53 protein-coding genes and 1 riboswitch (2 of these 54 running past the window's edge) are annotated in these 57671 nt (G+C 46.9%); of the genes, 11 read left to right on the top strand and 42 right to left on the bottom strand.

What is annotated here, in order from left to right; all coding sequences use genetic code 11:
• The 13 genes from ACH59B_RS04085 to ACH59B_RS04025 form a co-directional block, all read right to left on the bottom strand.
• Positions 1-447, bottom strand: partial view of a glycoside hydrolase family 88 protein gene (locus ACH59B_RS04085; protein WP_025364028.1) — the start only. 588 nt of this gene lie to the left of the window's left edge; only the first 447 of its 1035 coding nucleotides appear in the window; its start codon is at positions 445-447; its stop codon lies beyond the left edge, outside the window.
• A 73-nt stretch (positions 448-520) separates the two neighbouring features.
• Positions 521-1633 carry a rhamnogalacturonan acetylesterase gene (locus ACH59B_RS04080; protein WP_045245114.1) on the bottom strand — a complete coding sequence of 371 codons (1113 nt, stop codon included), beginning with the start codon at positions 1631-1633 and terminating at the stop codon, positions 521-523.
• A 116-nt stretch (positions 1634-1749) separates the two neighbouring features.
• Complete coding sequence (locus ACH59B_RS04075) at positions 1750-2589, bottom strand: carbohydrate ABC transporter permease (protein ID WP_013369435.1); 840 nt, start codon at positions 2587-2589, stop codon at positions 1750-1752.
• Positions 2590-2594: 5 nt separating this feature from the next.
• Positions 2595-3503, bottom strand: a complete 909-nt coding sequence (locus ACH59B_RS04070) for a carbohydrate ABC transporter permease (protein WP_016819319.1) — start codon at positions 3501-3503, stop codon at positions 2595-2597.
• Positions 3504-3693: 190 nt separating this feature from the next.
• Positions 3694-4986 carry an ABC transporter substrate-binding protein gene (locus ACH59B_RS04065; RefSeq protein WP_016819320.1) on the bottom strand — a complete coding sequence of 431 codons (1293 nt, stop codon included), beginning with the start codon at positions 4984-4986 and terminating at the stop codon, positions 3694-3696.
• A 174-nt stretch (positions 4987-5160) separates the two neighbouring features.
• Positions 5161-6720: a response regulator gene (locus ACH59B_RS04060; RefSeq protein WP_404303363.1), complete on the bottom strand. Its 1560-nt coding sequence runs from the start codon at positions 6718-6720 to the stop codon at positions 5161-5163.
• The gene (locus ACH59B_RS04055) at positions 6698-8428 is read right to left on the bottom strand and encodes a sensor histidine kinase (protein WP_404303920.1); all 1731 of its coding nucleotides are present in this window, start codon (positions 8426-8428) and stop codon (positions 6698-6700) included. Before ACH59B_RS04055 ends, ACH59B_RS04060 begins: the two co-directional genes overlap by 23 nt.
• A 165-nt stretch (positions 8429-8593) precedes the next feature.
• Entirely contained in the window at positions 8594-8836 is a 243-nt protein-coding gene (locus tag ACH59B_RS04050) for a hypothetical protein (RefSeq protein WP_404303361.1), read from the bottom strand.
• Between the two features lie 37 nt (positions 8837-8873).
• The gene (locus tag ACH59B_RS04045; protein WP_029514326.1) at positions 8874-9740 is read right to left on the bottom strand and encodes an inositol monophosphatase family protein; all 867 of its coding nucleotides are present in this window, start codon (positions 9738-9740) and stop codon (positions 8874-8876) included.
• 173 nt (positions 9741-9913) lie between these two features.
• Positions 9914-10915 carry a UV DNA damage repair endonuclease UvsE gene (gene uvsE, locus ACH59B_RS04040; protein WP_016819325.1) on the bottom strand — a complete coding sequence of 334 codons (1002 nt, stop codon included), beginning with the start codon at positions 10913-10915 and terminating at the stop codon, positions 9914-9916.
• A gap of 139 nt (positions 10916-11054) precedes the next feature.
• Positions 11055-11378 (bottom strand): hypothetical protein, encoded by a 324-nt coding sequence (locus ACH59B_RS04035; protein WP_016819326.1) that lies wholly within the window; start codon positions 11376-11378, stop codon positions 11055-11057.
• Positions 11379-11478: 100 nt separating this feature from the next.
• Complete coding sequence (locus ACH59B_RS04030) at positions 11479-12567, bottom strand: D-alanine--D-alanine ligase (protein ID WP_257126671.1); 1089 nt, start codon at positions 12565-12567, stop codon at positions 11479-11481.
• A gap of 73 nt (positions 12568-12640) precedes the next feature.
• Positions 12641-13636: an amidase domain-containing protein gene (locus ACH59B_RS04025; RefSeq protein ID WP_019686143.1), complete on the bottom strand. Its 996-nt coding sequence runs from the start codon at positions 13634-13636 to the stop codon at positions 12641-12643.
• A gap of 421 nt (positions 13637-14057) precedes the next feature.
• On the opposite strand from ACH59B_RS04025, the gene acnA reads away from it, so the two are divergent.
• Positions 14058-16769, top strand: a complete 2712-nt coding sequence (gene acnA / locus ACH59B_RS04020; RefSeq protein WP_090891526.1) for an aconitate hydratase AcnA — start codon at positions 14058-14060, stop codon at positions 16767-16769.
• Positions 16770-16834: 65 nt separating this feature from the next.
• On the opposite strand, the gene ACH59B_RS04015 is transcribed toward acnA, so the two are convergent.
• Both ACH59B_RS04015 and ACH59B_RS04010 read right to left on the bottom strand, forming a co-directional pair.
• Positions 16835-17191, bottom strand: coding sequence for a DUF1648 domain-containing protein (locus tag ACH59B_RS04015; RefSeq protein ID WP_404303358.1), 357 nt, complete (start codon positions 17189-17191; stop codon positions 16835-16837).
• Between the two features lie 197 nt (positions 17192-17388).
• Positions 17389-18225, bottom strand: a complete 837-nt coding sequence (locus ACH59B_RS04010) for a YitT family protein (RefSeq protein WP_013369422.1) — start codon at positions 18223-18225, stop codon at positions 17389-17391.
• 506 nt (positions 18226-18731) lie between these two features.
• Here ACH59B_RS04010 and ACH59B_RS04005 point away from each other — a divergent pair.
• A complete protein-coding gene (locus tag ACH59B_RS04005; RefSeq protein ID WP_010348453.1) occupies positions 18732-18884 on the top strand; it encodes a hypothetical protein in 153 nt (50 codons plus the stop codon).
• A 207-nt stretch (positions 18885-19091) separates the two neighbouring features.
• Here ACH59B_RS04005 and thiC read toward each other — a convergent pair whose 3' ends face one another.
• Both thiC and ACH59B_RS03995 read right to left on the bottom strand, forming a co-directional pair.
• The gene (gene thiC / locus ACH59B_RS04000) at positions 19092-20936 is read right to left on the bottom strand and encodes a phosphomethylpyrimidine synthase ThiC (RefSeq protein WP_257126670.1); all 1845 of its coding nucleotides are present in this window, start codon (positions 20934-20936) and stop codon (positions 19092-19094) included.
• 187 nt (positions 20937-21123) lie between these two features.
• Positions 21124-21235, bottom strand: a riboswitch (TPP riboswitch).
• A gap of 117 nt (positions 21236-21352) precedes the next feature.
• Positions 21353-22096, bottom strand: coding sequence for an IclR family transcriptional regulator (locus ACH59B_RS03995; RefSeq protein WP_016819332.1), 744 nt, complete (start codon positions 22094-22096; stop codon positions 21353-21355).
• 298 nt (positions 22097-22394) lie between these two features.
• On the opposite strand from ACH59B_RS03995, the gene ACH59B_RS03990 reads away from it, so the two are divergent.
• Together ACH59B_RS03990 and ACH59B_RS03985 are read left to right on the top strand one after the other, a co-directional pair.
• Positions 22395-23432, top strand: coding sequence for an alpha/beta hydrolase (locus ACH59B_RS03990; RefSeq protein ID WP_017428436.1), 1038 nt, complete (start codon positions 22395-22397; stop codon positions 23430-23432).
• A gap of 252 nt (positions 23433-23684) precedes the next feature.
• Positions 23685-25064 (top strand): Fe-Mn family superoxide dismutase, encoded by a 1380-nt coding sequence (locus ACH59B_RS03985; RefSeq protein ID WP_017428439.1) that lies wholly within the window; start codon positions 23685-23687, stop codon positions 25062-25064.
• 11 nt (positions 25065-25075) lie between these two features.
• Here the strand turns inward: ACH59B_RS03985 and ACH59B_RS03980 are convergent, their stop codons facing one another.
• The 7 genes from ACH59B_RS03980 to ACH59B_RS03950 all read right to left on the bottom strand — a co-directional run bounded on the left by ACH59B_RS03980 (position 25076) and on the right by ACH59B_RS03950 (position 30617).
• Complete coding sequence (locus ACH59B_RS03980) at positions 25076-25921, bottom strand: lipoyl protein ligase domain-containing protein (RefSeq protein WP_031462868.1); 846 nt, start codon at positions 25919-25921, stop codon at positions 25076-25078.
• A 197-nt stretch (positions 25922-26118) separates the two neighbouring features.
• Complete coding sequence (gene folE / locus ACH59B_RS03975; RefSeq protein ID WP_013369415.1) at positions 26119-26712, bottom strand: GTP cyclohydrolase I FolE; 594 nt, start codon at positions 26710-26712, stop codon at positions 26119-26121.
• Between the two features lie 54 nt (positions 26713-26766).
• Complete coding sequence (locus ACH59B_RS03970) at positions 26767-27021, bottom strand: YneF family protein (protein ID WP_013369414.1); 255 nt, start codon at positions 27019-27021, stop codon at positions 26767-26769.
• A gap of 105 nt (positions 27022-27126) precedes the next feature.
• Complete coding sequence (gene queG / locus ACH59B_RS03965) at positions 27127-28860, bottom strand: tRNA epoxyqueuosine(34) reductase QueG (RefSeq protein WP_025364019.1); 1734 nt, start codon at positions 28858-28860, stop codon at positions 27127-27129.
• A gap of 96 nt (positions 28861-28956) precedes the next feature.
• Positions 28957-29394: a ribonuclease HI gene (gene rnhA, locus ACH59B_RS03960; RefSeq protein WP_016819337.1), complete on the bottom strand. Its 438-nt coding sequence runs from the start codon at positions 29392-29394 to the stop codon at positions 28957-28959.
• Between the two features lie 93 nt (positions 29395-29487).
• Positions 29488-30072 (bottom strand): signal peptidase I, encoded by a 585-nt coding sequence (lepB, locus tag ACH59B_RS03955; RefSeq protein WP_016819338.1) that lies wholly within the window; start codon positions 30070-30072, stop codon positions 29488-29490.
• Positions 30073-30191: 119 nt separating this feature from the next.
• Positions 30192-30617: a GNAT family N-acetyltransferase gene (locus ACH59B_RS03950; protein WP_013369410.1), complete on the bottom strand. Its 426-nt coding sequence runs from the start codon at positions 30615-30617 to the stop codon at positions 30192-30194.
• Positions 30618-31138: 521 nt separating this feature from the next.
• Between ACH59B_RS03950 and ACH59B_RS03945 the strand changes: the two genes are divergently transcribed.
• Both ACH59B_RS03945 and ACH59B_RS03940 read left to right on the top strand, forming a co-directional pair.
• On the top strand, positions 31139-31753 hold the full coding sequence (locus ACH59B_RS03945) for a superoxide dismutase (RefSeq protein WP_016819339.1): 615 nt from the start codon (positions 31139-31141) through the stop codon (positions 31751-31753).
• A 136-nt stretch (positions 31754-31889) separates the two neighbouring features.
• Positions 31890-32378 carry a DinB family protein gene (locus tag ACH59B_RS03940; RefSeq protein WP_016819340.1) on the top strand — a complete coding sequence of 163 codons (489 nt, stop codon included), beginning with the start codon at positions 31890-31892 and terminating at the stop codon, positions 32376-32378.
• Positions 32379-32463: 85 nt separating this feature from the next.
• Here the strand turns inward: ACH59B_RS03940 and ACH59B_RS03935 are convergent, their stop codons facing one another.
• Positions 32464-33903 (bottom strand): PTS transporter subunit EIIC, encoded by a 1440-nt coding sequence (locus tag ACH59B_RS03935; protein ID WP_016819341.1) that lies wholly within the window; start codon positions 33901-33903, stop codon positions 32464-32466.
• A 24-nt stretch (positions 33904-33927) separates the two neighbouring features.
• Positions 33928-36120, bottom strand: a complete 2193-nt coding sequence (locus ACH59B_RS03930) for an alpha-galactosidase (RefSeq protein WP_016819342.1) — start codon at positions 36118-36120, stop codon at positions 33928-33930.
• A 174-nt stretch (positions 36121-36294) separates the two neighbouring features.
• Here ACH59B_RS03930 and ACH59B_RS03925 point away from each other — a divergent pair, with 174 nt between their 5' ends.
• On the top strand, positions 36295-37116 hold the full coding sequence (locus ACH59B_RS03925) for an AraC family transcriptional regulator (protein ID WP_016819343.1): 822 nt from the start codon (positions 36295-36297) through the stop codon (positions 37114-37116).
• Positions 37117-37219: 103 nt separating this feature from the next.
• Here the strand turns inward: ACH59B_RS03925 and mutY are convergent, their stop codons facing one another.
• Both mutY and acpS read right to left on the bottom strand, forming a co-directional pair.
• Positions 37220-38452, bottom strand: coding sequence for an A/G-specific adenine glycosylase (gene mutY / locus ACH59B_RS03920; RefSeq protein WP_263559889.1), 1233 nt, complete (start codon positions 38450-38452; stop codon positions 37220-37222).
• A gap of 4 nt (positions 38453-38456) precedes the next feature.
• Positions 38457-38861, bottom strand: a complete 405-nt coding sequence (gene acpS / locus ACH59B_RS03915; protein WP_016819345.1) for a holo-ACP synthase — start codon at positions 38859-38861, stop codon at positions 38457-38459.
• 182 nt (positions 38862-39043) lie between these two features.
• Between acpS and ACH59B_RS03910 the strand changes: the two genes are divergently transcribed.
• Positions 39044-39871 carry a S9 family peptidase gene (locus ACH59B_RS03910; RefSeq protein WP_263559888.1) on the top strand — a complete coding sequence of 276 codons (828 nt, stop codon included), beginning with the start codon at positions 39044-39046 and terminating at the stop codon, positions 39869-39871.
• 91 nt (positions 39872-39962) lie between these two features.
• Here ACH59B_RS03910 and nadE read toward each other — a convergent pair whose 3' ends face one another.
• The 3 genes from nadE to ACH59B_RS03895 form a co-directional block, all read right to left on the bottom strand.
• The gene (gene nadE / locus ACH59B_RS03905) at positions 39963-40772 is read right to left on the bottom strand and encodes an ammonia-dependent NAD(+) synthetase (RefSeq protein ID WP_263559887.1); all 810 of its coding nucleotides are present in this window, start codon (positions 40770-40772) and stop codon (positions 39963-39965) included.
• A gap of 102 nt (positions 40773-40874) precedes the next feature.
• Positions 40875-41309, bottom strand: a complete 435-nt coding sequence (locus ACH59B_RS03900) for a BrxA/BrxB family bacilliredoxin (protein WP_016819348.1) — start codon at positions 41307-41309, stop codon at positions 40875-40877.
• A 142-nt stretch (positions 41310-41451) separates the two neighbouring features.
• Positions 41452-43191 (bottom strand): nitrogen regulation protein NR(II), encoded by a 1740-nt coding sequence (locus ACH59B_RS03895; RefSeq protein WP_263559886.1) that lies wholly within the window; start codon positions 43189-43191, stop codon positions 41452-41454.
• 294 nt (positions 43192-43485) lie between these two features.
• Between ACH59B_RS03895 and ACH59B_RS03890 the strand changes: the two genes are divergently transcribed.
• Positions 43486-44745 carry an NAD(P)/FAD-dependent oxidoreductase gene (locus ACH59B_RS03890; protein WP_031462858.1) on the top strand — a complete coding sequence of 420 codons (1260 nt, stop codon included), beginning with the start codon at positions 43486-43488 and terminating at the stop codon, positions 44743-44745.
• Between the two features lie 150 nt (positions 44746-44895).
• Here the strand turns inward: ACH59B_RS03890 and ACH59B_RS03885 are convergent, their stop codons facing one another.
• The 6 genes from ACH59B_RS03885 to ACH59B_RS03860 all read right to left on the bottom strand — a co-directional run bounded on the left by ACH59B_RS03885 (position 44896) and on the right by ACH59B_RS03860 (position 52507).
• Positions 44896-46566: a ribonuclease J gene (locus ACH59B_RS03885; protein ID WP_090891316.1), complete on the bottom strand. Its 1671-nt coding sequence runs from the start codon at positions 46564-46566 to the stop codon at positions 44896-44898.
• Between the two features lie 171 nt (positions 46567-46737).
• Positions 46738-48168, bottom strand: a complete 1431-nt coding sequence (locus ACH59B_RS03880; RefSeq protein ID WP_102999211.1) for a YfcC family protein — start codon at positions 48166-48168, stop codon at positions 46738-46740.
• A 2-nt stretch (positions 48169-48170) separates the two neighbouring features.
• Positions 48171-49754, bottom strand: coding sequence for an amidohydrolase (locus ACH59B_RS03875; RefSeq protein WP_031462856.1), 1584 nt, complete (start codon positions 49752-49754; stop codon positions 48171-48173).
• A 134-nt stretch (positions 49755-49888) separates the two neighbouring features.
• Positions 49889-50605, bottom strand: coding sequence for a GntR family transcriptional regulator (locus tag ACH59B_RS03870; protein WP_231124987.1), 717 nt, complete (start codon positions 50603-50605; stop codon positions 49889-49891).
• A gap of 92 nt (positions 50606-50697) precedes the next feature.
• Entirely contained in the window at positions 50698-51510 is an 813-nt protein-coding gene (locus ACH59B_RS03865; protein ID WP_017428448.1) for a fructoselysine 6-kinase, read from the bottom strand.
• A 28-nt stretch (positions 51511-51538) separates the two neighbouring features.
• Complete coding sequence (locus tag ACH59B_RS03860; protein WP_103042178.1) at positions 51539-52507, bottom strand: SIS domain-containing protein; 969 nt, start codon at positions 52505-52507, stop codon at positions 51539-51541.
• A gap of 276 nt (positions 52508-52783) precedes the next feature.
• Between ACH59B_RS03860 and ACH59B_RS03855 the strand changes: the two genes are divergently transcribed.
• Positions 52784-53416, top strand: coding sequence for a LysE family transporter (locus ACH59B_RS03855; RefSeq protein ID WP_146032355.1), 633 nt, complete (start codon positions 52784-52786; stop codon positions 53414-53416).
• 20 nt (positions 53417-53436) lie between these two features.
• On the opposite strand, the gene ACH59B_RS03850 is transcribed toward ACH59B_RS03855, so the two are convergent.
• The 4 genes from ACH59B_RS03850 to ACH59B_RS03835 all read right to left on the bottom strand — a co-directional run bounded on the left by ACH59B_RS03850 (position 53437) and on the right by ACH59B_RS03835 (position 56055).
• Positions 53437-54777 carry an amino acid permease gene (locus ACH59B_RS03850; RefSeq protein WP_107734926.1) on the bottom strand — a complete coding sequence of 447 codons (1341 nt, stop codon included), beginning with the start codon at positions 54775-54777 and terminating at the stop codon, positions 53437-53439.
• Positions 54778-54932: 155 nt separating this feature from the next.
• Positions 54933-55232, bottom strand: a complete 300-nt coding sequence (locus ACH59B_RS03845; protein WP_019686128.1) for a spore coat protein — start codon at positions 55230-55232, stop codon at positions 54933-54935.
• A 16-nt stretch (positions 55233-55248) separates the two neighbouring features.
• Positions 55249-55434: a spore coat protein gene (locus ACH59B_RS03840; RefSeq protein ID WP_016819360.1), complete on the bottom strand. Its 186-nt coding sequence runs from the start codon at positions 55432-55434 to the stop codon at positions 55249-55251.
• 195 nt (positions 55435-55629) lie between these two features.
• Positions 55630-56055 carry a hypothetical protein gene (locus ACH59B_RS03835; protein ID WP_016819361.1) on the bottom strand — a complete coding sequence of 142 codons (426 nt, stop codon included), beginning with the start codon at positions 56053-56055 and terminating at the stop codon, positions 55630-55632.
• 286 nt (positions 56056-56341) lie between these two features.
• On the opposite strand from ACH59B_RS03835, the gene ACH59B_RS03830 reads away from it, so the two are divergent.
• Positions 56342-56806 (top strand): MarR family winged helix-turn-helix transcriptional regulator, encoded by a 465-nt coding sequence (locus ACH59B_RS03830; protein WP_013369372.1) that lies wholly within the window; start codon positions 56342-56344, stop codon positions 56804-56806.
• 168 nt (positions 56807-56974) lie between these two features.
• On the opposite strand, the gene ACH59B_RS03825 is transcribed toward ACH59B_RS03830, so the two are convergent.
• Positions 56975-57671 carry the end of a glycoside hydrolase family 32 protein gene (locus tag ACH59B_RS03825; RefSeq protein WP_102999215.1) on the bottom strand. It continues 896 nt past the right edge of the window, so only the last 697 of its 1593 coding nucleotides appear in the window; its start codon lies beyond the right edge, outside the window; the stop codon is at positions 56975-56977.

The following is a 57671-nucleotide window of genomic DNA, read 5'->3' as shown; positions in this document are numbered from 1 at the left end:
ATGACCGATCCGCAGCAAATAATAACCGGCCATAAACATCGTATCCACCCATGCTTGCTGCGGAAATACATCATGTAGTGAATTCACGGTATGCTGGAAAATGCCGTCGGCAAACCGTTCAGCTTTTTTCGTCAAAAATTCTGCCATCTCGATAGCGATATCCAGGTATTTTTGCTCACCTGTAGCCTGATGTAGCGTCAACAAACAATGCCCGACAGAAACGCCGTTCACCGACAGTGGCGGAAGTCCATCCTCAATATTTTCGTCAACCCATTCTTTCAGCTTGGTCAAATACTGTTCATTGCCTGTCGCTTCATAGGCTTCGCATACTCCATAAAAGGCTACTCCACCTGGCCAATCCCAGCTATAGTGCATTTGAAACGTGCGTTCCACTACCCGGTCAATCACCTGTTTAATCTGTTCCTCATCAAAACTCAATGCGGGCATTTCCACGTCTCCTCTCTTGGTAAGCTTCACGCTAGTTGCCCTCCTTGCCACCTGTTCCAAAAAAGGTCATCCGTCAACGTAAGTACATGCGCAGCGGTTGCAAATCCAGTTCCTTCACAGCCGCCGTCACCATATTTGCAATCCGAACCGCGCCATTCTCATGAAAATGTGTATTATCCTCTAAACCGCCGGAAAAGTTCATATATTCCCCAGGCAGCAGCCACATAAAAAGCTCCTTGCTCTCTTCGGGGCCAAGCTCTTCATATAACTCCTGCGTGCGGGCAGACAGATCAATAAGCGGCACGTTCGCTTCTTCGGCCAGCTCGCGAACCCCCGTTATATAGTCGCCATGTGTGTCGGACAACGTACCGTCCACGTTAAAATAGCGACGATGTACAGGCGTAATCAGCACCGGGGTTCCGCCCTTGCTTCTCGCTCCGTCTACATACAGGCGCAGATGCTCCTTGTAGGTCGTAAAAGGCTCCGTGGCCCGCTCCAGATCGGGCTTCTGATCATTATGGCCGAACTGGATGAACAGGAAGTCTCCTGTCTTCATTTCCTCCAAAATAACGTTCAACCGTCCCTCGTCCACGAAGCTCTTGGAGCTTCGCCCCGATACAGCGTGATTATCCACGCACACATCATGCTTGAACAAGGCCGGCAAAGCCTGTCCCCAGCCAGTGTACGGATAGCCGGACATCCCTTGATCCGTAACCGTGGAATCTCCGGCTAGGAATAGCCGGAGATTCTGTGGTGCTGGCACAATCTCCAGCGCATTGAGTCTCGGTGCGGTGCCAGATACGATGAGGCGCAGTTTACCATCCCGGATAGGCACCGTAAACATTGCCTCGGTGAACTGGCCTGGCAACGTGTGGACGGGAGGCAGCATATGCTTGCCCTCACCAGCCCGGAACCGCGTGAGCGTTTCCGCCAGTGGATCGCCAAGCAATACGGTGACCAAAACTATTCCGTCCGGTACATCTGCAACAAACGAAGCGTTCAGTGGAATACAAAAGCTGCTTCGCAGCCGTGTATGTGCATCCTTGGCTGGATTCTGCCTTTGTCGGCCATACACATGCTCCGTAGTCTCGAAGCCATAGCCTTGCTCAGCCGTATATATGCAATCCGGGGACACGGCCTTGTAGCCCTCCGCAGGTTCCCCCGGACCAAAGTCAAACTTCCACATTTTACTCACCCCTCGGCCTTCACCCTTAAATCCTCACCATCAATTGTATGCATATTCAGGTGCATCCCCTTTTTATGTGCACGCTTTATATCCTCACGCTATGCATTTTTTAGGTCTTAGCCCTTCAGGCCACTCGTACTCATTCCTTCTACGATTTGCTTTTGGAAAGCGAAGAATACAGCGATGACAGGCAGCAGGCTTAGGATGGACATCGCGAACATTCCTCCCCAGTTGGAGGCTGACTCGCTGTCGAGGAACATTTTGAGTGCAATCGATACGGTATATTTTTCTGGCGAGTTCAGATACAGTACCGGGCCTAACAAATCCTCCCACTTCCAGTAGAAAGAGAAGATTGCCGCCGTAGCCAGCGAGGATTTGAGCAAGGGTAAAATAATTCGAAAATACAACCGGAACTTGCCGCATCCGTCAATCGTCGCCGCTTCATCCAGCTCTGCTGGAATCGTCCGTATAAACTGCACCATCAGAAAGATGAAGAACGGCATCCCGAAAAAGGATGGCACTACCAACGGTAAGATCGTATTGATCCATCCAAGCTTGGTGAAAATAATATATTGCGGTACCAGCACTACATCCCCCGGCAGCATCAGCGTCACCATCATCAGAGCAAACCACAAGTTACGCCCTTTGAATTTCAAACGTGCGAAGCCAAATGCGATCAATGAGGAGGAAAGCACAGCACCAATCGTGGAAATCACTACGATCGTGAGCGAATTCAGAATATATGTGCCAAAGTTATAACCAGTCGTGCCTTTCCAGCCTGTTACATAGTTTTGCCAAATCCATTCTGTAGGGAAAAGCGAGGAGGCCGTGACGAATATCGTCCGACTTTCTTTAAAAGAGCTGAACAGCATCCAGAACACGGGATACAGCATTAGGAGCGCCAGTGCAGCAACCAGAATGTGATAAATTGGCCATTTGAACGTTTTCCATGCCATTGGTATCAGCGCCCCTTTTCCGTTTCATAGAACACCCAGAATTTGGATGTCATAAATAAAATCGCTGTCAGTATCGCAATCATAATGAGCATGACCCAGGCCATAGCTGCCGCATATCCCATATTGCTGAACATAAACGCCTGCCGGAACAGATACAGTGAATGTAGCATCGTTCCATCCATTGGACCACCCTCACCCTTGGAGATAACATAGGCTGGGACGAAGGTCATAAACGCACTGATCGTCTGCATAATCAAGTTAAATAAAATAATCGGACTCAGCAGTGGCAGCGTAATACTGAAAAATTTTCGTACTGGCGTAGCGCCATCTACACTGGATGCCTCGTACATTTCAAGCGGAATGTTTTTCAGCCCTGCCAGAAAAATAAGCATGGATGAACCAAATTGCCATACAGACAAGGTGATCAGCATCATGAGCGAAGCATTCGGATCACCAAACCATTTCACTGGAGTTGCCCCCAAGGCCGAAAGCAAGCTGTTAACAATGCCCTCATTACTGAAAATATTGCGCCACATGATGGACACTGCAACGCTACCCCCGATAATAGAAGGCAGATAATACATCGTCCGATAGGTGCCTACCATGCGTGACTTGGTATTCAAAATCATCGCCACAAACAACGCGAAAATCAGTCGCAACGGTACACCGACCAATACATACGTAAATGTGACCCTGATCGAATTCCAATATTTCGGATCACCTGTGAACATTTTTTCGAAGTTACCCAGACCAATCCATTTGGGCGGGGTGAACAGATTGTAGCTCGTAAAGGACAGATACAGTGAAATAAACATTGGAATTAACGTAAATGCCAGAAAGCCCACAATAAACGGGCTGATAAACGCATATCCGGTCATATTGGCTTTCAAGCTCTGATGATTTCGCAAGCTCATCAAGCCTCCCTTCTGTTGCATTTTAAGAATTTGCGTACGTGTAAATATAAACTATGCGTTGTTATATGAATTATTTTGTGATATCTACAAAGGTTGCCTCTGCAATGGGTTCGTCGGATCAACCGTGCGCAAGTCATGCTTTGCACTACGCACGGTTAACCTAACGAATCGATCCTTCAACCCTGCATTATTACTGCTTGTTATTCGCAAGGATGGTATTCGCATCAGCCCGGAATTTGACCGCTGCGTCTTCAGGCGTCATCTGCCCGAAATTGACCTGCTCAATATAATCGGTCAAAGTAGCAATCACTTCTGGTGATCCAACTGGCGGAGGTGGGCTCATTGGAGAAGCTTTTGGCTCCATGGAAGCCACAAATTCAAACACCTGCTTCGTTGCCTCGCTCAACTCCGGCGCTACAGCTTCCTTGATTTTGGCGGAAATTGGTACTCCACGTTCGCCTTTAATCAATTTATTCGCTTCTACATCGTTCATCCAGAAATCAATAAACTTTGCGGCCTCATCCTTCACCTGTGAACGGGAAGCCACCGCCCAATACATGGTAGGCTGCATATACACGCCTTTTTCCATATTCGGTCCAAACATCGGAGCAAGCGCCATTGGGCGATTAACGACCTGTTGTAAGCCCACATACTGATTGGACCACTGCCAAATGCCGATACCTGTTCCTTTTACGATATCCGATTCCTCAAGAATTCCCTTCGTTTGGTTCATGACTTCAGGAGTCGGTGTCGCCCCCTTCTTAATCAGCTCAGCTAAACCACCGAAGAAATCAACAAACAGCTTATCGTCATCATACCCCAATCCTGTTCCTTCCGTATTGTAGAGAGATTTTCCATGTGTCCGCAAATAGTAGTGGAAGAAAATATCCGCAGCCATGGAGCTGTCAAAGTAAACTTTATTGGAGGCGGCCTTCAAAGCCAGCTCTTTGTATTGGTCCCATGTCCAGTCATCAGGAATTTTGTCTATGCCCGCTTTTTTGAGCAGTGCCGGATCGTACTGGAAGCCCAGCACATTGACACCTGTTGGAATACCATATTGCTTTCCGGCAATGATTCCGGTTTTGAGTACATTTTCGTTTACATCAGCGACTTGGATTTTCTGATTCAAGTAAGGCGCCATATCTTCCAGCTGGCCGTTCTTCGCATATTGGCTAATATACGAAATGTCCATCTGCACGATATCCGGCAGTTGGTTTGCTGCCGCCTGCGGTGCGAGCTTCTTCCAGTAGTCATCAAAAGAGGCATATTCCACATCAATCGTTACATTCGGATTTTTTTGCTTATACAAATCGATAACCTTCTGCGTATATTCGTGGCGCGTATCCGATCCCCACCAAGCGATCCGCAACTTTACTTTCCCGTCTGCACTTGTGCCCGAATTGCCTCCACCGTCTGCTCCACTACATGCCGTCGTCAACACGAGCAGCATCGCTATGACCAGAAACCATCCCTTTTTGCCCACCTATCTCTCCCCTTTTCGCTGTTCTAGAAAGGAGCCTTATTACGAGTAACAATGTACTTACGCTTTTTTGATAGCGTTTACATTTGCTCCTGTTGTTATTTTCCCAAAAGCAGAGAAACATTGGAATACACAAATCAGATTTCAAAGGTTTAAAAAACAGAGGGACTCAGCAGCTCATCCCCGTTCGTGTGATTTAATGTACTCGGAGGGTGTCATACCTGCCCATTTTTTGAACACCTGGCTAAAATATTGCGCGTTCCCGCCGAAGCCGAACCATTCCGCCAGCTCAAACACCTTTACGTCTCCCGTCTCCCGAATATGCTCAGCCGCGCGCTCGATCCGGTAACGGTTAACATAGTGTGAAAAGTTTTCCCCCGTCACTTTTTTGAAGATTTTCCCTAAGTAGTCGGAATTCATATAGAGCATTTGACCCGCCACTCCGTTCAGCGAAAGATCGGATTTTCTATAGTTTTGCTCAATAATAGTGATCATTTTAACCACCGTGGAAGATTGGCGATATACATTGCTTTTATAATAAATTGCGGTCATTCGTTCGGCGGCTTCCTGTACAAAAGATTTGAGGCATGCCAATGTTTTTTGCTCTGCCAGCACGACCATTCGACTCGTGAACGCCGCACGCTCTTCTTCAGGACATATACGAATCATGGCAGCATATAGCTGTAGCACATAAGAACGGGTTACGGAAATTTCCAGCTTCATACGGGACAGGATGCCGAACAGCCGATCCACTTCCTGTGCAACTTCCTCCCTATTTCCAGCCTTGATCAGCAGACCGAACTTCTCTTCGTCCAGTTCCAAATCTGCCATCTCCCGGGTGTCATCAGCCGCCAAATCTTCCTTCGTAATGAGGCTGCCCTCCCCGGTGTAAAAGCGGTGATTCATACAATGCAATGTCTCCCGGTACATCCCCCGCGAATGCTGCATGCTATCCGACTCGCTAACTGCGACGGTCACCTCTAGCTTATAAAAACGGTGGAACGTCGTACGTACCGCTTCAATCTGTTTCATAAACCCAGACGTGTCATCCGCACTTTCCAGCACAATCAGCAGCTGCCCTTGCATCGTCGTACTGAGCAAGACATGATCCATTAAATCCCCTGCTATATTTTGCAAAGCAAACAAATGCTCCGGCTCGTGGGACTCCTCTACCCGCAGCAGCAGCATTCGAACCTGCTTATCTTGCAACTCCAGACCGAACAAACGCTCATAAAAAGCGATATCACGGCTACCGTAAGTTTTATAGGAAATAAACTCCTTCAAAAAATGCTCCTTCACATGCGGCAGCATACGCTGAAAATCATGCTTCATCCGGTTCACAAACTGCTTGCGTTCTTCCTGTTCCTCTCGCTCCTGTCCCAGCTCAGTCAGAGCCTCATGAATTTGTCGCTCATTGCAGGGCTTCAACAAGTAGTGCTTTACCCCGTATTGCATGGCCCGACAGGCATAGTCAAAATCTTTGTAGCCAGACAGCAGAATAAAACGAACGTCTGGAAAATGCTCCGTCGTTTTGGCAACGAGTCCGATACCGTCCAGTCCTGGCATGGAAATATCGCTGATCACAAAATCAGGCGGGCTCGCCTGGATCTGATCATATGCCTCAATCCCATTACGCGCCGTACCTACCAGTTGTGTTCCGGCCTTGCCCCAATCGACCACCTGTGATATGCCTTCCAAAATCATACGCTCATCATCAACCAGTAGCACCTTGTACACGACCCTGATCCCCTTTCACATATGGAATACAGACATGAATTGACGTACCTGTTCCTGACTCGCTGTGCAGTTCTATCCCCCAAGGTGTACCAAATGTCAGGTTAATCCGTTCCTGAATATTCGCAAGTCCAATGCCCCGCCCACGGGTTGTGATCTGACCGCTGCGTAGCTTTTCCAAGAAATCCAGGCTCATTCCAGGTCCGTCATCTTCAACCCGCAGGAACAGCGCTCCCTCGCTTTCTCTGGCCACAATCGTGATCCGACACGGTTCAATACGCGGCTCCAGCGCATAATGGATCGCATTCTCCACCAAGGGCTGAAGCGTTAGCTTCGGAATTTGTGCATCCATCAGCTCTTCCGGGACATCGAGGTGGAAATCGAGGCGCTCATCAAAACGTGTTTTTTGGATCGTTACGTAGCTCCTTACGATATCCAGCTCTTTTTGAAGTGGAATCAACTGCTCTTCAAAACTGACCGTGCTGCGTAGTAGAAAAGCAAGGGCTTCCACCATTTCTGAAATCCGATCCTGCTTATTGGCCTTGGCGAGCCAGTTCACAGATTCTAACGTATTGTATAGAAAATGTGGATTAATCTGTGCTTGTAGCGCCTTTAGCTCTGTTTCCCGCAGCAATAGCTGCTTGGCAACATTCTCATTAATAAGCTCGCGGATACGGCGGATCATCTTCTTATACGTCCGATGCAAGAGACCAACCTCATCCTGTGTGGAAAGGGGTACCGCCCCAAGCGCTTCCTCTTCCAGACGGTCGAGGTCGCCTTTTTCTATTTTACGCATGTTCTGAATCAACTGAACGATCGGTTGGGTAATGCTGCCCGATAACCTAGCGCCCAGCGCCAATGCAATAAGTAGCATAATGACAAAAATTGCGCTTACAATTTCTTTGATTATCGTAATACTGCGGAACATATCATCAAAGGGAGTCATATGTAAATACGTCCAGCCCGTATATGAGGATTTGATTTGAGCAGCAAAAAAGGTCCCCCCTGTATAGGTCGCGATTCCGTAAGGTTGCTTCCGCCCAAGCTCTGCCTGAATATCGCTCTCACTCAAAAGCGGTGTTTCGGGATAAATCATCCGTCTTCCGTCTGTAATCATCAACTGTCCGTCACGGCCGGAGGTCTGCACACGATCCGCTACAATCCGGTCAATTCGTACACGAATCGCAAGCGTGCCGAGCCCGTTCAGCGTAAAATTGGAATCGGTAAAGGATTTGAATTGCCGCGCGGCCAGCAAGGAGGAGTGACCTGCCGCATACCATGCATGGGAGCCGTCATATTCGTCTGCCAACTCCGACAGGGTGGATCGAAGCTCTTGGGGGATACCTTCGCGGTTGCCCGCACTCATGACCTGTCCCTCTTTGTCGATCACCATCATAGAATAGACATAGGTTTCAGAGCCGGCGAAGGCAATAAGCCTATTCGTTATTTTTTTGCGCAGTACCGTTTTGACATAAGGTGATGTTTCCTTTTCCAATTGGAGCAAATAACGCTGAAGCTGCTCGTCCGTTATTACCTTAAACGTAACTTTTTCAACATCCTTCAGTTCATTTTCAATGCCAATCGAAGAAATATTGAGTACTTCAGATGTCTTTTTGTACATTTGATTATCATAAATATGAAATACGTATTTAAGTATGACTGCAACAACCGCAAAGTTAACCAGCATGAGCACCGTAATCAGCAGTACCATCTTATGATGGATTCCAGCATTTTTGTAAGCGCTCTTAAAATAGGTGATCAGTACACGTCGCCTCCTTCGCACGTCCTGCCCGTCCAGCTCAAAATGGAGAAAACTCTATATATTATACAAAATACCCCATGCCTTGGTCATTCGGCAAGAGGTATTTGGGCTTGCTTAGCGTTGATCGGTTGCTTTCGATTTGTCCGCCTTGCTCATATATTCGTCATATCGGTCATCAAGCTCACGTGCCATACTCCGGTATTTACGCGTCTCCTCGACAATAGGGTCCATTTGAGTCTGAACCCGCACCTCATATTTGGGTCTGAGTCGTTCCCGTTTTTTGGCCTCATTCTCACGAATTTCGCCTTCCGTCAGCAGTTCACTGAGCTGGCGTTCCAATTCTTCGGACTGGCTCATCGCGATTTCCTCCTTCAGAATGATGGTCTACGTAGTATTATAACCCGGTTGCGTCTGCTTCTTTCAGCACTTGAATAAGTTGAGAATGAATAGCTGTATTCGTAGCTACAATATGCCGTACACTCAGGTCATAAGGTTGGCCCAATGTGTCGGTAATAGTACCTCCTGATTCCTGTACCAGCAAAGCGCCCGCTGCCACATCCCAGGCATTCAAACCGATTTCGCAATAAGCAGACAAACGTCCCGACGCCACATAAGCCAGATGCAACGCTGCCGAGCCGAGCGCCCGAATACCGCGTACCTGAGGTGTAAGAACCTGCGTGATTTTCATATTCAACGGTTGTGCATACGTACGATCCGGCGGGAAGCCAATGCACACCAGGCTATCTCCCAGCGTCTCTTCTCTCGATGCTTGCATGCGATTGCCGTGGACATATGCGCCTTTTCCTTTTTCCGCTACAAACATTTCATCACGGGACGGATCATAAATTACCCCGACAATCACTTCACCACGATGAGCCAAGGCAATAGACACACTGTAGTACGGCAGACTGTGCACGAAATTGGTAGTGCCGTCTACCGGATCAATAATCCATAAATATTCCTCTTCACGGGCAGCTTCTAATGCTCGGGCTGAAGCTTCGGCTCCCGGCTCTACCCCTTCTTCACCCAAGATGGCATGATCGGGAAAATGGGTGAGAATGAGTCTACGAATCATCTGTTCTGCACCTTTATCTACCTCGGTCACTAGATCGGTCGGCGACTGCTTGGTATTCAATTGTTCAACTGTGCCCAGCCTGCTTTTAATCCATTCCCCGGCTTTGGATGCCGCATTAATAGCCACGGCCGTATAGCTTTTTCCTGATACGATATAGGGAACCTTTTCGTTTTCATGTTCGTTCAACGTGTTCACTCTACTTTCTATATCATTGTTACGTGGTTTACGAGCCTGCCCAACAGACATTCTCTTAACCATCTCTGTTTCAGTACAAGTTTGCTAGTTTACACATTCTAGTATACACAATAAGCTTCATAAAGTTTCTCCATATGGAAGCTTTATCCGCGAAATACTGCTTTCTAAGGCGTAATTTCTATGGAAGCCCCACCCAACACTTTGACCCCGTTATCTTCCTGAAGACGCAGTTCATTCATTAATCCGAACAACGCTTCATCCTTAAGTTTGGCTTCAAGCATGACATCAATCCGATCGGTATATCCAGCAATATTACGCAGAAAGGTCAGCAATGGCTCCACCAGAACACCGTCTGCATGACCACGAGGGTCTTTTTCACTTTTGGGACTGGACGCATGAATTTTGGGCGGCAATGGATGATCCGCAGAAGATCCGGCTTGGGCCAATTCCCCTTTCCAGGTATCCAATATATCCGGCCAAAGCTCCCACGGCTTCTCTCCCTCGTTATTAACCCATTGATGATGAATATCAAGAACCATTGGTAAGCCTGTTATTTTGCAAGCTTCCAGTGTTTCCACCGCATTGAACGTTTTATCATCATTTTCCAATGTTAACCGTTCTCTTAATGAAAGATCCAGCGCACTAACCTGCTCTACAAAACGCTGACCTGAGGTCACCTTATCTCCGTATGCACCACCAATATGAATGTTGTTCTTGGCTTCGGCACTAAGTCCCATAGCTTCCAGCATCGCCACGTGGTACTTCAGATCATGAATGGAGCTTTGCAACACTTCAGGACGGGGAGTGCTCAGCACTGTAAAATGATCGGGGTGAAACGATACCCTCATCTTATTCGCCTTGACATAGTCCCCCACCTCTGCAAAATCAGCAGCAAGCGCCTGAAATGGGTCCCAATCCCTCAGATCTTGATGGGTCGCGAGCGGAATCAGCTTGGATGAGAAACGATAGACCTGAATATCACTCGCACGATTATGACGCAGCAGCCTCAATGTATTGTGGAGATTTTCGGCTGCAATTCGTTCTAGCTTGCGGATCGCGGCTTCTCGGTCTCCGATCTTGTTAAAGCTGGCCATAGTCATGGTTTTAGAAGGGGATGCATTTTGCACGGTGACTGACATGGCAACATAACCGAACCTTACGATCATAGATGTCCTTCCTTTCAGCAGTTCGCAGTAGATGGCAAGGCCGCTTTCATTATGTGACCTAAACCCCTTTTCTACTGATCATACCCGGAAAAGCATCTGCTGATTCGGTGTTTTGCACAAAACTGAAAGAAACAAACAGCTAGGATTGCTGCTGTGCTCCAAAAAACATTTCATCTGCCAACGCGGTCTGAATTCTTGACTCCTCTTCATTCAGCTTACGAATGAGAGTCATTTCTACCTCGGTCACTTCGTCACCTTGGAAATTGATTTCGGCGATACAGCCCACAATCTGAACGATGGCTACTGCCACGTTGTCCACGCTATAAGCGATGACCTTCTGTCCTGTCGGAAAAACGCGCAGTCCGGATTTAACCATTTTGCCACGTCCATATTCCAGCAGTTCATAAAGTTCTTGTTCACTCTTGAATTTGCACACCGAATTAAATTCAGTTTGAAAGCCCATGTAGCCGCCACCTTTCATATTTAAGGGTTTAGTAAAATGCTCAAGTACATCAATATATATGAACAAAAAGGAGAGTGATCAGCTCCCCTTCGTTTTTCGTTTATGAGTTCTCATAGTGCAGTGCCGACCTGCGCTCATAACGCTCCAGTGCAAGAGCAATCATGCGATCCAGCAGACTTACATAGGATACACCGGTTTCTCTCCACAATAATGGATACATGCTGAACGGTGTAAAGCCAGGCATTGTATTCACTTCATTAATAAGGATATGTCCATCTGAGCGTCTGACGAAGAAATCGGCACGGGAAATCCCGCAACCTTCCAGAGCACGGAAAGCTTGCAATGCGGCTTCACGGATACGATCTGCCACTTCCTCGTCCAGTGGTGCCGGAATGAGCATTTCCGATTGACCATCGGTATATTTGGCAGCATAGTCGTAGTAATCACTCGACGACACAATTTCACCCGGTACCGAGGCAATCGGCTCGTCATTGCCAAGTACGCTGACTTCAATCTCACGGGCATCGACGTACTCCTCCACAATCACCTTCAGGTCAAATTGCAGAGCCAGATCAACAGCCTTTTCCAGTTCTTCCCGGTTACTCACTTTGGAAATACCAACACTTGATCCCAGATTGGCTGGTTTGACAAAGCAAGGATAACCCAACTCAGTCTCTATGTTACGCACCAAGTCATGACCGGTTTGTGCCCACTGTGTACTATTAAAATAGCAGTATTTCACTTGTGGCAATCCTGCATGCTCAAACAGCTTCTTCATGACGCCTTTATCCATACCTGCTGCCGAAGCCAGCACGCCTGCCCCGACATAGGGCATATCAGCCATTTCGAACAGACCCTGAATCGTTCCGTCCTCGCCAAAGGTGCCGTGCAGCAGCGGAAACAGTACATCCAGCGTCTGCTCTCCATACAACTTGCCGAACAACGTATCTAATGCCGCCTTGGTGCCACCCTCAGCGTGCTCCAGCTTCAATTGGTCTACAGTAGTCAGAGGCGTACTTAACAACGTCCCTCTACGCCAATCGCCAGCCTTCGTAATATAAAAAGGAATAATCTCGTATTTATCATAGTTAAAAGCGTTCATTACCGCATACGCCGTTTGCAGCGATACCTCATGTTCGCCCGATTTACCACCGTACACCAGCCCTACGGTCAATTTTTGATTTGCCATGCCTATCCTCCGCTTTCCTGCTTTCGTCATTGTGCCTGATTTGCTTCACTGTACCTGTTATCCATCATCTCATTTAAAAATAGTCGGCGATGTGATAAAAGCGATATACCGTATTGTCCGTCCACGCATACGAATTTTTATAGTCCCAATAACGATGTCTGGAGCTTACCGTATGTGCATTGACTAGCGGCATGCCGCCAGCATCAAAGGCCGTTACCACCGTGCTGTGCTGGAAAGTTCCGTCACCATCCCAATCATAAAAAATGACGTCCCCCAGCATGAGCTGCTCCGGTCGACTCACCTGCTCTGCGGTCAACCCCCAGGAGCTGGAGCCCAAATACCGCTCCAAACTGTTGGAAACCGCCCAGCTATAGCTCCACAGCTCACGTCCGGCGACCCGTCCTTTATACCACCAGCCCGATTCTCTTTTACCAGTATAGTGGATCGGTGCACCACCTGCAAAGAGGCACTGCGAGATATAATTGGTGCAATCCACATCAAACGCCTCAAACTCCGGGTTAAAGTTATCCCACCACTGATCTGCATAGGCCGCTGCTTCTTCACGGCGATATCGGCTGGGACGTGCTGATGAGCCGAAGCCCAGCACACCACGATTCAGCAGCGGCAGACTTCCTCCCTGATTAAAAGACGCTTGTTCAAAAGGAACCTCTCCTCCCGCCGGCTTTCTTTCTGCAGGATCGCGCTCGATCCTCGTCACCTGCCAGGCTTCGCCCTCGCGTGTAAACGTTAGACGCTCCCGTTCAATCCGATCCTCCCGGTGCGTCATCCCGCCCTTCTCATAAAAGAGCCGCACATGCAGTTGTACATCGACCACTGCCTCATCTGGTGTATCCTGCACTATTCGTAACGGCTTGGCGCGTGTCTCGCTGCGCAGGGGAACAGCGTCCCGTTCGTTGTACCACTGCTCCAATCTGGCCGCACGTGCCGCCCGCTCCATTCGCTGGCCCACCTCCAGGTACTCATCCGGCTGTGGTACACCATTTACCTCACTGCGATTGTACTGATTCACATAAGCAAAAAGGGCCTGTTTCCATTCCCGCTCCCCCATCCCTATCCCTCCATTTTTCGTCTCGCTATCCTTATTCGGGGATAACCACGCTGATATATAACTTCCTTCTTTCCTCTCTGGTCGGATATGCTCTCTATCTATAAGTATGAATCTCTAAAGCTTGGTATGAACATCGAAACGCGGGGGAACGGAACGTTTTATTTTCCAGTCTGAACACGCATAATTTAGGTCAAAAAAACTTTACGGAACCGTCTGAAAACGGTATACTTAATCCAAAAGCAATCATTTTGAAATCATGTTTCATCTAATGAAACGAATTACATTCATCTCAACCTCTTAACTTACAATGCACCACTGAAGATGAAATTGAGAACGCAACCAATTAAAACCAAATGTGCATGACGTCGAAAAAAGACATCCCTATTTTCCCGCAAGCATCCACTTCAAGGAGGTAATACTTATGTCAGGAAAAGATCAATTCTCCATTGCCCGTAGTTTGGAAGTTAACGGGAAGCCTTATCGCTACTACAGTCTTAAGGCACTGGAGGAACAAGGAAAAAGCGGTGTTGCCAAGCTGCCTTTCTCCATTAAAGTGTTGCTGGAAGCAGCGGTTCGCCAGTTTGACGGACGCGCCATTACAGAAGAACACGTGCAGCAGCTGACAGGCTGGGCTGAGGATCGTGACACCAACAAGGAAATTCCGTTCATTCCTGCACGTATCGTGCTTCAGGATTTTACTGGCGTCCCGGTGGTTGTCGATTTGGCAGCTATGCGTGATACGGTGAAAAAAGCGGGCGGCGATCCGAAACAAATCAACCCGCTCGTTCCCGTCGATCTCGTAATCGACCACTCGGTCATGGTTGATGCCTTCGGTACCAGTGACGCGCTGGACTACAATATTAATGTAGAGTTTGAACGTAACGAAGAACGGTATCGTTTTTTGCGCTGGGCGCAAACGGCATTCAATAACTTCCGTGCGGTGCCGCCGTCCACCGGTATCGTTCATCAGGTTAATCTAGAGTATCTCGCTTCCGTGGCTGCCACCAAAACCATCGACGGCGAAACTGTTGTCTTCCCGGATTCCCTTGTGGGAACGGACTCCCATACGACGATGATTAACGGACTCGGTGTCGTAGGCTGGGGTGTCGGCGGGATCGAGGCAGAGGCGGGTATGCTGGGGCAGCCGCTGTATTTTGTCACTCCCGATGTGATCGGCTTCAAGCTGACAGGTAGCCTGTCGGAAGGAGCTACCGCTACCGACCTGGCGCTGACAGTCACGCAAATGCTGCGTAAAAAAGGCGTGGTCGGCAAATTCGTAGAATTTTACGGCCCAGGTCTGGCCAACATTAGCTTGGCTGACCGTGCGACCGTGGCCAACATGGCACCGGAATACGGCGCAACGATCGGCTTTTTCCCGGTTGATGCCGAAACGCTGGCTTACCTGCGCAGCACTGGACGTTCCGATGAGCAAGTCAGCCTTGTAGAGGAATATTACAAAGCTCAAGGCATGTTCCGCACATCCGATACCCCAGACCCTGTGTTCAGCGATACGCTTGAGCTAGACCTGGCTTCGGTTGTACCGAGTCTCGCCGGACCCAAACGTCCGCAGGACCGTGTTGAGCTAAGCCGCATGAAAGAAACCTTCGAAGGCATTATCCGTACCCCGGTAGACAAAGGCGGCTATGGACTGAGCGATGAAAAGATCGCACAGAAGGTTCCACTGACCCATCCGGACGGCTCCACCAGTGAGCTGGGTACTGGCTCAGTCGTGATTGCAGCGATTACAAGCTGCACGAACACCTCCAACCCAAGCGTTATGCTAGGCGCGGGCTTGCTCGCCAAAAAGGCAGTACAGCGCGGGCTCAAAACGCCAGGCTATGTTAAAACAAGCTTGACACCAGGCTCGCTTGTCGTGACGGAGTACCTGCAAAAAGCCGGGCTGATCGAACCGCTCGAAGCCCTCGGCTTCCATGTGGCAGGCTATGGTTGCGCGACCTGTATCGGTAACTCTGGACCCCTTCCTGACGAAGTGAGTCAGGCTATTACAGACAATGATCTGACCGTTGGCGCAGTTATTTCCGGTAACCGGAACTTTGAAGGACGTGTGCATGCGCAAGTCAAAGCCAACTATCTCGGCTCACCGCCACTGGTAGTCGCTTATGCTCTCGCCGGCACGGTAAATATTGATATGGTGAACGAACCACTCGGTTACGATCAGGACAATCAGCCTGTCTACCTAAAAGATATCTGGCCTACTTCCGAAGAAATCAAGGAAGCGATCAGCCTGTCTCTGAGCCCGGATATGTTCCGTCGCAAATACGAAAATGTATTTACAGCCAACGAAAAATGGAATTCCATTCCGGTTCCTGAAGGCGAACTGTATGAATGGGATGAAAACTCAACTTATATTCAAAATCCGCCATTCTTTGAAGGGCTTCAGGATGGTGTGCAGGATATCAAGGAAATCCGTAATGCCCGTGTACTTGCCTTGCTGAATGATTCGGTCACGACTGACCACATCTCACCAGCAGGCAACATCGCCCCTTCCAGCCCGGCAGGACTGTACTTGAAGGAGCATGGTGTAGAGCGCAAGGACTTCAACTCCTATGGCTCCCGTCGCGGTAATCATGAAGTCATGATGCGCGGTACATTCGCCAACATCCGTATCCGCAACAATGTAGCTCCAGGCACCGAAGGCGGTGTGACCAAGTACTTGCCTACAGATGAGGAAATGTCCATCTATGATGCGTCCATGAAATATCAGGCAGCCGATCAGAACCTGATCGTCATCGCCGGCAAGGAATACGGCACAGGCAGCTCACGTGACTGGGCAGCCAAAGGTACGCTGTTGTTAGGTGTTAAAGCCGTCATTGCAGAAAGCTTCGAGCGGATTCACCGCAGTAACCTGGTCGGTATGGGTGTACTGCCGCTGCAATTCCAGGAAGGCTATGGCTGGTCCAGCTTGGGCCTGAACGGTCGCGAAACCTTCGACATCCTCGGCATTGACAATGACGTGAAACCAGGTCAAGAACTTACGGTTGTAGCCAAACGCGAGGATGGCACCAAGTTCGAATTCCCGGTCACTGCTCGTCTGGACAGCACCGTTGACATCGACTACTACCACAACGGTGGTATTTTGCAAACCGTACTGCGTCAAATGATTCAAGCGTAATGATCGAGTGAATAATGAAAATCCCCTCTCAAATGCGGTGTAAACTGCAATGGAGAGGGGATTTTTTACATGCCCGAAGCATTCAGAAGAAAACACATGCCTATGGTCGAGAATACAACAGATATAAGAACTGTAATGAGACCAGGCAGGCTTTTCAACATTTCAGAGCCTTCTTGGCTCTTGAATCGACGTCTGAGAATAGGCTGAAGCAAAAGCATAATCATAAATGATATGAGGCTAAGTCCACATAACAACCATACCTCAGGAGAGGATTTGTCAACAAAACGGTCAGCCACCCCATTAAAACCGTAGTGGATTGCTACCTTTCTGGGCATTGTCGGATACATGAAAAGGTAGATGACGAAAGGCAAAGCGGACACAAGAAAGGACAACATATTAAAAATATTTAATCTATTTCGCATGGAAGTTCTCCTTTTAGAGCTGATTTAATTCATATTATACACATATCAGCAATTTATATTTTTATATCCACGGCTAAGTAAAAGAGAAATTATGCGATTAGCAAAAGACATTCTCACTGCTAAATGCAAAAAAGCCGATCCTCTCAGGACCGGCTTGCCACTGTATTCTCTTATATCCTTGCCTTCGCATTGCTAAATTACTTCGAAATATCCAAAAAGCCCTCTCCGAATACGTCCCGTACGTCATGAATGGTGATAAATGCTGCTGTATCGATAGCTTTCACAATCTTTTTAAGCGCTGACACCTCTTGTTTGCTAATGACGATATATAAAACTTCTTTTGGATTTTTGGTGTAATATCCGTGGCCTGACAGGACGGTGACTCCACGATCCATTTGTGTAATGACCATCTCGGCAATTTTGTCTTGATGCTCCGAAATAATCATGACCGCTTTTTTCGGATTCAATCCTTCAATCATGAAATCCATAACTTTCGTACCGACGTACAAAATAACGATAGTTAGCATTAATTTTTCCGGGCCAATAATAAAGTAGGAAGAGAAGGCGACAATCAGATCAAAAAACAACAAGGCATAGCTGATATTCCAATCCAGATACTTGTTGGCAATCCGGGCTAAAATGACCGTTCCTGCCGTTGTACCACCGACCCGTACAATTAAGCCAATGCCGACCCCTACCAAAACTCCGGCAAATACGGCATTAATCGTCGGCTCATGCGAATCAATCCGCCAGTTGACTGTTAAATGTAAAAACAGCGAGTTAAAAGCGACCGCAATTATAGTATACAGAGTCGTTCTCTTGTCCAAAAATTTATATCCGACAATCAGCAGCAAGCCATTAATGACCAGATTGACGATCGAGGGAGACCACTGAAACAGGTAGTACAAGATGATCGTGACCCCTGTAACGCCCCCCTCGCCAAACTCATTCGGGATCACATACAGATTAACAGCCAGCGCGAAAAAAAACGCACCCAGAATAATAAATACGATATCTGCAATACTTTTTTTCATATATGCTCTAATCCTCTCTCTAACATTTCAACGGATGAATTGCCAGATGGATTGGCTGACTCTTCTTGCCAAAATACGCTGACAACCAGTTCATGGTATCCACTACCCAACATAAAGTCAATACAACTTTGACACTTTAATTCGCCACCAGACTGCCTTAGTCCAACCTTAGAATTCCGCAAAATTCCGCTAATACAAGGTTATTCGACAAAAAAACACAATCCCGACTACTAAACTGAGAAAACGGGCCTCTAGCCCTTGTTTAGGCCCTAGGCACATTTTCCCCTAAAATGACCATCCTCCTAATACACATTTTGGACACATACGACCATCTTCCTGTTTTATGTCAAAAGCGTTTTACTTTGGATAAATGCGGGTATAATGATTGAAACATTACCAAGCAACCTACACGGCATTACGACATCAAGTACATATACATAGTCCTATACAGACGTCCTAAGCAACTCAATCTGAATTTGACAAAATGGAATTGGAGGAATGACCACATGAATACAATGAACTTAACTGTCCACACCCTGATGCCTTTTCACCACCAATACCAACGTGCCAACGCGGTGAGTATGCAGAAGAAAGAAGACAGCTCGGAGAAGAAGCTCAGCTTTCAGGACATTTTGAATGAAAAAATGGGTAAAAAATAAAGCTCCGTTAATCCGGTAGCATGATCCCGCTTTACATAAGCTGAAAAGCCGTAGTTTTCTACATCGACTGTAGAGAACCACGGCTTTTTGTTACTCACGCGTTTCTAAACCTTGCTCATACGTTTATGGAAATAAACCTCTGACGAGCTTAACTGTACTTTTCGTTGAGGCTTCCCAGTTGATTGACTTTTGTATCGCTACCGATTTTTACTGCCCAGCTTCCCGATACTGCTCTGCCTTCTCTCGCATCCCGGCGGCAACGGCTTCCTCAGTATTCAGTCCCTTATCGGCCGCATAGGCACGAATGTCCTGCGTGATACGCATACTGCAAAACTTGGGACCGCACATCGAGCAAAAGTGGGCTTCCTTGGCCCCCTCTGCTGGTAGCGTTTCATCATGGTAGGACAATGCCCGCTCAGGGTCAAGCGAGAGATTGAACTGATCGCGCCAGCGGAATTCAAAACGCGCCTTGGACAAAGCATCGTCCCGCTGCTGTGCCCGCGGATGACCCTTCGCCAGATCGGCAGCATGTGCGGCAATTTTGTAGGTAATAACTCCTTCGCGGACATCATCCTTGTTCGGCAGACCCAAGTGCTCCTTCGGCGTAACGTAGCACAGCATGGACGTCCCGAACCAACCGATCATCGCCGCCCCGATAGCTGAGGTAATATGATCATATCCTGGTGCGATATCCGTCGTCAGCGGCCCTAAAGTATAAAAGGGGGCTTCCTTACAAATCTCCATTTGTAAATCCACATTCTCCTTGATTTTGTGCATAGGGACATGTCCTGGCCCTTCAATCATGACCTGGACATCATGCTTCCATGCAATTTGCGTGAGCTCGCCCAACGTCTCTAGCTCTGCAAATTGTGCTTCATCATTCGCATCATAGATACTCCCTGGACGCAGACCATCCCCGAGAGAAAAGGCCACATCATAGACTTTCATAATTTCACAGATTTCTTCAAAATGCGTATACAAAAAGTTCTCCTGATGGTGTGCAAGGCACCAAGCTGCCATAATCGACCCGCCCCGGGATACAATTCCCGTCATTCTATTCGCCGTCATCGGTATATATCGCAGCAATACACCCGCATGGATCGTAAAATAGTCCACTCCCTGCTCCGCCTGCTCAATCAGCGTGTCTCGATACAGCTCCCACGTCAGCTTCTCAGCTTCGCCGTTCACCTTTTCCAGTGCCTGATATAGCGGCACCGTTCCAATCGGTACGGGAGAATTCCTGATGATCCATTCGCGCGTCGTATGGATATTACGGCCTGTGGACAGGTCCATGACGGTGTCTGAGCCCCAGCGTACAGCCCAGGCCATCTTCTCCACTTCCTCCTCGATGGAGGACGTAACCGCGGAATTTCCAATGTTTGCATTGATCTTTACGTGAAATTGGCGCCCAATGACCATGGGTTCGCTTTCCGGGTGATTGATATTTGAAGGTAAAATAGCTCGTCCAGCCGCCAGCTCCTGTCGTACAAACTCGGGCTCTACGCCTTCGCGGATCGCCGCAAATTCCATTTCAGGCGTAATGATCCCTTGCCGCGCATAGTGCATTTGCGTCACAGTACGCCCTTGCGAAGCCCGTAGCGGACGGTTGGTCACGCCGGGAAATTCCACTGTCTCCCGTTTGGAGCCGGGTTTCAGTCCATTATCCTCCGGCTTGATGGCGCGGCCCTCATAAGCCTCCACATCTCCCCGTTCCAGTGCCCAAGCTCGCCGTAATGGTGGCAATCCCTGACGGATGTCGACCTGGTAGGCTTCGTCCGTCATCGGACCGCTGGTATCATACACACGCAGTGGCTCATGATGCTCGGTGCCCTGCGGCGTATGTGTGGGTTGTAGCGCGATTTCACGCTCAGGCACAGCAATATCCGGCCGAGAACCTTGAATATACACCTTACGGCTCCCCGGAAAGGGCTTTAGCCCACTGGCTTGCTCCGCTTTGGCCTTCTCTCCCTCCACTTCTATTATTCCCGCCAATCCTGCATCTGCTGATTTCATTCCTGTTTCTTTTGTTCCTTTTGTTTCTGTCGGTTTCATGATCCATTCCTCCCGTATCGTTGAAATGACACACCGATCCGGAACCATTCCCAGGGTGGCGCTGATCTATGCAAAAAAGCCGGTTCCCTAGGGAACCGGCTAATCAAACGAGACAGCTATCCAAACCGATCGCACGTGGAATAATCATATTCCAATGCGCGGTCGTAGACAGCAGCTGCGTATACATTTCAATGGCCGATTACTTCCCTACGCTGGTATGATCCAGATCAGGTGCAAAGGGTCCGGAATCTTGCCTGATTCCATCTCAGCCCGCATTACAGGCTCCCCCAGTAACTGTGATAATTTCTATTCACATGAATTGGCGGCTATAACAAACATCCCGCCATCTCTATCAGACTACTTTAAATTTATAGCTTTGGCAACCCTTGTATGATTTCCTTTTGTATTGATTACTGTCACGGAAGCATAAGCCCCATTTCCTTGGCTGCTTCGATCAAAATCGGTGCAAACTCATGCAGCGTCTCGGGCGCAAGTCGACTGACCGGGCCGGATACAGATAAAGCCGCCGTGACCTGTCCCTTTCGGTTCACAATAGGCGCGGCCACAGCCGCAGCTCCTGGCTCACGTTCTTCATAGCTGGTCGCATAGCCCTTCTCACGAATGTCCTGCAGCTGGGCTTTATAAACCTCCGGGTCTACCGAAGGTGGCCATTCTTCACTGCTTAGCAAAACCTCCAGCTCCTGCGGTGGCATAAAGGCCGCCAGCACCTTGCTGGAGGCTCCCACAGCCAGCGGCATACGCGCACCCACAGGCGCAACCCTGCGGATCGCCTGATTGCTCTGCACGGCTTGTATGCGAATACGCATGCTTCCATCCCGCAGGTACAAGCTGACCGTTTCCCCTAAGCGATCACGCAGTCCTTCCATTGCAGGCTGTAACAACACCGCCGGCTCATCGCTTTGGGACAGATGCGTGGACAGCTCCCATATGCGAAAACCAAGCCTATATTTTTCCGTTTCGGCATTCCGAACGACAAATCCCCGATCCTCCAGCGTAGTCAAAAGACGATGAACAGTGCTTTTATGTAGACCAATTTGGGAGGCAATCTCCGTTAGACCAAGATCAGATTCTGCGGTAAAACACAGCAGTATATCAAGTGCACGCTCTACAGCGCGGACGGTTAATTTACGGTCTTCCATCGTGAACCGCTCCTCTTGTATCCATATTCGTTTCACACTATGAAACATGGTTACATAAATTATATAGAATAGTCGCGGCTACTGTAAACCGATGTTTTTGTGACAACCATATTACAGAACAAGAACAAACATCGACAATTCTTTGCATCATTTTTACTTTTCCGGTTCAGGCGTTGACTTTGGATAATAGCCATCATACGATAATAGGTATCTATACGGACATACCCTACTATTTTCAAGTGGAATTATACCTAAATTTTATGATTCGAAGATCAATTTTATATAAGGAGGCTCTTACATGATTTCGACATCCCAGCGCAACGCTCAGCTACAGACCGCTGTTCAGGAGCCGTCCACCCCACTCTTTAATCCCCGTATGCTGCGGTTCAAGCACGTTGTGATTGCTCTGCTGCTGTCGGTCGTATTTTTTCTGTTGTTTTGCTTTATTGCCTTGCATGCTTACATCGCCTGGGTGCTTACGAATCCCACCGTCGCACCCTTGTACTCTAATCCGATGCAGGCCAAAGGCATGCCTTATGAAGATGTCAGCTTCCCAGCGAAGGATGGCAGCCGCATCGTACAAGGCTGGTATATCCCGGCGGATCAATCGCGGAAAACCATTATTTTCAGTCATGGTTACGGGGCTAATCGCGAAGAAAGCTGGATTCCTATGTATGATCTGGCGCATTATGCCCACAGTCTGAACTTTAATGTGGTCATGTTTGATTATGGATTCGCGTCACAAAACAGCAAGGCCGTCGCAACCGGAGGTAAGGCGGAATCCCAGCAGCTTCTTGGAGCGATTCAGCTTGCGAAGCAACGCGGCTCGTCGGAAATTATCGTATGGGGCTTTTCTATGGGAGCAGGAACCGCTCTTCAGGCGGGCTTGCAAACCAAGGATGTGGACGCAATGATTTTGGACAGTACCTTCCTGCTGGAGCCAGATACACTGTACCATAACATTCACAATCAAATTAATCTGCCGAGACATCCGTCTTTGGAAATTTTGGAGTTGCTGTTTCCAGTCTTAAACGGCACCAGCTTGCATCAGATTCCATATCAAGAGGTTAAAAAGGAGAACTATCCGTTTCCAATCATGTTTGTGCATGGTACACAGGATGAAAAGGCTCCTTACCCCATTGCGGAAAAGCTTGCTGCCAATCAAACCAACCCGCTTTCCAGTGTATGGATTGTCAAAAACGGGATACATGAGCTTATTTTCAGAGAGCATCCTCGTGAATATTTGCGACGGGTATCGACATTTCTAAGCAGTGTGCAGGAGCTGGAGGACAAGAAAACCACTGCTGCTGCCCATAAACAAACGACTACGAAGTAAGAAATTATTTTCAAAACAAGTAATCATCGCCTTAAAGAAGCCTGCCTATGGACACTTAACCCGTGCCGTAGACGGGCTTCTTTTTTTATTTTCCATGAGTAATTATTGTTCTGCGCAACAGGTATAACCTGATGAAGGAAGTTCATAGACATATTCACGGTGAGACGGCGAATATACTGGGTACATATGCATCCAGGACAGATCTGCTAGATCTGCCGGATAGCCATAGCGGGATACGGGAGGTAAAAACGAATGCTGAGTACTTATGGGTCTTTCCTGCCCTTACGTGTGCTGGAGGAAATTCGTCATTGGAAGCAGCAGGAAAGTTGGCACGTGGAAGTGATTAAATCTGCTACTGAAGGGCTAGAGCCTGCTTATGTGCGGCTGCTGGATGATTGGCGAACCGTATTTGAACAAACGGAACGCACCGCCATCGAGCTGCTCGAAGAGCAACGGAGCGCGCTTGATCCGGCAGAACAGGCATGGCAGCATCAATGGAAAAAAGAGTCGTCTGTTCCTCAAGCACATACACACCAGCTGGATGAATCATCAGCACATTCAAGGGGATCAGACGCATCAGCAACTGGAGAGAAATCGTTGTCTGTTTCAGGCTTGAATTCACAGCCTGCCTCACAGGAATTAAATCGTCGACTGGACGATTTGCTGCAAACCGCGAACCGTCAATCACAAGAATATGTACGGCAGCTAGGTTTGCTGACTGAACACAGTCATGCATTGCGTCAACAGCCAAAATCCGCCGGAGTTGTAATACACGCAGCACATGAAAGTCAATATTTCCTGATCTCAACCACTCCCTTTCAAGAGCCCGGCTCCATCGCGCGAGCCGCTGGGTTGTATCATGTAGCGGCAGAGGGTGAGGATTACCCGGAGCAAGCGTTTCGAGAGCGGCATGCCGGCATGAGAGGAGAGGGTTCTGGGGCTACTAAAGGCGTCCAGTCCGGCCAGGCTCAACCTTCGCCAGCAGAAAAGTCCTTAATCGGTCGCCCGGTCCCTATTGGCGGACATCGGCTCCCTCCGCTTCCTTACCCTTATAATGCGCTTGAACCGTACATTGATGAAAAAACGATGCGTATTCACCATGACAAGCATCATTTGAGCTATGTGAATGATCTGAATAAAGCGGAAAAGAAACTGGAAGAAGCCCGAAAAACAGGTGATTTTGACCTCGTAAAGCATTGGGAACGTGAACTGGCATTTAACGGTGCAGGTCATTATCTGCATACTCTTTTTTGGACGATCATGAGCCCTCAAGGCGGTGGAAACCCAAGCGGACCGCTGGCTGAACAGATTAAAAAGGATTTTGGCAGCTACGATGCCTTCAAAAAGCAATTTAGTTCAGCAGCCGAAAAGGTCGAAGGCGGCGGCTGGGCCATTCTGGTGTGGAGTCCGCGCGCCGGGCGGCTTGAAATTTTGCAGGCCGAAAAGCACCAGAACCTGACTCAATGGGAGTCTATTCCGCTGCTGGCGATCGATGTGTGGGAACATGCATATTACTTAAAGCATCAGGCTGAACGCAATAAATACATCGAAGATTGGTGGCATGTCGTCAACTGGCCTGAAGTGGAAGCGCGCTACGCTCAAGCCTCCAAGCTGAGATGGCAACCATTCTAAGCTAAAATAAACTACACCTGCAAATCGTATCGCTCTCTGAGCGCTGCCATCTGTTCTGCCAATCCTTCCAGTTGCACCAGCGAGCCATCGGCAGGCAAAATGGCCGCCCGACTCTCGACTACACGGCGTAGCGATGCTGTGTACGCCTCGACAGACGGCACTCCGGCCAGCTCTGCCAGGCTGCCCATCGTTGCCGGATTAACCCGGGGATAATCCGGCTGCTGCACGCCTGCCGGTGTATCCCCGGCTGCCTCCCGATAAAACTGCTGCACCGCCTGTGCGCGCTCTGCTCCGTGGCCCTCAATCATCACAAAGGCCGTGATGATATACGCCTTGGCCTGACGCCGCTGCGCAATGCCGCAAAACTTGCGTCCTCGGACGCTCACATCGTAATCCCCGGGACAGAAGGACCCGATGATTTCTCCAGTCTGCGCCTCGGCAGACCACGGGGCCAGCGCATCGGCAATCAGCCCTGCCATGAGCCGAAAATCCTCATGCAGGCTGATGGCCCGCTGCGGATTCGGTAGGATCAAGGACAGGTTCAGTACCCCCCTGTCCAGCATGACAGCTGCTCCACCTGAAGGACGCACGCATACCGACGTTCCTGAACTGCGCACTCGCTCCATCGCCTGTGGAGCGTTGGGAAGCCTGCGGTCCCGGTGACCAATCACAAGCGCTGCCGGATGCCGCCATACATGCAAAATGGGCGCAGCTCCTTTCCCTACTTGCCGACAAGCCAGCTCCTCCCAAGCCAGCGGAAACAATACGTCTTCCTGAGTAGTCATCAGTGGCGCTTCCAACCATTGCAACTCAGGCAATGCTGTTGTTGTTTCTGTTGAGCTATGTAAATGATCCATACGTTATCCCCTATCTTAAAAATAACTGTTATCCATAGGCTAATCGTAATTTTCAAGGCAGCATGCTGCTATTTTTTTATTTCATCTTCTTCACAGTAGCTATCCCATTGTCACTATTACCGATGTTAACAAAAAAAGGCGGCTACGCCTATGCGTAAACCACCTTTTTTTATCACTAACCATTGCATTCTGTTCAATTATTCCTTGATCAGGGACAAGAACTCTGCGCGTTGTGCTGCATTATCACGGAACGTACCGCGTACGGCAGATGTTACCGTTTTGCTGCCAGGCTTTTTGACACCTCTGGCACACATGCACAAGTGTTCGCCTTCCACGACCACCATAACTCCGTGAGCGGAGACCGCTTCATTTAGAATATCAGCGATCTGCGATGTAATACGCTCCTGTACCTGCAATCGGCGGGTCACCGCCTCCACCAAACGGGCTAGCTTGCTTAGTCCTACAATTTTACCGCTGGGTACATAGCCGATATGCACTTTTCCGAAGAAAGGAGCCATATGGTGTTCACACTGACTGTAGTAGACAATATCCTTCACGATTACAAGCTCCTCGTGATTCTCGTCAAATGTCACACCCAGCGCATCCCGTGGATCAACCTCATAACCCGCAAATATTTCCTCATACATGCGCGCAACGCGTGCCGGTGTTTCCAACAAACCTTCACGCTTGGGGTCCTCACCGATCAGTTTTAAAATCTGCTCCACATGGTACTCGATTTTATCCCGGTTATCCGCAGCTTTGCGGTTAATATAATCTTTTACGCCAGCCACAGTAATCCTCCTCTATGCAGCAACCTCATGCGGCATCCGTACTCACGTTGCTCATTATTTCCGACGGCCCTGATTTTTACGCGCACCAGGCTGATTTTTGGAGAACTGTTGGTTCTTCATCATCTGCTGGGCTTTTTGCATCTGTTTCCCATTCAGGTTGTAGCCCATCTGTTTGGCCATTTTTTGCAGCGTTTCAGGGTCGTTCTGCATCTTTTCAAGCTGTTTGCGAAGATAATAAGCACCGATGAAAAATCCCCCGACCAAGCCAACAATCAGGGTAATAATCGGAATGACAATATTCCACACCACGAAGTCGTCACCTCTGTATATTTATATGAGACATCTTGAATTACACGAACTTATCATAGCAAAACATGGGACAGCTAGCAAATTACTTTTTGCAAACATATGTCCTTATTCCTTCTCCAAATCCAGCAGCTTCATTTTGACTGGCAAGCCTCCGGCATAGCCAACCAAACTACCGTTTGCACCCGATACACGGTGGCATGGAAACAGGATAGGCAATGGATTTTTGTTATTGGCTTCGCCGACAGCACGTATCGCCTTGGCTCGTCCAATCGATTCTGCAATATCTTGATAGGACACACTTTGTCCGTACGGAATATTTTGCAGTGCGCGCCATACCTGCTCTTGAAAAGGAGTGCCTCTCAAATCATAGGCTATACTGAATTCCCGTCGTTCTCCCGCAAAATATTCACGCAGTTGTTCTGCAGCTTCGCGCAGCTTTTCCGGCTCCTGTACATAGACATATTCCCCGACCCATGTCCGGGCCCATTGCTGAAGCAATGCTTCCTTCGCATAAAAAGAGCCATAGTCAATTCGGCATAGCCCTCGATCCGTAGCACACAGCGTCAGAGTGCCCACAGGCGTCTCCATTTCGTCATAATAAATCTTAGTTGGACCCTGTGAATCCTCCGTCTTTAATTCAGCAGAAGTTTGCTGCTCTGCCTGCTCTTGTTCCGCTAGCTTGGAATGCGCCTGCGCGATCATTTCGCGTACTTGCTCATGTTGTTCCTTCTCTGATGCTTGCTTGATCGCTGTCATAGCGTTTTCCCCTCCTATTCGACTCAAAGCCCACGCCGCCGTGCCTCGCAGCTCGGGACGCGGATCATCCAATAAAACCTCCGTCAATTTGGGCACCGCGCTAACATCCTTGAAATTTCCAAGACCAATGACTGCATTGCGTTGAATCGGCTTCTTCCCCCGCCAAGCCGCTGCACTTTGACCAAACCGGTCTTTGAATTCGCGATTGCTCAAATCCAGTAATGGTAACAGCAACGGCTTTACAATTTCAGGATCGGGTGTAAGCTCGGGATGATGATCCCAGTTAAGGCCTCGATTTTTGGGACATACGATTTGACACGTATCACATCCATACAGCCGATTCCCTATTTTCAGCATAAACTCCTCGTCCAAAAAGCCCTTGGTTTGCGTTAAAAAGGATACACACCGCTGGGCATTCAGCTGTCCCGGACCTACAAGCGCACCGGTAGGACATGCATCCAAACATTTGGTGCACTCTCCGCAACCATCCGTAACCGGTTCATCGGGCTGGAAGGGAATGTTCGTCAACAGCTCCCCGAGATAAATCCATGACCCCAGTGTCGGTGAAATCATCATCGTATTTTTGCCGCTAAAGCCAATTCCTGCGCGTTCCGCAACGGCTCGGTCCGACAATTCTCCGGTATCCACCATGTTTTTCAACAGTGCATCAGGTACCCGCTCACTTATAAAAGCCTCAAGCTTTTCCATCGCTTCGCGCAGTACCAGATGATAATCTTTGCCCCAGGCTGAACGCGCCATAATACCACGGTATTTGCCCTTGTCCGACTTCGGCGGGTCCTTCATTTTCGAAGGATACGCCACCGCAATGGCAATCAGGGATGCGGGCTGCGAGCCATACAGCTCTGGATAGATACGCTTATCAATATCAGGCTCCTCAAAGCCGGATTCATAGCCTTTAGCACGGTGCTCTTCCAATATAGCTTTCAGAGACAGAAAGGGATCGGCGGATGCGAACCCGATGGAATCAATCCCCAGCCCTGGAGCTGCCTCAATAATTTCCTGCTTGAGCGAAGCCCAAGTCGAAGCCGTTCCGGTCGCCGTCCGAGTTAGTTCGCGTTGCATCCGATACTCACCTCTCTTTCACAATTCTTCGTGACAGATAGGAGAATGATGTATCATTCTCCTATCTCAAATTTCAACAGAAAATAGCAGCAGATGCTACCGTAAATTTTTAACAGCACTCGTCGCCAGAAAATCACAGCGATTATTCAGTTCGTTGTCACTGTGGCCCTTCACCTTCACATATTCAACCTCATGCTTACCCATTAGTGCCCATAGTTCTTCCCAAAGTTCCTTGTTCTCCACCGGCTGATTTTTACTGTTGCGCCAGCCATTACGGAGCCAATTCTTAATCCAGCCTTGTTTGAAGCAATTGACGACATAGGCAGAGTCACTGTGTACTTTTACACGGCACGGCTCCTTGAGCAGCTTCAGCGCTTCAATCACCGACTTGATCTCCATGCGGTTGTTTGTCGTCATCTTTTCGGCACCCGACAGCTCCTTACGATGCTCTCCATACAGCAAAACAATCCCCCAGCCCCCTGGGCCCGGGTTCCCCGAACAAGCACCGTCGGTATAAACCATCACTTCTTTCATCGTCCTCTTCCTTTCCTGATTGGGAATCGCTGATCCGTTGTAGCTCTGATCGGGTCGCACGTATTCCGCATTGATTTCAGACTCATAACTGCTCTATAGCCACTTCCACTCCGAGATCGGCCAAAATATAAACTCTGCACGTCCCAGTAAATCTTCAGACTTAACGCTGCCAAAGTACCGGCTATCCTTGCTTGCAGCCGTATGGCGATTATCTCCCATGACAAAGAAGTGTTCTGGCTCCACCGTAAAAGGACCGTAATCACCATCCTCCACGTCCGAGTTGGTGTACGGTTCATTTAGCAGCTCACCGTTTACATATAAATGATTATGCTCAATCCGAATGACATCTCCGGGAATACCTATGACTCTTTTCACTAAAAATCTTGGGCTGGACAGTTTGGAATCGGGATCTTTTAAAATCACAATGTCCCCTCTTCCCGGATCATGAAAATTATAAACCAGCTTGTTAACGAACAAATGCTGGCTTTCCATTAGCGTCGGCTGCATCGAATGTCCTCTGACCGTAGACAAGTTAAATACAAACAGGTTCAGAAGCAGTAAGACAACCATCGCGATCAGCAGAGTGACTAACCAATCGCGTATGTAACCAGAGCGACCTGCCTGTTTGGACGTTTCCGGTGAAGGAAGCGGGTCTGACGAAGGAGCCAAAGCGTCCATAATTAACCTCCTCAACCCTGTTATAAATAGAAAAGCATATCCCGTACCCGATTGCAACGGTTACTCAGATATGCTCTAAATGTAAATATTATACTTCGTTTCTGTATATCGAATACCGATTAATGAGGTGCCAAAATACTCAGCTTCTGAAACGCCTGTAAAATCTGGCTTGCTCCGTAGCCCATAGCTTCGTACAACGGCATGGCCGCACTGTTATGCTTGTCCCCTGCTACCCAAATACGGCTAACCTTACGTTGCTGAAAACGCTGCTCCATGGACTCCACAAGCGATTTCCCGATTCCCATCCGACGATGATCCGGGTGAATAGCAATACGATAATAACAACCATGATTCTGATCAATCGTGCCAATCAGGGCACCAACGATCTCTCCCTCTTCTTCGGCAACGACGATCAAACCGGAATCCCACGAAAGCTGACGGGCAAAAGCACCCACCGTCTCTTTGTAGCACTCCTCTGACAAGGCAATTTGCATGAGTTCCGTTACTGAATTCACATCACTTAATTGAAAGGAACGAACGTGCATAAGTAATATCTCCCTTTTCGTAAGCATAATAAAAAAATTGAGACAGCACCGTCATTTTTACATAAATCCATAAAGCGCTTATCATGGTGTTAATCACAAGGCATTATGATAAAAATGCATACGATCTGCTATATATGAAATGAAGAACAGGAAAAGGGTGTGTGCCCTCAAGTTCGTCATGTCATAGACATGACAGCTTATAGCAGACGACAAAAAAGCCCAAAATTCTGCTTCCTTGACCATTAAACCATACTTTTTGACGGAATACATCCTTTTTTCTCATGTAAGCGCTGTATATAAAGCGTTTACATTTTTGAGGGGCAAATTTACCTCTTATTACCTATGTATTACGTATTCCAATCGGGTTTTTGGACATGCTAGCTACCAGGCCCTATTGCTCAGTTTGGTATTTTACAAACAAAAATGTTGAAAAAATAGGCCGAATGCGGTTTAATATAACTATCGAGGGTATTATTACATAGGAACACTTACCCAACCATATAACCAGGAGGGATTTTATTATGGCATTTCAATTACCAGAACTTCCTTACGCAAAAGACGCACTGGAACCACACTTTGATGCACTGACAATGGAAATTCACCATGATCGTCACCATAACACATATGTTACGAACTTAAATGCAGCTCTGGAGAGCGCTCCTGAACTGCAAAGCAAAAGCCTGGAGGATCTGATCTCCAATCTGGACAGCGTTCCTGAAAGCATCCGCACTGCGGTTCGCAATAACGGTGGTGGACACCACAACCACAGCCTGTTCTGGGAAGTTATCGCTCCTAACGGCGGTGGACAGCCAACAGGTGCAATTGCTGAAGCCATCAACAACGAACTGGGCGGCTATGACAAATTTAAAGAAGACTTCACTAAAGCAGCTACAACTCGTTTTGGTAGCGGCTGGGCTTGGCTGGTTGTCGGCAAAGACGGCAAATTGGCGATCACTAGCACTCCAAACCAAGATAGCCCGCTGTTCGAAGGTCTGACTCCGGTGCTTGGATTGGATGTTTGGGAGCATGCTTACTACCTGAAATATCAAAACAAACGCCCAGACTACATTGCAGCTTTCTACAATGTAATCAACTGGGATGAAGTCAACAAACGTTACGCTGCTGCAAAGAAATAAGCCAGTAGCAACATTCTTATCCTGAATCACGAGGGCTGTCTCAAAAGTAGATTTTCTACGAATGAGACAGCCCTTTTGGCATTCTGTGGTAAACTGGTGGAAATCATTTTTTATTACAGTCCCTGGAGGGTAATGGATGCAGACTTTTTTTCGTTACAATTGGATGGTTCGGGAACAATGGTACCGCTGGTGTGAAGAGGTGCCGCAGGAGGAACTGCTGAAAGAACGCATCGGCGGGGTTGGCGGGATTCTAAAAACGCTCTTTCATATCGTTGATGTAGAATGGAGCTGGATTCAAATCATTCAAGGCAAACCTGATTTTCAGGAAGACTTCTCTCAGTATAATACGCTGAATAAAGTCCGCGAGCTGGATGCAAAGTTTCGACTCGATGTAGAGCCGTTCGTACTCGCCTGGCATGAAGGTCTGGAACGAAAAAGGTTTGAAGATCACCTCCCGGACGGCAGAATTGCGATTGATGCCTGGGGCGAGGTAATGCGCCATGTCATTGCCCATCAGATTCATCATATCGGGCAGTTATCCGTATGGTCGCGCGAGCTCGGCAAGCCTCCGGTATCAGCCAATGTAATCGGCAAAGGGCTGATTGAGAGCGATCCCTCCCTATAAGTACGATACCCCCAAATAAAAAGGAGTAGAAAAGAGCCTGCAAGCTCTTTCTACTCCTTTTTATTCATAAACTTCGATTCATTCCTTAAGATATTACTTTTGACCTCTTGCTCTTGATCATACCGTAAGCCAATGTAAATAATGCTCCGCATAACAGGGCAATCAGATGAGCAACAAGATAATTGATATGACCGTGGTTATCTGATGCTGCAATTGCAAAGCCAGGAAGAGCCGTGGTTCCGAATCCTATGGCTGTCAGCTTGCTTAAATATACATATGCCCCTGCAACCATTCCTCCAAGGCAACCAGCAATTAAAGGGAATTTATACTTTAAAGTGACCCCGAAGATGGCTGGTTCCGAGATTCCAAAAAGTACAGACCCGAATGCAGAGTAACCCAGTTCTTTAACCTTGGTGTCTTTGCGATTCAAAAGAACATACCCCAAAACGGCGCCCCCTTGAGCCATCAAAGCTACCGATGCCAACGGATTAATAAAATTTCTGCCTGTATCGGTTAACAACTGTGCTTCTACCGCGCCCATAACATGGTGCAAACCCGTAATAACGATGATCTGCTGAATACCTGCAAAAAACATAAAGCCGAATATCCCTAGGTTTTGCGTCATCCAGAGCAACGAAACAGTCACCAGACTGGCCAACTCTCTCCCAAGAGGGCCGATAATGGTAAACAGAAGCAGGGAAGAAACAAAGACCGTCAGCAAAGGGGCCAAAAATAGTTTAATCATGTCTGGAACCTTTTTGTTAAAAAACTGATCCAACTTGGCTACCACATATCCCATCATTAGAGCAATAATAATACCGCCCTGAAAGCCAACCAACTGTACGGGAAGCCCGAAAAGACTGATTGATTCCGGATTTTGGCTTCCTTTAGCTACCTCAAAAGCATCCGCCAAGGCCGGATGAAGCATAATCGCACCTAGCACAAGCCCGAGAATTGGACGACCACCGTATCTCTTGGTTGCAGAATACACAACAAGCAGCGGGAGGATGGTGAAAATCCCTGTGGAAACGATCTGAACAAAGCGATTGATCCCTTGGAAAATTGGATACATCTCCACAATCGATTTAGGGCCGAATAGCCCCTTTTGACCTAGAAGACCGGTTATCCCCATTAACAATGCGGCGGCAAGAATTCCAGGCATGATCTCAATGAAGACATCTGACAGGGATTTAATCGCTTTCTGAAAAGGATTTTGCTTTTGTGCGGACTTCGATTTGACATCACTTAATGACATATCTTCCGTTCCAGTCAGTTTGGAGAACACAGCATAGATATTATTGACCAACCCTGCTCCAAAAATGATCTGCAGTTGATCCCCTGCTATGAAAACACCTTTAACCAGATCAATATCTTCAATCTTCTTTAATTCCGCTTTTTCATTGTCCTCAAGGACAATTCTTAGTCTTGTGGCACAATGGGCCACACCGATAATGTTCTCTTCACCACCGATATATTTTAAAATTTCTTGAGATATTTGCTTATAATGCTTTTCTTTTGCTTCCATCTAGTAAAACCTCCTCTAGCTGAATCAGATGTCCTCTTTAACAAATCTCCAGAACATGCCTAAAAAGTCCTGCTTCACCCTGGCAAGCGTTATGCCAACATGCATTAATTCATCACCACCGAACAGCTCACCCGTTTCTATATTTCTGTAAACGTAGTCTGGATTCAGACCTTTGAATTTTAACGTTTTAATCGCAGCAGCCGGTTGGGATAAAACCTTGAAATAGCTGGCCGCCATTTCCGTTTGATCCTCTGACACAAAGCTCCATGCGGCTTCATTTTCATCAAATGGATTAATAATTCTGTAAAACTTTCCAAACTGAATGAGCGATCTCATTTCTTTATACAGAGCTATCTGTTGTTTTACCACTTCTTTTTCTTCAACGGTTAATGCCGTCAGATCCAGCTCATATCCTAAATTCCCGGCCATGGCGACATAACCTCTGGTCTCCAATGGAGTTATTCTGCCCACTTGATGGTTAGGTACCGTGGAGACGTGTGCGCCCATCGTAATCGGAGGGTAGACAAGACTTGTTCCCCATTGAATTTTCAGTCGGCAAATGGCATCCGTATTATCACTTGTCCAGGTCTGAGGCATGTAATAGAGCATACCGGCATCAAAACGGCCTCCTCCACTAGAGCAGCTCTCGAATAAGACATGAGGAAACTTCGATGTAAGCTCTTCCATAACACTGTAGAGCCCCAGAATATAACGATGCGCCGTCTCCCTTTGTCTTTCAGGTGGTAAAGCGGCCGAACCCACATCTGTCATGTGACGATTCATGTCCCATTTCACATAAGTAATTGGAACATCCGATAAAATGTCGGAAACCGACTTAACGATGTACTCACACACTTCCTTCCTCGATAAATCCAACATAAGCTGATTTCTGCCCAACGTATACGGACGATCAGGGACATGGATACACCAATCGGGATGCTTTCTGTATAAATCGCTGTCTATGGATACCATTTCAGGTTCAAACCACAAGCCAAACTCCATACCCAAATTTCGAATGCGGTTGGCAAGATCCGGCAAGCCATCTGGAAGTTTGCGACGATCCACCACCCAATCGCCTAATGAAGTATTGTCATCATCACGCTTTCCAAACCATCCATCATCCAATACAAACAGCTCCACTCCTACACTTTGAGCTTCCTTGGCCAACTGCTCAATCTTGTCGGCATCAAAGTCAAAATAGGTGGCTTCCCAGTTATTAATCAGGATCGGCCGCTCCTTGTCACGAAATGGTCCACGACATAATCTGTTCCTGTATAAATCATGATAAATTCTCGACATACCACCCAAGCCATTTTCGGTGTATACCATGACGACTTCTGGCGTTTGGAAGGATTCCTCTGGTTCAAGCAACCATGTAAAATCAAAAGGATTAATCCCCATCGTAACTCTAGTGTTCCGATAGGAATCAACCTGAGTCTGGGCCGTAAAGTTCCCGCTGTACACCAGATTAAAGGCGTACACTTCGCCCTGTTCTTCATCTGTTCCTTCCCTTACAAGTGCCATAAAGGGTGCTTGTTGAGGGCTGCTGGCTCCGCGGCAGCTGTCTACCATTTGAATCCCGGGTAAAATTTTTCGTCTTGCTATATTTTTTTCATTATTATGCGCACCGTACAAGGTAATGAGTTCGTACTCATCATCACGAAAATCCACACTAGCACTTAATGCTCTAAGCAACTTTAGCTGCTGCTGACCTTCATTATCGAAACGGACTGAACGGGTAATGACATCCCCTTTTTGATATAGGCTATAGGATAGTACAACCCTTACATCAATTAATGGGTCTTCAAGGATGATTTCCAGTGTTTCTACTTCGCCATCATCCTCCGCATACGTAGAAGGAAGCCCTTTCAATTTTGGTTTGCCTTGGTAAACCCGATGTTCTTTATACCGAAAATCTGTCACTGTAGAACCATTCTCCAATTGAAGCTGATACGCAGGAATCCTGAAGTCACTATTTCCAAATGACGGGTATTCCTGTGGGATGGTATCCAGTGAAAAGGCTCGATCCGCCCCATCGGGATTAGGTGAAAATCCTCTATCCATGAAGATGATTTTGTTGCTCCCCCGATAGGTCTGAATTCTCTTCCCCCAATACAGATGAGCTAAATAACCATCACGTATAACCTGCATGACATAACTCGTATTGCTGCCTTGTAAATGGAATAAAAGCTTCTCTTTATCAATGTATATAGCCATAGTAACCCCCTTGTAGCGCCAATAGTAATATTTTCAAAAAATATAAATTATGTTGTTTCCTTGTTTCTTACACCCTAATAATAATTGAATAGTTTTAATAATTATATGGAATAATGTAGACTCTATATGAAACGGTGTGATAATATGCAGAGATGAATTAAGAGGTGAAACCAAATGAGTTCGCATTTTTCCAATCATTCCTATAACAACCTGGATCTTAATTTATACACATGTGGCAAAGAGAGCTGTACCAGTAAACACTCTTATGGTCCAGCCATTCGAAGCGGGTATATGGTGCATTTTATTTTAAAAGGAAAAGGGATCTTTAAAGTCAATGATAAAATCTATCATTTGGAGAAAAACGATGCTTTCTTTATTGAGCCGAAGGTTTTAATTTACTACGAAGCGGATGAAGTCGACCCGTGGGAATATGCCTGGATCGGTTTTAATGGGGTGCAAGCCAAAGAATATCTAAGCCGAACCTGTATCAATAGGGATAATCCCATTTTCCAGTTCGAAGCCGAGGGCAGCCTTGCCCGCTGTATGGAGAGCATCGTCGTTTCTTCTACGCTGAAATCCAACAAAGACCTGCTGCTTGCATCCAAGTTGTATGAATTTCTATATCTGATGTTTGAACTTTATCCTAATCAGGAAGTCAACAATGAGGTAAGACAGCAGCGGTATATTAAAGAAGCGCTTCTCTTTATTCAGCAAAACTATTCACATTTCATTACCGTAAGTGACATTGCCAAATACATTTCAATTGACCGTTCATATTTGCACCGTTTATTTAAACAGCAACTCAATAAGTCACCACAGGAATTTTTATTGCATTTGAGGATTGAAAAATCATGCTCCCTATTAAAAAATACTTCCCTGAAAATCGGAGATATTGCTCGGTCTGTAGGGTATAAAGATGTACTCCTATTCTCCAAGATGTTCAAAACGGTCAACAAATTAACTCCATCCGAATACCGAAAAAATCACCAAAAATAACACGCTTTGTTCGTAACTAAGTTAGGCATTTTCATTCCAGAAACAAAAAAATAGCGGCAGCATGGAGTAACCTTAAGTCCATACTGCCGCTATTTTATCAACATCAGTTCCCATTTTGCTTCGTATAATACTCGGTGATCAGATCAAGGAACACCTTGGGAAACGCCAAGGTGGACATATCCGCCTCGCTGATCCAGCGGTACCCCGCTGGCAAGGTGCTACTCGCCTGATCCGCCTGCTCAGCGAGCGCAATCAACGCACCTGGCTTCGCCGCGGTGCTGTAGCTGGCCCGCTGCTCGGCAGCCAGCGGCTGTTCGCCCGCCTTCCCGGCAGGGGAGGCGACCTCTTCACACTGGAACACACGCAGGTTCCAGTGAATGTGGCTGAACGTGTGCTCCGCCTCACGTACAAACCGCACCGGGCGCGCATGCACGCCCTCTGCCAACAAATGAGCCGCCAGGTGATCCATGGCTGGCTCATCCGGCACCGGGCCGTTGTAACCCTCCGGCCCGGCAAGCTCATGCGGCAGTTCCCACATGCGGGCCAACAGGCCCTTGGCCGGGCGTTGCCGTACAAGCAGGCGACCTGTGTTCGCGCCGCTGCCCTCGATGAAGGCGACGGAACGCGGCTCCAGGCGCGGCGGCTTCGCTTTTGTTTTGACTGGCAGCGTCTCCTCGCGGCCTGCCAGCCTGCCCGAGCAATGCTCCATGACCGGACAGGTCAGGCAATGGGGCGACTTTGGCGTGCAGACTAGCGCTCCCAGCTCCATCAGCGCCTGATTAAAATCAGAGGCTCTCCCTTCGGGAATCAGCTCCCTGACCAGACTTTCCATATGCGACCGCGTGCTACCCTTCATAATATCCTCTTCAATGAGGAAATAACGTGACAGCACACGCATCACATTCCCGTCTACAGCAGGCTCTGGTCGATTAAAGGCAATGCTCATAATGGCCCCCGTCGTATATGGACCTACACCTTTCAGTGCCGCAACAGCCTGCGTATCATCCGGCACCTGCCCACCGTGAAGCTCAACTACCTGTTTCGCTGCCGTTTGCAAATTCCGGGCCCGTGAATAATACCCCAGCCCTTCCCATAGCTTGAGCACATCCTCCTCGGGCGCTTCCGCCAGCGCTTCAATCGTCGGAAAACGTGCAATAAAGCGATTAAAATACGGAATGACCGTATCGACACGTGTCTGTTGAAGCATAATTTCCGAAATCCAGATATAAAAAGGATTGCGATGGCGGCGCCACGGCAAGTCGCGTTTGTTACGTGTATACCAATTCAACAGTTCAAAGCTAAAATAACGCTTTTGTTCCAATGTATTTGTAGTCATCCCATCACGTCTCCTTATATTCGACAATCACAAAAGCAGAGGCAATGTTAGGCTGATGTGTAATACTCAAGTGAATGCTGTAATTCGAGTCACCCGTATTCGGCAATCTCAGTCGATCCCACGCAGACGAAGACAAATAAACTACGGGCTTCCCCCCAGGTTCAGGTAGAATATCCATATCACTGAACCCGATGATTTGTCCAATTCCACAGCCGAAGGCTTTCGTTACCGCTTCCTTGGCGGCAAAGCGCCCTGCTACGAACTCCGCTAGCCTCCCCTTGCGTTCCACTGCAAGCTCGCGTTCTGCCGGGGTTAACACCCGATTCAAAAATGCATCTGCATACTTACCTGCCAGAATATGAGCCATACGGCTTATTTCCAGCACATCATGTCCAATTCCGTAGATCATTTGGGTATTCCCCGCCCTTTTTTTACTTTACTGGATCTATTGTAACAGTGCGTCCACACCCTGGCGAGTCGCAAAGGCGTAAAAGCGTCACCAAAATATGTTAAAATGAGAGAGGCAATCAGTGAATGCTTGAAATTCGCGGATATGCCGGTTTAAAAACTCCCGTAGAAAGGAAGGATAGGATGTCAGAAACGATTGTGGTTGAAGCAGGTACCGATGCAGGAACAGATGCGGTGATCCGTGCCTCCTGGTTTCCCGCTAAAAATACGGCCAAAAGCCTGCTCATCATCGCTCATGGCTACAAAGGATTTAAGGATTGGGGTATGTTCCCCTTTATAGCAGAAGCATTGAGTATGGATAACCATGTGGTAACCTTCAACTTTTCACATAATGGCATAGGTGAGGATCTGGAGAATTTTACCGAGCTGGAAAAGTTCGCACGCAATACCTATAGCCGCGAACAAGAAGATTTGGTACTATTGCTGTCCAATCTGAGAGCACGCCATGAATTCAGAGAATTGCCGTTGCTTCTGTTAGGACATAGCCGAGGTGCGGGAAGCTGCTTTGTATATGCTCTAGATCATCCCGGCGAGATTGCTGGCGTCATTTCATGGAATGGCGTAACAGATCTTGATCTGTTTACTTTACCGCAAAAAGAAGAAATGCGTTCCAAGGGACGCAGCTATGTGCAAAACGCCAGAACCGGGCAACAGCTTCCGCTGGATGCTGTCATACTGGACGACCTGGAGCACAATCGCGAGCGTTTTGCCATTGTAGACAGACTTGCCAACAGCCAGCTCCCAGTTGTGCTTATTCAGGGAACCGAAGACTCCAAACGTCTACGGGAAGGCTCTGCCCAGCTCACCTCCGTTCGTCCCGATATCGAGTGGGTACAAATTCAAGGCGGCAATCATACTTTTAACACGGTTCACCCATTCCAGGGAAGCAGTCTTCAACTGGATCAGGCGATTACCGAAACCCGCCGCTTCATTGACTGGATCACCAATTAGGCAATAGCCCCTACAATACAAACGGCGATCCGCCGGGCGGATCGCCGCATTTATTTAGTTTAGCATTTTACAAATCCAAAATGATTCATACTTACACTCCTGGAATGCTTGTCCGCTTATGTGCTGTACGTGTAAAATAGCTTTCCAGCTTTTCGCGGGCCGCCGGATCAATTTCCTTGCCTTCCAGATAGTCGCTGTTTGCTTCGTAGGAGATTCCCAGTTCCTTTTCATCCGTCTGGCCTTCCCACAATCCTGCTGTAGGCGCTTTGTCCAAAATAGCCTGCGGAACTCCAAGATAGCTGGCTAACAAACGTACCTGACGTTTGTTGAGCGTACTGAGCGGTGTAATATCGACTGCACCATCACCCCATTTGGTATAAAAGCCTGTAATGGCTTCTGAAGCATGATCTGTACCCACGACGAGCAGGTTCAGTTCATTCGCGAGTGCGTACTGAACCACCATACGTGTTCTTGCCTTTACATTCCCTCTCACTTGCGGAGTGATGGAACGTTCCAGACCCATATCCTTTAATGCATGCTCCACTTCCACGGCAACCTCATCCACGGCTTCCTTAATGTTCGTTTCCCCAGCATATTTCAAATTGAACGCTTTAGCCACTGCGTAGCTATGATCGATATCTTCCTGTTGACCATATGGCTGGAATACACCTAGCGTTTTGTATTCTTGCCCTTGCTCCTGCGTCAACTCATCTGTAGCCTGCTGGCACAAGGCGGCAGCTACGGCACTGTCAATCCCGCCACTAATGGCGATCAACAGCCCTTTGCTTCCTGTTTTTGTTACGTACGACTTGAGGAAATCCACACGCTTGCGGACCTCCGCCTCTACGTTGATCGTAGGCTGTACTCCCAATTCAGCAATAATCTGTTCCTGCAAACTCATCAGATAAGCACCTCTTTTTTAGGAATTTCCTTCACAAGCCAACACGCAAAAGCCCCGGCAAGTTTCGCAGGCGAAAAATGCGGGGGCATAGCTTGAGCAGTCTTACCGGCAAAAACGGTCAAATGCACCGGTCAAATCAGCAGCAATCTGATCTGCCGAACGATCTTCGATCTGATGACGCTCGATGAAGTGAACCAGTTCGCCGTCTTTCAGCAGCGCGATCGAAGGGGAAGATGGCGGATACGGTGCGAAAAATTCGCGAGCCTTCGCCGTTGCTTCCTTATCCTGTCCCGCAAAAACCGTATACAGATGATCCGGCGTAATATCATGCTTCAGCGCTTCAGCTATACCCGGGCGGCATTGGCCTGCGGCACAACCGCATACCGAGTTCACAACCACCAGCACTGTACCTTTAGCATCAGGCAGCTTGGCCTCCACATCTTCAGAAGTACGCAATTCCTGAATCCCAAGATTCGTCAGTTCATCGCGCATAGGCTGAACTGAATCTCTCATATATTGATCGAAAGACATAGACATATTCTTTCACTCCTTTTCATTAAATCATGTATACTACGTTTCTAATTTCATCCTGTGCCGTAGTAAAGGCATGGACATCTAAAGCCCATTATACAATCTTTTTCACGTAATTTGCAAAAAATCCGGTTACATCTTTGCACAATTATTTCTGTATCGAATTTATGACAGGAGGCTCAGAATGCTCCCGATAAGTCGGAATGGTTCTGCGCAGACGGACTTTAAACTGTGTGCCCATTCCCTCCACCGAATCTACGGCAATCGTACCGTGATGACGCTCCACTATACTTTGACATAAGGCCAGACCCAAACCTGTACCTTTCGTTTTGGTTGTATAAAAAGGCTGGAACAGCTTTTCAAGCTGTTTTGGCGGAATTCCCGGACCTGTATCCCTCACTTCCAGTTCGACAAAATCCCCTTCCTCATGAGTAGAAATGGTCAGCATGCCCTTTTCCCCCATAGCTTCCATCGCATTACGCGATAAATTAAGCAGCAATTGCTTGATCTCCTTAGGGTTCAGATGCAGCATCGTTACATGATCCTCCAGCTTTAACTCAATCGTCTGTCCCCTCAGGTTGGCATCTGCCCACAATAGAGGTGTTAGTTCACGAATGATGTCATGCAGATGACACTGCTCCTTCTCGACAATCCGATTCTGGGCCAGAGAAAGAAAATCATTAATAATCCCATTCGCCCGATCCAGCTCCTCCATTACGATGCGGTAGTAATGGCCTAGAGAATCAGGGCTTTTCTCGCGCATAAGCTGTAAAAACCCGCGCACAACCGCCATCGGATTACGTATTTCATGAGTAATGCCCGCGGCCATCTGCCCGACCAGACTGAGCCTCTCAAAATTGCCCAGCTCACTGCGGAGCGTCTCCAGCTCTGTAATGTCCTGCAAGGCGATAATTACGCCTGTGGTTTGATTCATATGTTTATCCCGAAAAGGGAGGAAACTTGAAAAGAATACTTTGGGAGATACATTTATAAAATCAGCGCCTGCTTCTCCTTCCAATGCTTTCGCAACTCGTTCGTTAACTACAGGCGAAGCGCTAAAACCGTACAACGTGTTTAAAGGACGCCCTACGACCTCAGGCAGCGTAATATAGGGATCGAAGTCCCGGTAGAGCTCCAGCATCGTTTTGTTCATATGTATAACTCGTTCTTCGCTGTCCAAAGTAACAAGAGATAACGGCATCAAATCCATGACTTGACGCAGCTTATCCACTTCGATTAAATATTTGCTCGTAAACTCAGTTACATCTCGCCGCAGCGTCAGTTTCTCAAAGGAATTATGCATCAGACTTACGACCGCAAAACTTGCCAACACACCTACAGCAACATTCCAAAACGTTGTAAGCAGATCAGGAATGTATACTGAAATGTTCTGTTTGCCCCACAATAGCGGTAATAAAGCCTTAAGCAGCATATCAGCCACAACATATGTGAAAATTACGAGCTTTTTGTCCAACAATGTTCCTCTTTGAAAAAACTTGACATGCAGTAGCATAAAAGGAAAAAGGATAAAAGCAGTGCCCACATACATTGGGGACATTTCTATCGACTGCGCTATAATTAGGACACCCGTCAATGCAGAAGCAGCGAGTACAAAGGAAGTGCGACGTGTACCGTACATGACGCCCACAGTAAGGGGAATAATACCGAGATTGGAAGGTAGGCCATATGGAGGCTGGTATTGAAAGAGCGAACATAGCAATATGGCTGGCAAGCAACACAAATAAAGTATGCCTTGATGAGGTCCGGGAAGCAGATGGCCTGCCCAAACCTTTTTCTTGTCTCCATAATCCGTTAATATAGAGAAAAAACCCGCCGATATAACGGCAAGGAGAACTTGGAGCACACTTTCCTTTAACGCAATTAACAAGGACTTCTCCCCCTCATCATCTTTCCTTGACGCCGTTAGTTGAATTAAAGCACAGGCTACAATATATTACAATATATGTGTTAAAATCCCGGTGTAGAACGACAAATTCTGCTAAATACCGGATATATATAAGAGGATCGTTTTTACGTTTTTTTACTTACTCCTATAAAATAGAAGATATACACAGCTACTGTGCTCAGAGTCTATCTAAAGAGACGGGATTACGATATGATGGAAAATTTGTTACGCGATTCTGAATTTTTTGAAAATTTGTCGACGAAAAGGAAGAGGTTTATGACTTACGACGTAATTGTGATCGGAGGCGGCTCAGCCGGCTTAATGGCCGCGGCGGCTGCTAGTGGCGAGGGCGCCAAGGTGCTTTTAGTGGAAAAGGGAAATAAACTCGGACGAAAGCTGGGGATCTCCGGCGGAGGTCGCTGCAATGTCACGAATGCAAAAGAGCTGGATGAACTCATTCGCCACATTCCCGGCAATGGCCGTTTTCTGCACAGTGCCCTGGCTGCTTTCGGCAATCGGGATATCATCGCCTTCTTTGAACAACTAGGTATAGCCTTAAAGGAAGAAGACAACGGGCGCATGTTCCCAGTGACGGACAAAGCCAAAACGGTCGTAGACGCTTTGATTAATAAGGTACGCTCTCAAGGAGTCGAAATTCGGACAAGCTGTCCTGTTCAAGAAGTGATTTACAAAGAAGGTCATACGGCTGGCGTGCGGCTGCGTTCCGGTGAAATGCTGCGTAGCCGTAACGTCATAGTCGCTGTCGGTGGCAAGTCCGTCCCTCATACAGGCTCGGAAGGTGACGGCTATGCATGGGCAGAGCAAGCAGGGCATACCATTACGGAACTATATCCAACAGAGGTCCCTCTAACGTCAGGCGAGACATTCATCCAGACAAAAGAGCTTCAGGGACTCTCCTTACGAAACATCAGCCTGACCGTATGGAATGCGAAACAAAAGAAGGTTGTCGTTCATGAAGGAGATATGATTTTCACACATTTTGGTTTGTCTGGTCCAACTGCTTTGCGTTGCAGTCAGTTTGTCGTCAAGGGAATGAAAAAAGATAAGGTAAACACGGTGTTATTAACTCTCGATTTACAGCCTCATAAACATGCTGATGAAGTCTACCGTGAGACGCTGGAACTGGCATCGGTCGATGCAAAAAAGGCGATCAAAAACGTACTTAAGTCTTATTTACCGGAACGCATGATTCCGTTATTGCTTCAGCAAGCTGAACTGCGTGAAGATTTGACCTATGATCATATTCCCAAGCAGCAATGGCAAGAACTCGCCCAGCGAATCAAGGCGTTTCCCATTCGTGTGAATGGTACGCTCTCTCTAAAGGAAGCATTTGTTACCGGGGGCGGTGTGAACTTGAAGGAAATTAATCCGAAAACAATGGAATCCAAGCTGATGCCTGGATTGTTTTTCTGCGGTGAGATTCTGGATATTCACGGCTACACTGGAGGCTATAATATTACGGCTGCGTTTACGACAGGGCATACAGCAGGGACGCAAGCGGCCGTAAACACTTAAGACGCTGCGCTACAACCCGCCATTACAACCGCGTTTTTTAGGACAAGGAAATTAAAAAGACTTAAATCAGTTGCATTGCTGATTTAAGTCTTTTTTTGAGTCGTCGCGTATTGAACAAACTCTATCTTGTTTTGACGTTTACCGCTATGCCTATACCTCAATAATGATAGGTAAAATCATAGGTCTTCTCTTGGTCTGGCTGTAAATAAACTGACCCACATTATCTTTTAACATCTGCTTAATCAGGCCCCACTGACTCATTTCGATTTCTGTTAACTCGTTCACTGTGGTCATAATCGTGTCGCGAATCTGATTCATCAACTCTTCGGAATCCTTAACATATACAAAGCCTCTGGATATAACCTCTGGCGCAGCGAGCATTTGCTTCTCGTTTTTGCTCAGAGTCATCACAATAATCAGCATACCGTCTGAGGAAAGTTTTTTACGGTCCCGCAGTACAATATTACCTACATCACCAGTTACCAGCCCGTCTACCAGGCTATTGCCGGATGGTACTTTGGGACCCAAGGATGCCCTTCCCTCTGCGATTTGAATCGTCTCACCGTTTTGGACGATAAATACGTTCTCCATCGGAATCCCTACTGACTCTGCTAGCTGACGATGCTGATGCAGCATTCTGAATTCACCATGTATAGGAATCAAATACTGGGGTTTCATTAGGGTCATCATTAATTTTAACTCTTCTTGGCTGCCATGACCGGATACGTGCATCCCCGTGGCGCTGCCCGATCCATAAATCACGTTGGCGCCCAGTACGTACAGGTTATCGATGACTTGGGAAAGATTTCGTTCATTCCCGGGTATAGCTCCTGCAGCGATGATCACAGTATCACCAGGCAAAATTTCGATTTTGGGATGCAGAGAATTGGCAAGTCGGGACAGTGCAGCCATCGGTTCCCCCTGACTTCCTGTACATAATACTGCAATTTCTTCTGCAGGATACCGCTCCGTTTCTCCAGCCTCAATCAACAAGTCCTCCGGCATGTGCAAGAATCCCAACTCCTTAGCCACGGACACCACATTGATCATACTGCGTCCCAGTAAAACAAGTTTTCTGCCTGTCTCCACAGCCGCATCAATGACCTGTTGGACACGGTTAACATTGGAAGCAAATGTAGAAATGAAAACTTGCTGTTTGGCTCTGGCGAAAGCGTCCAAAATATGCCCGCCAACCAAACGCTCCGAAGGAGTAAAGCCTGGTCTTTCGGCATTTGTACTTTCGGAAAGAAGCACTTTAACTCCTTGTTTTCCAATCTCAGCCATGCGATGAAGGTCAGGGAAAGGTCCGCTGACAGGAGACATGTCGAATTTAAAATCCCCGGTATGAACCACATTTCCTTCTGGTGTCTTGAAAAAGACGCCCAAGCAATCAGGGATGCTGTGTACAGTGGTGAAAAAGGATGCCTGAATCGAACCCGCCTGAATCGTTGAATCCGCATCTATAAGATGAAGCTCAGCATCACGTAAAAGGTTATGTTCCTTTAGCTTAATTTTAATCAATTCGATAGTGAGTTTTGTGCCATATACGGGGATATTAATCTGCTTCAGTAAATAAGGAATTCCCCCAATGTGATCCTCATGGCCATGCGTTACAATGAGCGCTCTGACTTTATCCTGATTCTCCTGTAGATAGGTGACATCTGGTACAATGAGGTCAATACCAGGCAAATTTTCATTAGGAAACTTGGAACCACAATCAATGACGACAATATCCTGTTCATATTGGATAAGGTACATATTTTTACCAATCTCATTAACACCGCCTAAAGCAGCAATGAGTAATCTGTTATCAGCAAGCATCAAGTTTATTTCCTCCTTAGGAAAATGCTATCCATATTATTTATTTTCCACGTAAACTTATACACCCTATGGGGAAAGAAATGAGTAGCCTTCCTACATAAGAGAGGACTTGTTTCACCAACACAAAAAGAAACCCTTGTCTCTAACAGACAGGGGCCCTCACTTGATTGATTAGATACCCACCGCAGCCGATATAGCAGCAAAAATAGCAGCAATCAGCCATAGGATCGGGAATAGTTTGAAGATTACCTTCAGCCACTGTCCAAAGCTGATCCGGGCAATGGCCAATCCTGCCAGCAACACTCCGCCTGTGGGTGAAATGAGATTGGTTAACCCGTTACCAAATTGGTACGCTGTGACTACAGCTTCACGATTGATGCCTACAAGATCGCCAAGCGGTGCAAGTACAGGCATGGTTAGTGCAGCTTCCCCTGAAGAAGAGGGAACGAGGAAAGTAATGATATTATGCGCAAGCAGCATAATAGTCGTGAATAAATAACTTGGCAATCCTTCCAGGACGCTTGCAAGTGCATTCAATACGGTATCTATAATCATCCCCTGTTCTGCGATAATCAGAATTCCGCGGGCGAGGCCTATGATCACCGCGGCGTAGATAAATTCACCGCATCCTTTTACAAAATTCTCAGCTATTTCCTTCTGACTCATTTTGGTGACAACCCCAACAAAAATACCAAGGGCAAAGAAAAGGGCGCCGATCTCCGTCATATACCAGCCTTTGACCAAAATCCCCCAAACAATTGCTCCAAGCGTTAAAATAAATCCACCTATAATTAATTTGTCCCCAAATGTGAAGACGACGTCCTCATCTGTGCTTTCCTTTATAAACTGCTCGCGGTTTATAATATCACTCTGAAACACGATGGATTTCTCTGGATTTCGCTTAACCCGGTGCGCATACCACATCGTAAAAGCAATAGAAATCGCCGTAAATACAAGCCATTCGATAAATCTCAGCCAGAGCTGAGGATTCCCCTCCACTCCTGCGATCCCCTGGGCAATCAACACCGAAAATGGATTGACCGTCGAACCAACATAGCCAATTTGCGTTCCCAGAAATAAAATAAGAATCGCTGTCATAGAGTCAAAACCCAAGGCAAACATTAACGGAATGAAAATCGCATAAAGTGGGATAATTTCTTCACTCATCCCAAAAGTAGAACCTCCGAGACTGAAGATCACCATAGCAATGGGAATAAGCAAAATCCCCTTATTCTTTAGCCGCCTGGCAAGAGCTGTCAGCGCACGATCAATGGCCCCTGTCTGCAGAATAATACCGAAGGAGCCGCCTACGATAAGAACAAAAGAGACAACATCGGCGGCATTGATAATCCCCTCAATCGGGGCGCTAAGGATTTGGGGGATACCCTGTCTCAAATCACCGTTCTCCCCCGTTTTGGGTACAGAGTGATAGGTTCCTGAAACGATTGCCGTTTTGGTCACACCGTTCACTGTCACTTCATGACGCTCAAATTGACCACTGGGTACAATCCATGTCAACGCGGCGACTGTAATAATAATCAAAAATATTAAGGTATAGCTATGGGGCAAGGATAATTTCAATTTCTTATTCGTGATGTTCATGTTTATCCCTCATTCCAAGAATGGTTATACGTAACCTTCCCTCCCATAATGGTCAATATCACTTGGGCATCCCTGATGTCATCAGCGGATGCATTAAGGAGGTCGCGGTCAAAAACGGCGATGTCAGCATATTTTCCAGCCTCCAGCGTACCTGTCACCTCTTCCATATAACAATGTTTGGCTCCATTAATTGTCCATGCCTTTAAAACTTCGGATGGCGGCATTCCTTGGTCAGGATACCAACCTCCAGCACGCGAGCCATCCGGGAATAATCGGTGAGAGGCTGCATACAGCGAATCGGGGACACTGGTGATAAATAAAGGCAAATCAGTACCTATGGTGATCGGCACGTTAGCTTCCAGCATGGACTTATAATTATAAAAGCGGCTTTCATTCTGTTTGCCTGCCACTGCAGACATATAAGCCTCTTCGTAAGAGGGATTGAGCAGCAGAATCTGGGCATAGACCTCGGCAAAAATTTCGTTCTCTCCCATTCTGGTCAGATCATCTGGATGAGGATACTCCAGATCACTGATCGAATGTCTGATAAGGTGATTGCCCTGCTGCAAGCGGCATTTTTCAATCATGGATACTGCTTGGCGAATTGCTGCATCGCCTTCTGCAGTTAGGCAGCATTTGATCCCCTGGCTGTCCGCTTCCAGAACAGAGGCTTCAATCTTCTCATAATCAACTGTCCTCAAATTCGTCACCCCAGGCATATCTGCGTAAGGCTCCAACATGTCCCCTGTATGATCTGCTACAACGCCGTCAAGCATCAGCTTGTAACCTTGGAAACGAATAAGGTCTCCATTGTAAAGTGCTTTATATTTGATACCAATGTTCATATCAAACGGTTCAACAACTGGTTCCAGCGAGAAATGAAATCTCAGTGGCAATTCACCTGTTTCTTTCAATTCTTCTAGAATGGGAAGCAGCTCGCTATGCCGGTCAAAGCCAATATCTTTTATAGAAGTAACTCCTCGTGCAGCCAGCATACGGCAAAATTCCATAAACTCTTGTTGGACAAGGCTACGGTCCTGCATCATAACTTGGAGCAGTAAAGCTCGTGCTTCGGCACTGCATTGATCCGGCGAAAACCGATATCTCTCCTCAGCCAATCGGTTCATCCAGCAGTAGCTTTTATTTTGGTTAATGGCGATGACCGACCGATCGGGAAACAATCTATCCAATAAGCTTGGCTCAGGCAGCTTCCCCCATCTGTCCTCGCTCCAACCGTAAGCGGTTACATCTTTCCCTGGCGGAAGGTTGTTTGCCTCTTGTAGCAAGAGTTCCATTGCTTCTTCACTGGAGGCCGTATGCGCCAGATCCACGCCCCGATGCATTGACATGTATCCGGTAAAAAATACATGGTTGTCATGGATTCCCGGCATGATAAAGGCATCGCCCAGATCATAGACAACCGTTTCGGCTCCTATCCAGGCTTGTGCCTCTTCCGGACGCCCCACCGCTGCAATACGTTCTCCTCGGACTGCAACAAATCCGGGCGAAGCTTCATCTTCCAATCCATTAAAAATAGCATGGGAGAGTAAAACTTTGTCTGCTAATGTATCGTTCTTCCCTCGCACAGTTTCACCACCTCACGATTGATTCATCTAACAGCATAACGTAATATAACGTTATGTTGGAGCTTCTGCTTCTCCCTACTGGATGGAAGCAGAAGCCACACATACCTGAACTACCTTGCATAACAGGCAACGGATTATATGGAGAATTGATAACGGTCTCCGATGATGTACTGCTTTCCTACATGAACCGGGCTTCCATGCTGGTCATAGATCATTGTATGCATGTAAAACAACGCCTGTCCGATCGCTGTCTCCAGCAGCTTGGCCTGATTTTCATCCGCCAAAGCAATTTGTAATATCGTCTCTCCCGGCTGGTTAGGATCAATGCTGTATTTTTGCCGCAGCAGCTCGTATACAGACCCCTCCAACTGCTCGTTCATTAGAAATGCAAAACGGTCATAAGGATAAAAATTGTTTTCCAGCATCAGGGGGCGATCATCCGCATATCTTTTACGCTGGATAAATAGCACCTTTTCTCCTGGCGATAGCTGCAACTGATGTGCAATTTCCTCATCTGCTTCTACGATTTCACGTTTTGTGACCACACTATGTGAAGAAAGACCATTGGACTTGCAAGCAGCCGTAAAGCTGATGACATGTTCAATCTTCCGTCCAATTTTGGGGATGTTGACAAAGGTGCCCTTTCCCTGACGTTTGGTCAGATATCCTTCATGAACTAATTCGGCGATTGCTTTTCTTACGGTAATACGACTTACATTATACATCTCGCTTAACTCTGTTTCGGTCGGTATACGGCTTCCCTGCGTAAATGTTCCATTATGAATAGCGGTTTTGACCGCTTTTTGTAATTGAATATATAATGGCTCCGCTTGGTCTGAATTTAACATCATGTACCCTCACTTGTCATATAACGTTATATCACTCTCACTTAGAGTATCAAAGGTTACATATTCTTACAAGTGAAGATATTCGAAAAAGATCGTCAATAATGAACGCCGTATCCGAAGGAACCTTCTACCAGACAGCTCTGGGCGGCAAGCCTTGAGCCTTCTGCCATAGCATCCTGCATGTTGCCTTTTTCCAAAAAGCTTAGTAAAAAAGCAGTTATATAAGAGTCGCCTGCCCCCATGGTATCCACAGCGTCAACGGAATCAGGCATTTGAAAATAGAACTTCGTACCATCATAGGCGATGGATCGGTCACCGCCACGTGTGGCGACCAGAATTTGTCCCTCTTTTTTTCGATTGGAGCGGATATAATTCTGTGTCTCTTCATCCGTCATATGGCTGCAAGAGAAAAATGCAAAATCGGCATACGTAATATTTTGTTCTACTTGTGTATCTGTAAAATCATCTGAAAAATCAAAAGAAATAGGGATTCCTAGCGTCTCTAATTCAGGCAGCAAGTGACCTGTATGACTGTACAAGCCAGTATGAATTAGGTCGAACCCGCCAAGATAGTTCCTGTCATCTTCGCTCAATTCCAATGGATGAAGACGTGTCACTCCCCCCTCATTACTGCCGAGAAATACTCTGTCTCCATCTTCCAGGGTTACACGTGCGCAGCCGTTCTCACCGCTGTGATATCTGCACCGTGAAATATCAATGTCAAGCTCACGCAGGGTGTGTTCTACATGCCGTGCTTCGTTGTCGTCCCCAAACACGCCTATAAAGGCTGCATCCACTCCCGCTTTTTTGGCAAACACACTAAAATTAAGCGCATTGCCGCCAGGGTACATCATACGCAGATGAACATATTTATCTACCACATTATCGCCAATGCCTAGAACCTTCATGATGGTTTCCTCCTGTTGGTAGGTGCGCTTAGTAAGCTACTTTGCCCATATAACGGCGAGTTTCCAATGGGTGATTGCGTACATTTGCTAGTGCTTCACGATACACACATACAATGCTGTAGAATAACACCGGGTTAAAAAACTCTACTACTTCGTCTGCAATCGTTCCGATGCCAAGCTCCTTTGCATCAATCACTTCCACTTTCTCGGCATACTGATTCAGGAAAGTCTGTGCCCGCTCATCCAGCGCTCGTGTACGTCCTTCGTTGATCATCAGAATAAATGGAGTTTCCTTATCCGTTACTTCAAACGGACCATGGAAGAATTCACCGGAATGAATAGAAGCTGCATGGAGCCATTGCATTTCCATCAGCGAGCAGATGGCAAATCCGTAAGCATGTCCATAAGACGCTCCGCTGGTCAGGATATAGAAGAGTTCCTCGTTGCGGTATCTGTCTGCGAATACTTGGGCACGTGGTTCAACTTGGACTTTGGCCCGGTTAATAATCCCATTGATTGCCCCCAATCCGTTCTGGAAAGCCGGGTAATGCGCATATCCCTCAGCGATTTGAAGCAGTTCAACCGTAAGTTCTAAAATAATGGCCATCGGGTTGTTTTTAACATCGCTCTCATCCCCCCACTCGTAGAGGAAGGAATAATCCGAATAGTTGAGCAGGGAAGCTTCACTATTGTGGGTTAAGCCGATGGTATAAGCACCTTTCTCTTTGGCTGATTTAGCAGCCGCGACCGATTCTGGAGTATTTCCACCGTGAGAGCAAACGATGACCACTGAGTGTGCCCCCAATCGTTTTGGCAATGCATGTACAAACTCATTTGCTGTATACATGCCTGCTACCAGTTTTCTTGCTTCACTATCCAGAAAATATTTTGAAGGATACATATCCACTAGTGAGCCCCCGCAGGCCACTAAATAAACCTCGGAAATCTTCCCATTCGCTTGTTCAAAAATCGTCTGAACCGTCTGTTGTACATTCATTTTTTATCTCTCCTTTTATATAACGTTATATAACGTATTGTTTACGAGATAAATATAAGCGCTTTCATTAAAAGTGTCAAGCCTCTCATTAAAAAAAGCTCTAACCCTTTTGTATAAGGATTAGAGCTCCTTTGGGATTGGATTCATTGGGTTAGCAAATAACGAGGCTGTGGCTACATATACGCACAAAAATATGGTCTTACACATGGGTTTGTCCGAATAAACTAAATGAGACTAATACATAACGTCCAATAAATAATCAAGGAGGAAAACACCATTAATACATTTATCAGTTATGTTTTTCTGGGTCTGTCTCTTTCAGCTCCCATTGGACCTATCAATGCTGCGCAATTAGATCGAGGTATTAAAAATGGATTTTGGCACGCCTGGTTTATTGGGCTAGGTGCAATCACAGCAGACATTATCTATATGATGCTTGTCTATTTGGGAATGATCCATCTTCTTAATTCCCCATTTGTCAAAGCTTTTTTATGGCTGTTTGGCTTTTTCGTGCTTGTGTATACAGGTCTTGAAAGCATCAAAAATGCTGGTGTGATTTCAGAATCCGAATTAAGGGGAAATGGAAATACCCTGACCAACTCCTTTGTAGCCGGCTTTCTGATGTCGTTGTTTAATCCTCTCTCCATCCTTTTCTGGCTTGGGATTTACGGATCCATACTGGCCAACGTCGCTAATACATATCCAGTACAACAGCTATTGATTTACAGCGGAGCGATTGTACTAGGCGTATTGGCCTGGGATGTGACGATGGCAGCCGCTTCAAGTGTTTTCCGTCGATTTCTCAGACCCGGATTGCTTAAAACCATCTCTTGGATGTCAGGTCTGTCTCTTGTAGGCTTTGGCTTTTATTTTGGTGTACAGGCATTTCAATTACTTTTTTTACGCTAACGCTTGTCTTCTTGATAAAGTTAACGAGGTTCCTTGCCGTGCTTTCGACGCACCCATTGTACAATGAAGTCACATATGGCAATTAACAAGACTAACAGCAAACTGACGTAAACCCCAGGGCGGCTAAGCTTATGAAAAAAGGCCCCTACTACAGCCAAAGCGATCAGCAATAATCCAATCCAGCGTTTGATATTGCTTGATGTGCTTGATTCCAGTAACTTACCTGAAGACAGCAAAATAAAGCACCAGTTATATAACAGCATTAAGCCCGCAGCTGTTGTAATATATTCATACACTTTTCCTGGTAGCAGCAACGATAATACGATTGCTGAAATTAATCCAACAGAGATCAAACTAAGTGCATACAGAGGATATTTGCCCTTCCACTTCCGTGAGAACAGGGTGGGCGCATCTCCTTCCTGGGCAAGAGTAATCATCATCGAAGTCTCTGCATATAGCGATGCTGTCATCGTTGAGAATCCTGCAATAATCAGGACTCCGTTAAACAAATGAGGTACAAAGGCCAGATGATCGCTACTAAGCGCAAGCACAAAAGGGCTCTCCTTCGGATTAAAAGCACTTAATGGTACCATAGATACAGCCAGCCCAATTGATAGCACATACACTACAACCAGCGTAATCAGCATGACCTTTCCTGCTTTGGGTGCTTCCTCCGGGTTTTGAAGTCGGTTAGACATAATTCCAAGCACTTCGATACCTCCGTATGCATAAAAGGCAAAAATAAAAGATGACCATAATCCTATGCCACCGGTTGGAAAAAAGTCTCTGTAGCTGAGGGGAAACTTCGGATTATATTTACTTCCTCCGATCCAGCCTGCCAAAAGCGCCACCGCTAGGACCAAAAACATCACAAGAGCCGCCATTTTAATAATGGCGAGTACATTTTCTACACGATCAAAGCCCTTATTGCCAAAAAAAACAATCACAAGCCCTAAGATCCCGAAGCATGCTGCAAAAATCCACATCGGTACCTGAGGAAACCAAAAACGTGAAAATATAGACAGCGCGGTTAGTTGACTCCCATTAATAAGCAATTCTGAGAACCAATACACCCAGCCACTGCCAAAGCCTGCCCAATTACCAAATGCTTTTTGGGCATAGGAACGGAAAGAGCCCTGTTCTGGATGATCTGCCGTCATGCGCGAAAGGGCGTCAAACACCACATACGTCCCAACTGCTGCCAAGAAGTATGCAATCAGCACAGCTGGACCACCAATGGAAATCGCTAAACTTGACCCGAGGAAGTACCCTGTACCGATAGTTCCTGCAACTCCTAACAAGCTCAGCTGCCACCATTTTAGTTTTTGATCTTTTTGTTTGCCCGCTGACGAATTGCCCATAAGAAAATCACCCTATTCTAAATTTGAGACCGATACCTTGTTTTTTCATGATTCCCTTCTTCTCCATATTTCATGTGAAGTTCATTCAATTTGTAATAAAGAAGCACCAGCAAACTCGAATAAAGCTTGCTGGTGCTTCTTTATAATTAAACGTTTCACATTTTGGGCAAAGAAAGTGCCTTGTCTGCATTTTGAATATCCATTTGAATTTGCTGATCTGGATCATAGGCGTTGTAGTAACCATTGTTCTTCATATAATTAAAAATTTGCTCATGAAGATTAACAGCTTTGTTCAATTGGTCACAAAGGACATTTCGAACTTCTGGGCTAGTGGACTCTGTTAACGCTGCGGCGTAGTTTTTGATCCCGCTTTTAGCTGAAATTAACAGATCTGAAGCAATCACCTGATCGGTCATAGGGGTCGTACCGGTTATATTCTCAATAAAAGAATTCACGTTATTCCTCCTTAAATTATACAAGCAAATTTCTAAGCTGTTGAATATCTTGTGTACCGCAACTAATGTCCTGCTGTAAAATATTTTTTAAATTTGAATCTGAGACTAAAGGAAGCATGGTTTGAGTTTTTGTGATACAAGTTGTTTTAAACGTAAGCAGCTCATGCAATTCCAATTTTTCGTGAACTCCGAGTTTTTGCAAGATCAAAACCTCCTTTCTGAACTTCTTTTGGTATTTCCTACGATTACTGCCCTTATGCACGATCCAAGAACCTTAGTTTTCACAATGTCCTTTTCAGCTTTTTCTCATTATGAAAAAAGGTTCCTTCAAACCATTAGTCATGGTTTGAAGGAACCTTTTTGTTCCAAAATGAGCAGCAAGCGTGAACACCATTATTTAGGTATGGACGCTACCTGAAAAACCGTCCACATCGTCTTCCGGTTGTTGATCAGAGCTGACGTTGTGTTCCTGTGTTGTGTTGTTCGTAAACGTTTGGGAAGAGCCGCTTTTATACGCCTCGCTCCAGTCCTCATTAATGATGTGTGCTGGAATAATCCAATCCTCCGGGCTATAACCTGGATTTTGCACACCGATATTACTTTGTTTACCTGGACGATAAGTGAGAACTCCTGTCTCAATTATACTTCCTTCATAAGCTTGGCAAATCTCTAATGCAGACAGCACATCCTGGTTCTCAACGTGAACACTGAGGCCTGTATCACCGTTCGTGCTGGCAGAGTATCCAATTTCCTTTAATGTTTCACAGGCTTGGGCGGCTTGCTGCGGATCACGAAATTGAAAACGGAAAGAACCCGTATCCATGTGCTTCATCTCCTCTGAATTTATCTTATTTTGTTATTTGGGTTCATTAGGTATGTTATTTGTTAATATAACCAATCGGAACGGTATTTTTACATTCGAAACCTTTATTTTTCAAAAATTTACCTTAAAGCTTTGAAATTAAATAATTAAAAAAGCAGCTACTGTGACAAATCGCATGTTTTCCCTACGTAAATCCCTTTATGCTAGTAGTAAGGGTATGGTTGCCCGGTCATCCGAACCGAGCGGTCAAAGGATGCCCAAATCCATACATAAAGGCGGAATGAAGATGATAGATTACCGAACATTGGTGACACAGCAATCTATGCATTTGTATAGCGTGTTTGCCAAGTCATTCAAAAGTGTAAACGAACATGCGGTTGCTGGCATCAAAACGGTGGGCTTCAACCCAACGGCCTTCGCCGTGATGGAAGTTTTATATCACAAGGGAGCACAACCAATTCAACAAATTGGAGCCAAACTGCTTCTGCAAAGCGGAAATGTCACTTATGTTATCGACAAGCTGGAGAGCCGTGGTTATTTGCACCGTCACCCGTGCGACCAAGATCGTCGTATTATATATGCAGAGTTGACGGACGAAGGACAACGCGTCATGGACGAAATTTATCCTGATTATACACGTCAGATTGAACGTGCCTTTAGCGGAATCAGCGAAACCGAAAGAGATCAACTCATCGGCTTGCTCAAAAAATTGGGCCGTAGCGCTGATAATCTGTCACCTTATCACAAATAGAATGAATAGTAATTTTAGCAACTGTTCAATTGTGAATAAAAGAACAATCCTATAGCTGTGCTAACGAAAATTTAGATTTACACAGAAAAGTCCACCCTTATATTTATGGGTGGACTTTATATATACCTGAGCGAAATATGCCTAAGCTTACGAGCAGCATAAGACCTGTTATCGACTAAAATGTTTGATCACTACATTATTGAAAATAGCCTTACCGCCATCTGAAAAAAGAGTAATTCCCTGATCCTCTAAGCGTGGAAATATTAAGGAGGAATAAGCTACTTCTCCATCATCTACAAAGACTTCGATGCTGGTTTTATCGACAAGAATCTTCAAGTGGACATTTTTTTTATTGGTATCAAAAGGCGCCTTACTCTCTACATATTTACCACTCTGATCCGGCTGCCCTGTGTTCGCTCTGTTTACATAAGAGTATTGACCCTCCACCGAAACACCCACATCTACATGACGCTTGCCATCCGCAGACTCTCGAAGTCTCAAGCCTGTATTTTTGATCGTTGACCAAGATACATCTGCTTCTAACTGATAGGCATCACCTGCTACCGGAAGCTTGTGGGTCCCCTCTACTTGGATCTTCCCCAATGACTCCGTTGCAGTTGGGAATTGCTCCAAAGCTGATACAGGCTGTGAAACCAAGCGATAGCCGACATCAGTTGTACGCTTCAACCGAATTTGGCGAACAACCGAATCCATGCCATTAAAGCCTTCCTTCAGAGTAGGCGTGTTGTTGGCATAATCCCAATTGTTCATCCAGGCCAGCGCATAACGGTGACTGTATTGGTCTTTGGCTTTACCGTCCTCGAACGTAACCGCACCATACCAGTCAAAGCCATAATCCAGCCAA

The organism is Paenibacillus sp. DP01, assembly GCF_044784315.1.
GTDB lineage: Bacteria > Bacillota > Bacilli > Paenibacillales > Paenibacillaceae > Paenibacillus > Paenibacillus polymyxa.
The sequence above is the reverse complement of the archived record's forward strand: the minus strand, read 5'-3'. Positions and strand labels throughout refer to the sequence as shown.

Coding starts and splice junctions, on each gene's coding strand:
- ACH59B_RS04080 (WP_045245114.1), bottom strand. CDS start 1,633: ATGTGGAAGTTTGACTTTGGTCCGGGGGAACCTGCGGAGGGCTACAAG.
- ACH59B_RS04075 (WP_013369435.1), bottom strand. CDS start 2,589: ATGGCATGGAAAACGTTCAAATGGCCAATTTATCACATTCTGGTTGCT.
- ACH59B_RS04070 (WP_016819319.1), bottom strand. CDS start 3,503: ATGAGCTTGCGAAATCATCAGAGCTTGAAAGCCAATATGACCGGATAT.
- ACH59B_RS04055 (WP_404303920.1), bottom strand. CDS start 8,428: ATGGTACTGCTGATTACGGTGCTCATGCTGGTTAACTTTGCGGTTGTT.
- ACH59B_RS04050 (WP_404303361.1), bottom strand. CDS start 8,836: ATGAGCCAGTCCGAAGAATTGGAACGCCAGCTCAGTGAACTGCTGACG.
- uvsE (WP_016819325.1), bottom strand. CDS start 10,915: ATGATCGTAAGGTTCGGTTATGTTGCCATGTCAGTCACCGTGCAAAAT.
- ACH59B_RS04035 (WP_016819326.1), bottom strand. CDS start 11,378: ATGGGCTTTCAAACTGAATTTAATTCGGTGTGCAAATTCAAGAGTGAA.
- ACH59B_RS04030 (WP_257126671.1), bottom strand. CDS start 12,567: ATGGCAAATCAAAAATTGACCGTAGGGCTGGTGTACGGTGGTAAATCG.
- ACH59B_RS04025 (WP_019686143.1), bottom strand. CDS start 13,636: ATGGGGGAGCGGGAATGGAAACAGGCCCTTTTTGCTTATGTGAATCAG.
- acnA (WP_090891526.1), top strand. CDS start 14,058: ATGTCAGGAAAAGATCAATTCTCCATTGCCCGTAGTTTGGAAGTTAAC.
- ACH59B_RS04015 (WP_404303358.1), bottom strand. CDS start 17,191: ATGCGAAATAGATTAAATATTTTTAATATGTTGTCCTTTCTTGTGTCC.
- ACH59B_RS04010 (WP_013369422.1), bottom strand. CDS start 18,225: ATGAAAAAAAGTATTGCAGATATCGTATTTATTATTCTGGGTGCGTTT.
- ACH59B_RS04005 (WP_010348453.1), top strand. CDS start 18,732: ATGAATACAATGAACTTAACTGTCCACACCCTGATGCCTTTTCACCAC.
- thiC (WP_257126670.1), bottom strand. CDS start 20,936: ATGAAACCGACAGAAACAAAAGGAACAAAAGAAACAGGAATGAAATCA.
- ACH59B_RS03995 (WP_016819332.1), bottom strand. CDS start 22,096: ATGGAAGACCGTAAATTAACCGTCCGCGCTGTAGAGCGTGCACTTGAT.
- ACH59B_RS03990 (WP_017428436.1), top strand. CDS start 22,395: ATGATTTCGACATCCCAGCGCAACGCTCAGCTACAGACCGCTGTTCAG.
- ACH59B_RS03985 (WP_017428439.1), top strand. CDS start 23,685: ATGCTGAGTACTTATGGGTCTTTCCTGCCCTTACGTGTGCTGGAGGAA.
- ACH59B_RS03980 (WP_031462868.1), bottom strand. CDS start 25,921: ATGGATCATTTACATAGCTCAACAGAAACAACAACAGCATTGCCTGAG.
- queG (WP_025364019.1), bottom strand. CDS start 28,860: ATGCAACGCGAACTAACTCGGACGGCGACCGGAACGGCTTCGACTTGG.
- rnhA (WP_016819337.1), bottom strand. CDS start 29,394: ATGAAAGAAGTGATGGTTTATACCGACGGTGCTTGTTCGGGGAACCCG.
- lepB (WP_016819338.1), bottom strand. CDS start 30,072: ATGGACGCTTTGGCTCCTTCGTCAGACCCGCTTCCTTCACCGGAAACG.
- ACH59B_RS03950 (WP_013369410.1), bottom strand. CDS start 30,617: ATGCACGTTCGTTCCTTTCAATTAAGTGATGTGAATTCAGTAACGGAA.
- ACH59B_RS03945 (WP_016819339.1), top strand. CDS start 31,139: ATGGCATTTCAATTACCAGAACTTCCTTACGCAAAAGACGCACTGGAA.
- ACH59B_RS03940 (WP_016819340.1), top strand. CDS start 31,890: ATGCAGACTTTTTTTCGTTACAATTGGATGGTTCGGGAACAATGGTAC.
- ACH59B_RS03935 (WP_016819341.1), bottom strand. CDS start 33,903: ATGGAAGCAAAAGAAAAGCATTATAAGCAAATATCTCAAGAAATTTTA.
- ACH59B_RS03930 (WP_016819342.1), bottom strand. CDS start 36,120: ATGGCTATATACATTGATAAAGAGAAGCTTTTATTCCATTTACAAGGC.
- ACH59B_RS03925 (WP_016819343.1), top strand. CDS start 36,295: ATGAGTTCGCATTTTTCCAATCATTCCTATAACAACCTGGATCTTAAT.
- mutY (WP_263559889.1), bottom strand. CDS start 38,452: ATGACTACAAATACATTGGAACAAAAGCGTTATTTTAGCTTTGAACTG.
- acpS (WP_016819345.1), bottom strand. CDS start 38,861: ATGATCTACGGAATTGGACATGATGTGCTGGAAATAAGCCGTATGGCT.
- ACH59B_RS03910 (WP_263559888.1), top strand. CDS start 39,044: ATGTCAGAAACGATTGTGGTTGAAGCAGGTACCGATGCAGGAACAGAT.
- nadE (WP_263559887.1), bottom strand. CDS start 40,772: ATGAGTTTGCAGGAACAGATTATTGCTGAATTGGGAGTACAGCCTACG.
- ACH59B_RS03900 (WP_016819348.1), bottom strand. CDS start 41,309: ATGTCTATGTCTTTCGATCAATATATGAGAGATTCAGTTCAGCCTATG.
- ACH59B_RS03890 (WP_031462858.1), top strand. CDS start 43,486: ATGACTTACGACGTAATTGTGATCGGAGGCGGCTCAGCCGGCTTAATG.
- ACH59B_RS03885 (WP_090891316.1), bottom strand. CDS start 46,566: ATGCTTGCTGATAACAGATTACTCATTGCTGCTTTAGGCGGTGTTAAT.
- ACH59B_RS03880 (WP_102999211.1), bottom strand. CDS start 48,168: ATGAACATCACGAATAAGAAATTGAAATTATCCTTGCCCCATAGCTAT.
- ACH59B_RS03870 (WP_231124987.1), bottom strand. CDS start 50,605: ATGATGTTAAATTCAGACCAAGCGGAGCCATTATATATTCAATTACAA.
- ACH59B_RS03865 (WP_017428448.1), bottom strand. CDS start 51,510: ATGAAGGTTCTAGGCATTGGCGATAATGTGGTAGATAAATATGTTCAT.
- ACH59B_RS03860 (WP_103042178.1), bottom strand. CDS start 52,507: ATGAATGTACAACAGACGGTTCAGACGATTTTTGAACAAGCGAATGGG.
- ACH59B_RS03850 (WP_107734926.1), bottom strand. CDS start 54,777: ATGGGCAATTCGTCAGCGGGCAAACAAAAAGATCAAAAACTAAAATGG.
- ACH59B_RS03835 (WP_016819361.1), bottom strand. CDS start 56,055: ATGGATACGGGTTCTTTCCGTTTTCAATTTCGTGATCCGCAGCAAGCC.
- ACH59B_RS03830 (WP_013369372.1), top strand. CDS start 56,342: ATGATAGATTACCGAACATTGGTGACACAGCAATCTATGCATTTGTAT.